This is a genomic window from Ornithinibacillus sp. 4-3 (assembly GCF_040958695.1).
GTDB lineage: Bacteria > Bacillota > Bacilli > Bacillales > Amphibacillaceae > CALAMD01.
Window position 1 is genome coordinate 2,652,884 of record NZ_CP162599.1, and the last position, 57,671, is coordinate 2,710,554.

The following is a 57,671-nucleotide window of genomic DNA, read 5'->3' on the forward strand; positions in this document are numbered from 1 at the left end:
TTTTCTTCTTCATATGAACATCTTCCTGCTCCTGTTCCTGCAACAACAATTCCTTTCACACCACTCTCTATTAGAGATCTTATCACCTTCCCATTTGCACCTGCATAAGAATAGACAATATCAACTTCTGGTAATTTTTTGAACTTCATGATTGAAAACTCTGATAAGTACGTATGTTTACGAACAGGTGACTGATAAAATACAATCTTATCATCTGGATCGATAAAACCAAGATAGCCTTGTTCAATGGATTGAAATGTTTCTAGGCGATATGTATTTGTTTTGGTCACCGCCCGTGCTCCACTAATTTGATCATTTAAAACAACTAAGACACCTTTTCCATATGATGTATCTGAAGCGGCTACTTTGACAGCATTTAGTAAATTGATAGGAGCGTCAGAGCTAAGTGCTGATAATGGTCGTTGGGCTCCAGTAATTACAATAGGTTTATTTGTATTAACTGTTAAATTCAGGAAGTATGCAGTCTCTTCAATTGTATTCGTCCCATGTGTGATAACAACTCCATCATAATGGTCTTTATTTAAATAGGTGTTAATCTTTTCTCTTAGTATGAGCCAATGCTCGGTATTAATAAGCGTACTACTTAAATTTGCTATTTGTTCTACATCTACATCCACGTATTGATGGACTTCTGGAATTTGTTCAAGAATATAATCTCCAGAATAATAACCTGATTGATAGTTTCTGAAGTCTAATCGATTTTCATGGTAGGCGGAAATTGTTCCACCTGTTGATAAAATCATAATTTTTTTCATTTGAACCTCCGAATATGTTTCATTCTGCTTTTCTAGTTGATTTATAAAGTAAAAAAATGACATGATATAATATCGATATAACAATTTGTAAAAGGAGCTTTTAAATGGAAGAAAAAGATTGCCTTATTTTACTTAGTGTATATAAGGAGCAAAACTTGGGACGAGCAGCAAAGCAGCTATATCTTACTCCCCCAGCCATTACATATCGTATCCATCAGCTAGAATCGCGTTTTTCTATCACAATTATCAAAAGAAATGGAAATCAAATATACTTTACACCTGAAGGAGAACAATTAGTCGACTACGCTAAAAAGACAATACGAGATCTAGAACATTTAAAAAACTCTCTACAAGGTTTTCAAGGAACACTTAGAATGGGTGTTGCTTCTATTTTCGCCTTATCTAAGCTTCCAAATATATTAGATACGTTTCTTCATACATATCCTGATATCAAAACACATTTAAATACTAATTTCAGTGAGCAAATTTTCAATCTACTTGTCAGCGGCAACATTCATCTTGCTATTGTGAGAGGTAATTATGAATGGCCTGATTATAAATATTTAATTCGCCAGGAAAATCTGTGTATTATATCAATGAAGCCGATTCATATTGAGGAACTTCCTCAGCTACCTTGCATACAAGTAAATTACCCTGCCTCCAAAAATTTTAGTAAGCAGTTAGATGATTGGTGGTTTGAACGTTTCAATAAACCGAAAAGTTACAATATGGAAGTCAATGACTTTCATACAGCGATTGCACTTGTAAAAAAGGGTCTCGGTTATGCTGTTGTACCAGAAATTTTTCTGTCAAAAGCTCAGCATTTATATCAACAACCCATTATATCAAAAGATGGTAATCCTATTCTTCTGAATACATGGCTCTTTTGTACAAATAAGTCTGAAAAGCTTCCAATCGTTGAGAAATTTATTCGTTTGATTAAAGAAACACCAAAAGAGTATCTATAAATAGATCCAATAGGTCGGGTGTACTTTAAAAGATGAAACAATTCTTCCCTCATAAAACACCCGACACACACTCGTCTACTTATTCTGTTTTGGATACATTCCAGAAAATTGCCCCGTCTACATCTTCAATTGGTGAAATAGATTTGCGAGAAGCATACAACAGATTTCCATCCCCAATTTTAATTACTGGCCTATAATCTAAAAACCAAGATTGGAGTTCATCATACACTTGACGTGCTTCATCCATTGAAGGCGCACGGCGAAGTTTCTCTGCTAGCTCATCTAATTCTGGATCCTCTGTCCATCCTGCAAAATCTGAACGCATGAATACAAGGGATGTCGGCTCAACCTTTGATGTATTTGCAATGATCGTCAAATCCCACTTACTTGGATCATTTCGGATATCGGTAAATGTCGGCCAATCATACACTTCTATGTGAGAGGCAATACCTAATTTATTAAGTTGCTCTTGTAATACAATAGCTGCGTTATACATATGGTCATAGTCTTTAGATGTAATAATTTTAAGTTCTTCACCATCATAACCGGCTTCAGCAAATAATTCTTTTGCTAATTCTTCATCTTGAAAATCATATTGATCTTTTCCAATATCACTGTACCATTGTGATTCTTGGTTAGCCAACATCATATGATGAGTCATATTATAGTAATCAGGATTAATGAAGGCTGCTTTTAACATATCTTCTTTATTTATTCCAACAGCTAGCGCTTCTCTTGCTATTTTATTAGCGAAAAGTCCCTCTTTTTTATTAAAGTACAAATTAAATACATCACGAGGTGTACTTTCCAATACAACATCACTATTCGCATTAATTTGTTCTGTACTATCAATTGGTACATCAATAACAGCATCATATTCTCCCGACAGAATTCCAGCTACTCGTGTAGAGGAATCAGGTACAATCAAAGCATAAAGATTTTCTACAAATACTTCTCTTTTCCCTGCTAATCCATCAGCAGGCTCTTCTCGAGTTGCATACTCTTCATATTTCTTTAGAAGTATATAGTTATTTTGTTTCCACTCCTCAAACTCGTATGGGCCAGTCCCAATGTACTCATCTACCATTCCACCATCACTTGCTTCGATAATGGAGGCTGGCATAATGCTAGGAAATTCACCGCCAGAATATGCAAGAACAATTAACGCAGTTGATGTCGGATGAATCATTTGTAATTCAACGGTATAATCATCTATCTCTACAAATTCAGCTCCTTCAAAGGTTGACTTTCCGGTACCTGAAGACTCAATCCAGCGGTTCATTGAAGCAACTACATCAAAAGCTTTCATTTCTTCCCCATTATGAAATTTGACTCCTTGACGCAATTTAAATTCAATCGTTTTTCCATCGTCTAGTAACTCAAATGATTCAGCAAGCATTGGCTGAACATCATAATTTGAATCTGGTGCTACTAATGATTCAAATATATTTCGAGCAACTAAAGTCGAAATAGTCGTTGTATTTAAATGCGTATCAAGTGTAGGGGGTTCTGAAGGAAGTGCAATCTTTAAGTCCCCTTTTACTTCTCCTCTAATGTCGTTGTCAGATGACTTCTCAGATTGACAGCCCCATAGCATAAATAACATAACTATTAAAAAGCCAAATTTAATCCATCTCATGTAAATATTCCCTCCCATAAAAATTACTATTATTCTGAATAATGTTAGATACAAACATATCATGCGATTCTTAGCTATTCCATTCAAGATTTTTTAAGGAGTCTTAAGAAAATTTAAAGTACGTTTCTGGAAAATACGAAAAAGCCTATAATCAGAGCTTTCCTGATTATAGGCTTAGTGAAATACTATTTACTTATTTAGCCCAAAATATATCACTTGTAAAAAAGGAATCAGCTCCCAATGAACTGATTCCTTTTTTCAATTATACAGTTGCTAGCTCAAGTTCTGCTTTTGGTCCGAAGAATTCAAAATGAACTTTATCTACTGGATGTCCTAAATCATATAACTCATTAATCACTAACTGCATGAAAGGTACTGGTCCACACACATAAATATCACTTCCTGCTAAAACCTTTCTGTGTAAGAACTCACGTGTAATAAAGCCATCTCCTTCTTCTGAATATAATACGTCCACAGAAGTACTCGTTAGTTTTTTACTTATATCCTCTATATTTTTATGAAATGCTTGATGTGCACGAGTTCTAGCAGAATGAATAAATGCTACTTTACGATTTGGTGTTTCCTTTGTAATAGATTCGTACATGCTCATCATTGGCGTAATTCCAACGCCTCCACTAATTAATGTAACTGGTGTAGTGTTTGCTGCATCTAAATAAAAATCTCCTGCTGGTGCGCTCACTTCTAATTGATCTCCAACTTGTAAATCATGATGTAGATAAGTGGATACTACTCCATTTGGTTGAACTTCATCTTCACGCTTAACAGAAATACGAAATACCTCTTCGTTAGATGCTTGTGATAAGCTATACTGGCGATTTAACATATATTCTTGTCCAGGAATTCTTAAACGAATTGTAATATACTGTCCTGGTAAATATGCTGGTAATTTTTGACCATCCACTGGTTTTAAGTAAAATGAAGTAATTACATCACTCTCTTTTACTTTATCGATCACTTTAAATGCTTTAAACATTCTCCATCCACCAGTTTGTTTTTCAGCTTCATCATACATATCTTTTTCAACACCGATAAAAGCGTCTGCAATAGCCCCGTATGCTTTCTCCCATGCCTCCAAGATTTCTGGTGTTGCGGCATCTCCTAACACTTCTTTGATTGCACCAAGCAAATGATAACCCACAATCGGATATTGATCTGCTGTAATTCCAAGTGAACGGTGTTTGTGTGCAATCTGAATTACTGCTGGTATAATTGCTTCTAAATTATCAATATTCGCTGCCGCTGCGTAGACTGTATTTGCTAAAGCTGTTTGTTGACGTCCTTGTTTTTGGTTTGCATGGTTAAACACATTTAAAAGTTCTGGGTTTTCCGCAAACATATTTTTATAAAATACGGTAGTAATTGTCTTTCCATGTTCCTCTAATACAGGTACTGTTGATTTAATAATATTAATTGTTTCTTGTGTTAGCATACTAGCACAACCTCTCTTTTTTTAAATATGCATTTAATATATAACTTTATTCCTAAACAAATCATATACCATTTCTCATTTTAAACATATATTAAAAATGCATCTTTTAGCACTGTTACATTTTTAGTCATATTTCATTCATTTTTTTGACACAAAAAACGGTATAATTGAATTAGGATCTTTTAATATTTGAGATTCTTTATATCTTAAAAACCAGAAAGTGCGGTGATAGAATGCGTTTAACCATGTATACAGACTATTCCTTACGTGTATTGTTGTATCTTGGGGTAAAAGGTCAAGAGCAATTATCAACTGTGCAGGAGATATCAGATAAATATCAAATTTCAAAAAATCATTTAACAAAAGTAACGCATGAGCTTGGTAAATTGGGGATCATTGAAACAGTAAGAGGACGTGGTGGCGGAATTCGATTAAAGTTAAAACCAGAAGAAATCAATATTGGTGAGGTTGTTCGAAAAACAGAAGATGACTTTTACATCGTAGAATGCTTTCATTGTGAATTGAATAAATGTATTATCACGCCTGTATGTAAATTAAAAGGAGTACTTGGCAAAGCATTACAAGCTTTTATACATGTACTCGATCAATATACACTTGCAGATTTTGTAATAGATAATGATGGATTACGTTCGATATTACTGGATGAAAAAAAATAAGAAATATAATCAGCTGTCTTAGGACAACTTTTTATATTTCTTATTTACAAGCTTAATGTCTAATTTCTATTCCACCAAACATTGCAAAATAATTAATTTGTAGTACTGGGCCAGTTGCAGCTTCCTTACTTATTGGTCTCAATTTATTTTCAATTCCGCCCAAGATAGGAGTACCTTTTACTTGTACCCGAATATTCTCTGGCAATTTTAATTCTATACCACCAAAAATAGCAGAAAGTTCTAAAGTGGCACCTGCCTCATGAAGCTCGATATCTCGTAAATCGACAGTAGCTCCACCAAAGACCGTACTCAAGTTTCCTCCTTTAAACTCCTTAGATTCACTACGTATATCCGCTCCGGAGAAAAAATGAAAAGAATTAATATCTTGTTCCTTATGAATCTGTTTCGTTCGATTACCACGTGCAAAAATAATGACAAGTCCAATGAAAATTAAAATAATTGGGCCAATAAAAACACCTAGATTAACATCAGCAACACGTTCTAATAAGAAGACTACACCAATGATAATAAGTATGACAGAAAAGACCCAAGATGTACGATCAATAATCAGTAGACCTATTCCTATTAAAATAACTGGCCACCAATCCCCTAATATTTGTGGGAAATTCCAAACATCCATTTGATGCAATAAGAAGCCTACACCAAAAAATAAAAAGACTGCTCCTAGCATAATTCGTTGACGCATACATTTTCCCCTTTCTTTTACTTCGATTAATTTCATTATACCTGTTCCAAATAATTCCTACTATGTAAATTTTTTGATAAATGTGATTTTATAGGACATTCATGGAAAATTCCTTTTACATTTCTTGTTAACTTCTCCATGTTCTATACTAAAGTCTGTAAAATTGCTTTGTGTTTTTATATATATTTGTATAAGCAGTTTCTAATGTTATTTCCTTTATTTTACTTATTTTTTCTACAATGGCATGCATCATCCTTGGTTTTGTCCACTCTTTTTCAAAAGGTCCAGTAAATGGCCATGGTCCATCTGTTTCTACCATTATTAATTCTAGTGGATATGTCTTAACCAACTCTTTAATAGCAGATTCATATAAAACATCTGGAGTAATAGAAATCATGTATTTATTACTAATCATTCGGGCAACAACTTTTTTATCACCTTTAAACCAGTGAAAATGTGCATAAGGATGTGAATATTTTTCTAGGATATCACACGCAATAGAAGCATCTTCATACACAGCATGTAGTACAATTGGCTTCTTTAATTGAGCCGCTTGTTGAACAAAGTTATCTAATAGTTCTATATGGCCTTCTACTTCGGTAATTTGCTTCTTCATTTGTGAATAATAAGGCAGTCCCACTTCTCCTACAGCAATCATCTCATCTTGATGCTTCTGAATAAATTCTAAGAGTTTTATTATTTCTAATTCATCTGGCAAAGCTTGCTCTGGATGATAGCCAAACGCTGGTTTAATTCTATTATCCTTTCTTGCAAGCTGTAAAGTTTCCTCAGAAGAAGATAGGGTTGTGGATACTGCAATCAATGCTTCCACCTGATCTTTTTCTAATTGCGATAAAATATATTGCTGCTGTGCTTCAGAATATTGGTCAAAATGAATATGAGAATCAATTAGTTTGTACTGCAAAAAAAATCCTCCTTTAATTTTTTAGGTGAATTATTTATGAAAGCGAATAATTCTATAGAGACAGGCTCGCTTTTCTTATCATTACATACATATATAAATAGTTAAACCTAAAACATTATTAGGAAGGTGAATAAATTGAATCAAGAAGAAACTCGTAATCAAGAAAGGGTTGTGCATCATCACCATCATCACCATTACTATGGTATGAATCATAATCATATGCAGCCAATGCCGCACCACCCGCATGGTGGACACCACCACCACTCAAATCATCAGCATCATCCAAATCATAATCATTCCAACCATCAGCATGGCGGGCATCAGCACGGTAACCACCATCATCCAGGCATGCATCATCATATGCAGCAAAATCAACAAATGCATATGCAAATGCCTCAACAACACCGAGGAAGTTAATTTATTTCAAAACGAAAAGCGCAGAGCGCCCTTACAGGCTAAAAACGTGACTTCCTGTCACAACGCCTGCACTAGCACGTCCTATGCGTCGAAAAACGTAGAGATTGGAGCGGCACAACCGAGATAAAGGAAACATGCCCCTTTAGGGGTATCCAACGTTGGGCTTTAGCCTGGTTTTAGTTGGGCTTCCTTATAAAACAAAACCGATGTTGACTTATTGTAGGGTGGCTCGCGTTAGCTCTTAGTTTTTGGCGCTCGGAGCTAGACAACGATGACTCTGAATAAGCATTAATTTACGCAAATTTTATACTCTATTATTTCATTAAAAAATCTAGAGCATTTTATGATAGCTCTAGATTTTTTATATCATTGCTTTAATCATCCTCTATTTCAACCACTTCACTATTTCTATCTTCCTCAGAATTAATAGAAGTCACTTCTACTTGCCAAATTTCTTTTTCTGCTTGATATTCGATAGATTTTATAACAACTGTACGGTCCTCTTTTAATTGAATTACCTTCTCTAATACTTCCTGTGTATTTAGTTTTGCACTATCTATTTCTTTAGGGGAGATCACTTCTACTTTAGCTAATTCAGCCTGACCTGGGTAGGATTCTGCTACTTCTCCAGTATGCCAGGCTTTCACATGATCACCGAGCTTAACCTCTCCTATATCGCCACGGAAGCTAATTGCCTCATAGAATTCATCTACTCCACCAGCCGATGAAAAATCTTGTTTCTCATCTGCTACCACTAGTATGCTGTTATCTGATTTGCCTACAACATAACCAGTTAGGTCTGGTGTACCTAATTTTTGACATCCTATGATGAGTAATATGGATAAGCTCCCTAGGAATAGCTTAAGTATCGACTTCATTTTCCCATCCCCCTTGATTTATTGGGCATTTTCTATCTGTTTACTTAATATAAAATAACCATAATGGGTTGAAATTGAAATTACTTTCATACCTTTTTCAAAAATCCGCAATGTTCCTTGTTCTTCCCCTCTTCTCTCTTCCCATCCATAAGCAGTTATTGCTTGAATATAGCTATTATGTATACTATCTACTTCACTAGCATGTTTCCAATTATACCTTACGCATTCCTCCATCTCTTCATTATCAATTTCATTTTTATCTGCTACTTTTGCTTTTGTTGGAACAGGAAATTCTTCGTCAATAACCGAGCCTTCGAAGGTAATTTCTGAATTACATGCTGTTAATAAAAATATAATTGCAATTAATATTCCAACTCTTTGCAAACTCATTCTCCCCTTTTTCGCCAAAATAGATCTATGCTGATCTTGCTATTAACGGAAATTAATCTACTTAAAAAAATGCGCCGTGCGCTACAGGTCTCTATATTTAGACGCATATAAAGAAAGGAAAGTTTCAATTTTCTTAAAAGTTTCTCTAATATAAGCATAAAAAAAGCATTAGTTCAGCTGTAACTACTAAACTAATGCTAATACTATTGCTGCATTATTATATTAAGATACATGCTCTTCACTCACTTTAGCAGGCTGAACTCTTTTAGAAATAAGTCCATGCTTTGGCGAGATAAGAAAGCTAATGAAGAAGATACATCCTGTTGCAAAAGCCATTGATCCAGAAATTGACGTATCCAAGGCTGTTGCAATCCAGTATCCAATAATTGCTGATAACACACCGAAAAGACCACTGAGCACTAACATAACAATTAATCTATCTGTCCATAAATATGCTGCAGCTGCTGGTGTTATTAACATCGCAACAACAAGAATTGCTCCAACCGCATCAAAGGATGCAACTGTTGTTACAGATACTAATGTCATAAATAAATAATGAAGGAAAAGCACTGGTATTCCTAAACTTGCTGCTAACGCCGGATCAAAGGAAGTAATTTTCCATTCTTTATAAAATGCAATAATAAAGAAAATAACAACCAACAAAACTACAGCAAGTAATGCTGTTGCTTTCGGTACAGCTCCAATTAAAGGTAAGTCTATCGTCGTAAAAGGTATAAATGTGATTTCACCCATTAAGGCATGTTGAACATCTAAATGTACATTACCAACTGATGTAGAAATCAAGATAACCCCTATTGCGAATAAAGTTGTAAAAACAATCCCTAATGATGCATCATGCTGAACTTTCAAACTGGATAATGTTTGCACAAGAAAAGCGGTAAGAATTCCTGCCAGAACACCACCAATAAGCATTGCCACACCTGTTATTTGCTGAGTAGCCATATAGGCTATTACAATTCCTAATAATACAGTATGACTAATTGCATCTGCCATCATTGCTTGCTTCCTTAAAATAAGAAAGACACCAATGATTCCACAGGATAAGCCAACAAGTGATGCTGTGATAATAATCCATAAACTATATGTCATTGTGCTCCCCCTTTATCCGCGGTTAATGATTTTTTCACGTAAGAGGATCGTTGCTGTATTTTAAATTGGATAAAACGAATGACAATCCCTTTCTCTTTTCCAAATAATAAAGAAACAACGAAAATAGTAGATGAAACAAGAACAATGAAAGGACCTGTTGGTAGTCCACTACCCGCTGCACTTATCAATGTACCTAATCCGCCTGCAATTCCTCCAGTAAAAGAAGCAAGTAGAATCATATTTCTAAAGGAATGTGTCCAGTACCTAGCACTTACTGCTGGAATAATTAACATAGCCGCCATTAAAATAACTCCAACAGCCTGAAGACCAATCACAATCGTAGTTACAAGAATTATCGTATAAAGAATATTCATTCCTCGAACAGACATACCTATCCCTTTTGCAAAAGAAGCATCAAATAAAAAAAGCTTCCACTCTTTAAATGCAATAAGAATAATAAATAAAACGATAGCTGCTAGCACCATCATTGTAATCACATCTGATCGTACCATTGCTGCTGCTTGCCCGTAAATAAAACTATTTAAACCGCTTTGATTTCCTCCAGCAGAACGATTAGCGATAGATAATAGCATGACTCCGACGCCATAAAAAACAGACAGCGTCATTCCCATCGCAGCATCTTCTGTAATTCTTGATGCATTTGTTATCCATTGAATGAGAAATGCTCCAAGTAATGCACTTACTGCTGCCCCAATAACTAATAATAATAAGTTTTTTTCCTGTATGATTAAGAAAGCTACAACAACACCTGGAAGGGCTGCATGGGAAAGTGCATCACTCATCAAATTCTGCCTTTTCCAATATGCCAAGCAACCAATTGCCCCAGCAACAATACCAAGAAGCATTGTACTTGATAACACCCACAAGGTATTACTTTGAAGTAGTGTGGACCACATATTGATCTCCCTTTCCAATCCATTGCATTTCGCCACCATATGTTGCTGCTATGTTTTCTTTTGTAAATACCTCATTTGTTTCTCCATGTGCATATACTGTTTTATTCAAAAATAACACATGGTCAAAATACTCTGGGACTGTTTGTAAATCATGGTGAACGACCAACACTGTTTTCCCTTTGCTCTTAAGCTCTTTCAAAATAGCCATGATTGCTTTTTCTGTGGATGCATCTACACCTGCTAATGGTTCATCCATAAAATATAAATCCGCTTCTTGCGCTAGTGCACGCGCTAAAAATACACGCTGTTGTTGTCCACCTGATAATTGACTGATTTGACGATGAGCATAATCTTCCATGCCCATCGTCTTTAGTGCATTCATTGCTTTTTCTTTATCTTTTTTAGAAGGAAGACGGAACCAGCCAATCTTCCCATATAATCCCATCGTAACAACATCTAATGCATTTGTTGGAAAATCCCAATCTACGGATCCTCGTTGTGGAACATAGCCTATTTTCTTTTTAGCTGTTTTAAATGGGCTATTCCAAAAACGTACACTTCCTGTCAATTTCGGATGTAGTTCTAACATTGTTTTTATTAAAGTTGACTTTCCGGCGCCGTTCGGTCCAACAATTGCTGTTATTGTTCCTTCTTCGACATTGAAATTCACATTATTTAATACTTTATTTTTTTGATAGGAAGCCGATAAAGTCTCTACTTGAATAACAGATGATGTCAAATTACTCATCTCCTCCGCTTAACGCCTCATTTTAATGCTTCATAAATAGTATTTATATTGTACTTATACATTCCAATATATGTTCCTTCATCTGTACCTGCTTCACCCATAGCATCTGAATATAGTTCTCCACCAATTTCTACTTCAACACCGTTATTAGATGCTCCTTCAACAACCGCATTGATGGAATCTTGATTCACACTACTTTCAACAAAGATAGCAGGTACTTGATGTTCTTCAATTAAAGCAATTGTTTCATTAATATCAGAAACACCAATCTCACTTTCCGTACTTAATCCTTGTAAACCAACTACTTCAATATCATGTAGTTTACCAAAGTAACCAAATGCATCATGAGCTGTTACAAGCACACGTTTTTCTTTCGGTATACTTTGCAATTTTTCCGCTTCTTCCTTTAATTCCTCTAATTGTGCAAAATAAGCCTGCTTATTTTCTTCAAAATCATCTGCATGATCTGGTGCAAATTCTTTCAATTCTTCTACTGCAGCATCTAATGCATCTTGCCATAAATTATAATCAAACCAAACATGTGGGTCAATAGCGCCTGCCTCTTCTTCGTCATCTAAGAGAGCACTTTCTGGTAATGTTTCTGCAATTGCTAATACTGGTTTCTCTCCTGCAATTGCTTCAAATGAATCAACCATATTCGCTTCTAAATTTAATCCACTATAAAAAATAACATCTGCATCACTAAGCTTTGCTATATCACTTTGTGTTGGATTATATAAATGTGGATCAACAGATGGCCCCATCAAACTTTCTACATTAACATGTTCTCCACCAATTACCGATAATGGCTCTCCGATTTGCGCAATGGTTGTAACTACTTGGATTTTATCATCATCTCCAGATCCATTTCCGTTATCTGAGCTGCATGCTACTAAGAATAGCATTCCCATGATTACTCCTAAGATGATAAATTTTTTCCAACTTTTCTGCATTATGCTTTCCCCCTTAAATCTTTCCTTCGGTAAACTTTATTTTATATCACCACTTTATGTGTCTCGTTTCATTTTGTCAAGTATATTTTAGGGGGAGAATTATTTTTCCTTAAGGAAACATTTGTTTTTTCCCTTCACAGAGCCATTTTAAAAAATAAAAAAATTCATAAAAATAGGTTGCCCAAAATTTCTCAGGCAACCTAAACATTTTTAATTTCAATAGCTAACTATATTTTTTTGGTGCAGCTTGCAAATATGGAAAAAGCTGATCTTCCCAAATTTCATAAATCCGTTTTAATTCTGTAACAGGATCCTGGTGCTCATCAGCACGTATATCACATAATGGATAAGCTTCTTTATCTACTACGTATAATGCTGCAGATTGCTTTCCACGTTTATCTCCTCCCGCTAATTGTCCTGCAATTAGAGCATCCAATAATCGTTTAGGCAAAAATCCCCCTTCTGATGCTGAAAAGCTCTCTGCCATTGCTTGAATCGTATCTTCACCAACAAGCATATTTCCTGCTATGGCAAACTGATCACCAACATAATGTCCAGCCCATGGCACCGTATTATCTCCTGTAAATGCTACGGCATTTCCTTGTGCATCCACAATAGCTACTTGACGAAGATGATAATCCTCATCGTCATTTTGTAATGCTTCTAATACTTCTTGTGCTGTTTTTCCTTCTTGTAAATAACGAATTCCGTCGATACCAAAATAAGGATTGACCTGTGCTTGAGTCGCTACAGCGCCTATATTTGGAAGAATATGTGGTACAAGAGAGCCAACACAAGGGCGTGCGGTACTCACTGCGATACCAAGTTGGCCGGTTTCTTTACAGCGTGCTGTAATGGAGAAGGTATTAAACATTAACTCTTTCATCTATATTTCCCCCTATTTAATAGCTTTTAATACTTCTTTAAATTTAGGATGCTCTGCTGTTCGAAGCATTTCAAATAAAGCCATTTCAACAGAGGTTAATGAAATGTTCTCTTTTTGCAAACGGCTTAATGCAAGTTCATGATTGTCTTTAGTTCTTGAGCTCACCGCGTCTGCAACTACTTGTACATTATAGGATAAAGAAGTTAATGCTTTTGCTGTTTGGTAAATACAAATATGGGATTCAATTCCTGCAAGCAATACTTGTTTTCTTTCTGTTTGTTGGAGTTCCTTTATAACTGCTTCCGTTTCGAGCGCATTAAATGTCATTTTTGAAATAGGTGCTTCTGTTGTTAGTAATTCTGAAATTTCTGGAGATGTTGGTCCTAAACCTTGAGGATTTTGTTCCATCCAAATAATTGGGATATTTAATGTTTGTAGTCCTTTTATTAATTGAACTGTTTTCTTATGAAGTTGTTCACTATCGTGGATAATTTGTGCAAGTTTTCCTTGTACATCTACTAGCATGAGTACAACATCAGTTTCCTTTAACATAATAATCCTCCTGTCATTTATGTGCTTACTCTTATCATATAATAACCCTATACCTTGCTCAAATTATTACTTTAAACAAAGTATAGGGTCTATTTTTTTATCCTAAAAATACTGCTCCATAAATAAGTGCTCCCGCTACAACAAACACAGGGCTTATTTTCAGTCTTTCTAAAGCTAGATATCCAGCAACGACTAAAATAATCGTATGGGTAATTCCCGAGCTTTCATAGGAGTTAAAAAAGAAATTATATGTCATCACACCAAGCAATACCGCAATCGCCGGACGTACATATTGAGTTAACTTTTTTACTTTAGGAGAATTTTTATATTTTAATAAAATACGTAATAGGACTAATAATAAAATGATCGAAGGCGCTACGGAAGCAAATAAACCAATAGCTGCACCCAGAATACCTCCTTGATCATATCCGATAAATCCAGCAAGCTTTGTTGCAATAGGGCCTGGCAAACCATTTCCAAGTGCCACCATTTCACTATATTCATTGACAGTATACCATCCATAACGATGGACTACTTCATGCTCTAAAAGTGGAATTGTTGCTGGTCCCCCGCCATATCCCAAAATATTTGCTATGAAATTGGCTAGAAATATTTTTAAATAAATCATTCTTTTTCCACCTGCCTACTTCGTTCACGATAAAGTAAAGCAGCAACAATTAAGACTGCAACAACAATAGCTGGGTGAATATGGAATACCTGCATTGCCACAACACTCAGCACTGCAATTCCAAGCGTAGATACCCACCCCATTGCATTTTTAGAAACTCTAATAAAATCCCAAGCCATTACTCCAATCATAACTGCAGCAATTGGAATAGCTCCCTTCGCCATTCCTTGTACCCATGGTGTATCTTTATAAGCATTCAAGGCTGTTAATAATATAATCATCAAAATAATAGTAGGCACTGTTGTAGCAATTAACGCCGTAAGCATACCTTTAAATCCAGCTACTCGATAACCAATATAACCTGATAGCTTCGTATTTATTGGACCAGGTAATGTATTAGCTAATGCCAGTAAATCAGAGAATTCGTCATCATCCATCCACTTGAATGTACCTACAACTTCTCGTTGCATTAACGGAATCGCTGACATTCCACCGCCAAACCCTAGCATTCCTGATCGAAAAAAAGCGATAAAAAGATCAATTTGCGTTTTCAAAAAAACACTTCCTTCATTTCTGTAAATTACTTTAGATGTACACAGTTACAAATGAAAGAAGGAAACCAGTTAAACTTAACCTGATTCCCTCTCTCTTTCTTATATCCGTATGACCTTGAAAAGATTACATCCGAATTCCCATTAAAAAAATTGTAAATTCGTGACATCCTTCTAAGGCTTTATAAAAACTTATTCATGTATAGATTACCAAGCAACTACTGCTCCATCTGTACGTGACTCTGTTCCACCAACTAATACACCTGTTTCTGGATCACGCCAAATGATTTGCCCACGACCAAAGCCATTAGGATCAAGCGCAATCTGTATATCATGTCCTTTTTGATGTAATCCATCAGCAAGATGATGGTGAAATCTTTCTTCTACTTCTACATGCTTTCCATAATCCCAACGCCAGCGTGGTGCATCAATTGCTTGCTGTGGGTTAAGTTTGAAATCAATTGTATTTACGACTAATTGTAAATGACCCTGTGGTTGCATATATCCACCCATTAATCCGAATGGACCTACCGGCTGATCTCCTTTTGTTAAGAAACCAGGAATAATTGTATGGTAAGTTCGCTTACCACCTTTTAATACATTCACATGCTCCTCATCAAATTTGAAATCTTTCCCACGGTTTTGCATTGCAATTCCAGTACCTGGAACAACAATACCTGATCCAAACCCTTTATAGTTACTTTGAATGAAGGAAACCATATTTCCTTCATTATCAGCAGTACATAAATAAACCGTTCCACTACCAAATGGTTTACCAGCTACTGGTAGTAAAGCTTCTTCAGAAATTAAGCTTCTACGATGCTCTGCGTAGGCATCACTTAAAATTTCTTCTACTGTATGCTTCATATGCTTCGAATCTGTTACATGTTGTAATGCATCTGTAAATGCTAGTTTTGTAGATTCAATTTGCTTATGCATAGAGTCTACTGTATCTCTCTCCGTTAAATCAAAGCCTTCTAAAATCTTTAATGCCTGTAATGCAATGATTCCTTGGCCGTTTGGAGGAATTTCCCATACATCATAACCACGATAGTTCACGCTAATCGGGTCTACCCACTCTGCATAGCACTCTGCTAAATCTTCTTTTACAAAATAACCACCATTTGCTTCTGAAGCAGCTACAATTTTATCTGCTAGCTCTCCACGATAAAAAGATTCTGCATTTGTTTCTGCAATGGAGCGTAATGTGTTTGCATGATCTTGAGATGACCAAATTTCTCCTGCTTTTGGAGCATGCCCATCTGGAGCGAATACACGGAACCATTCATCAAATGCTTCTCCTTTTAATTCTTTCTTAAAGGTATCATAAGCGCTCTTCCATAATCTGCTTAAATTAGCTGGAATTGCATAGCCTTCTTCTGCATAACGAATTGCTGGTTCTAATACTTCCGTTAACGGTAATTTACCGAATCTTTCTGATAAAGCCTTCCAAGCACTTGGAGCACCCGGAACTGTAACTGGTGTCCAACCATAGTCTGGCATTTCTTCATAACCTGCCGCTTTTACTTTTTCAGTAGAAATATTCCTAGGTGCACATCCACTAGCATTAAGTCCATGTAGCTTTCCTTCTGTCCATACTAATGCAAATGCATCTCCACCAATACCATTAGATGTCGGTTCAACAACAGTTAAACATGCTGCTGTTGCAATTGCAGCATCAATCGCATTTCCACCTTTTTTAAGTATTTCTAGTCCTGCTTGTGCTGCTGTTGCTTGAGATGTAGCAACCATACCATTGCGCCCATAAGTAGCCTGCCTTTTAATTGGATATGGGTGGGATAATTTATCAAAAGATACCATAAATAACGCTCTCCTAACATTTTGTTTTATAAATTAATGAGTAAAAAAACATCGTATAAATCCTTTATTTATCATAATAAAGTTGTATATCTTTGTCAATCCTTTACTTTATTTTAAATCAAAATTGACTATCATTGCTTTCTTTTTATACTATAATGGTTTTATATGCTTTCATTTTGTTAAGTATGATAAGATGAAGGAGAATAATTCTTCATTTATTCAACATATATGCATATTTTACGATTTATATAAAAGTTGTTAAGCTAAAAATAAAAAAGCTCCTTAAACATAAAAAAATGAGGTGTCCTGTCATGCGTAAATATGATGATATCGATCGAAAATTATTAGAGGAATTGATTAAAGATGGCCGTAAATCTTACGTAGAGCTTGCTGAAGTTGTTGGTTTATCAAGAGTTGCAGTAAAAGATAGAATCCAGCATTTGGTGGATTCTGGAGTTATTGAAAAATTTACTGTGGTAATTAATTCAGAAAAAATAGGTCAGAAAGTATCTGCTTTCTTTGAAGTTGATGTAGAGCCTAAACAATTATTAGAAGTAGCAGAAAATTTAGCTGCAAATCTAAATGTCGCAAGTATTTATCAAATGACTGGGCCAAGCACATTACATATGCATGTGCTTGTTGAAGATTTCCAGAAATTAGAGGAATTTATTAACCGCGAGCTTTATTCTGTTCAAGGAATTACGCGAGTGGAAAGCCATGTTATTTTAAAAAGATTTAAAAGCCGGACTGGTTATAAATTATAAGATTATCCTTCTAATAAAAACTGACCTGCTTTTATCGCAGATCAGTTTTTATTAGTTTTTCTGATTTTGTTCTTTTAGTAAATCACGAATTTCTGTTAATAAAGCTTCTTGTGCTTCTACTTCTTCCTCTTCTACCTCTTCTTGTTTGCGTTTGAATTTCATTAATAAACGAATAAATAGGAAAATACAGAGTGCTATAATAAGAAAATCAAAAACAGATTGAATAAATGCGCCATACATAATCTCTGCATCCCCTACTTTATATGAGAGGCCTTCAAAATTTACCCCGCTTAAAACCACACCAATAATTGGCATAAAAATATTTTCTACTAAAGAAGTTATGATTTTACCGAATGCTGCACCAATGATTACTGCAACTGCTAGGTCTAAAACATTTCCTTCAAATGCAAATTCTTTAAACTCTTTCCACATTTTTTCTCCTCCTTCCTCTTATATCAAATTTTACTTTATTTTGTCTTTATTTGTAAACATAAATAATCTTAAAATTTAGTATAGTTTGTTTTAATTTGTTAAAGTATTACTATTTCTATCATATCCTCATTTTTCTTGTCGGTTATGATATAATGTTAAAGCTTTTTGAAAATCATTTCAATTACTAGCTGTTTATTATAAATTAAGGAGCGATCAGGTATAGTGTTTAAAGATAATCGCTTTACTGGGTTGACGGTAAGTGATTTACGTCGAGATTTAATTGCCGGAATTACTGTAGGAGTTGTTGCCATCCCACTAGGAATGGCTTTTGCTATTGCTTCAGGAGTTAAGCCTGAGTATGGGCTTTATACAACTGTTATTGCCGGACTAATTGTTGCTTTGATGGGTGGTTCTCGTTTTCAAATTGCTGGTCCTACGGGAGCTTTTATCCCAATACTTCTTGCTATTGTCTTACAGTATGGTTATGAAGACTTACTTATTGCAGGATTCTTAGCAGGGATTATGCTAGTCATTATGGGATTTTTTAAGATTGGTAATCTAATAAAGTTTATCCCACGATCCGTCACCATTGGTTTCACCTCTGGAATTGCTGTTATTATTTTTTCCGGGCAAATCGAGGGGTTTTTAGGTTTACAGAACATGGAGAAGAAAGAATATTTTCATGAAAATATGCTACAAATCATTCAAAATATTGGGACTTTTAATTTCTATAGTGTGTTGCTTGCCATTATTGGAATTTTACTGATTATATTTGTGCCTAAGTTCTTTCCAAGGATTCCTATTTTACTCGTTGCACTAATTATTCCTACATTTATCAGTATTCTTTTATTTCCAGATAAAGTAGCTACTATTGGAACTGAATTCGGCGGTATATCTCAAAAAATTCCAAGTCTTACATTACCAGACTTAAGCTGGGAAAAAATCCTGTATTTATGGCAGCCTGCATTTGTTATCGCTATGCTAGGCGGTATTGAGTCCTTACTTTCTGCAGTTGTTGCAGATGGAATGACAGGAAAACAACATAATTCCAACCGCGAGCTAGTAGGTCAAGGAGTTGCGAATATGGTTACGCCATTGTTTGGAGGAATTCCTGCAACAGGTGCAATTGCACGTACGGCAACAAATATTCGAGCAGGTGCAGTCAGCCCTATATCTGGAGTTGTTCAAGCATTATTTGTTCTATTAACTGTGCTTCTTTTTGCGCCATATGCAGCACATATTCCACTGGCAAGTATGGCACCTATTCTTATGATTGTTGCCTTTAATATGAGTGAACGCAAAGCTTTCTGGCATATTTTAAAACTACGCACTGCTGATTCACTCGTACTCCTTGCAACATTTTTATTAACAGTATTTGTTAATTTAACGATTGCCGTTCCAGTTGGACTAGTTCTTGCTATGATTTTATTTATCAAACAGATGAGTGGTGTCCTAGCAGTAGAAAATATCAAAGCAGAAAATCATAATGTGATTAAAACACCTGAGAAGGTTTGTCCACAAATTGCTAGCTTTACAGTACATGGTCCATTATTTTTTGGAGCATCTGATCGTTTTGAAACATTAATTACCCGAAGTCTCAACAAACGACCGGCTGTACTCATTTTGAAAATGCGGCATGTTTCCACCATTGATGTAACAGGTGAAGCTAACTTAGCCACATTGGTACGCGATTTTCAAAAAACAAACGGCGTGGTATTAATAGCAGAATTAAAGGAACATCCACTTAAAATGCTAGAGAAAAGTGGATTATATGATATTATCGGGCCAGAACATTTCTTTAAAACAACAACAGAAGCTATTAATTATGCACTCGGAAAAATACAAGTAAACGAATGTATTTATTGTGCTCAAAACGGTCACAAGACCTGTCAAACATATGTAGAAATGGAACCACGTTCATAAGTTGAGGCTGCTAGAAATATTATTTTCTAGCAGTCTTTTAATAGAGTAAGAAAGTATATAAAATTTACGCAAATTAATGCATATTCAGAGATAGCGCTGTCTAGCTCCGAGCGCCAAAAACTAAGAGATTTCGCGTCACACCCTACAATAAGTCAACATCGGTTCGTTACCTCACCGTGTTTCCTTTATCTCGGTTGTGCCGCTCCAATCTCTACGTTTTTAAGCGGGCGCTCTGCGCTTTTCGTTCTATACAAGCCTACTTCTGGCATACACTCATATTGCGAAAGTATCCTCATGTGATAAAATGTAGATATTTACATTATTTATAAAATTTCTTTAATTAGGAGAGGATTTTGGGATATGACAACACAAGCTTTCAGTGATAGGCTACAAGACATCTTTACCCATCTTCACAAACACCCAGAGCTTAGTTGGGAAGAATATGAAACAACAGCTTATATAAAAAAATTAGTTGAGCCTTACTCATGCAAAGTAACAACATTTGAAGATATTCCTGGACTTGTTGTAGAAATTGGTACAGGCAAACCAGTTATTGGAATTCGTGCAGATATGGATGCACTATGGCAAGAAGTAGATGGTGAATTCAAAGCAAATCATTCTTGCGGACATGATGCACATATGACAATTGTAATTGGTGCACTTCTACATATGCTGGAAAATGGTGCACCTGAAAAAGGAACTTTCCGCTTTATTTTCCAACCTGCTGAAGAAAAAGGTGGCGGTGCTCTTGCACTGGTAGAACGCGGCGTAGCAGATGATCTTGATTATTTCTACGGGATGCATCTAAGACCTATTGAAGAATTACGTCATGGACAATTCGCGCCTGCCTTACAGCACGGTTCAGCTCGCACCGTTAGAGGTACAATTAAAGGAGAAGATGCACATGGGGCACGCCCTCATCTAAATGCAAATGCTATTTTAGTTGGTACAGAGTTTTTCCAAATGCTTAATAATATGTATCTTAACCCGTTAGTACCTCACTCTGCAAAAATGACATCCTTTCAAGCAGGTGGAAAAAGTACTAATATTATTCCTGGGAATGCAACATTTGCCTTGGATATGCGTGCGCAAACAAACGAAGCAATGGATCAACTCGTTGAAAAAGTGGAAGGAATTGCAAAAACACTTGCAGTACATCATGGGATTGAAATTGACTTAGACTTTTCAGCTCATTTACCTGCAGCAGTAATTAATGATGATGCAACTAGCCTTTTACGTGACGCTATTGTTGAAACGGTTGGAGAAGAGCAATTGGCACCAATGGTAGTAACAACTGGTGGAGATGATTTCCACTTCTTTACAATTAAACGTCCACATATTAAAGCAACAATGCTTGCTGTAGGATGTGACCTTTCGCCTGGCTTACATCATGCTCAAATGACATTTAACCATGAAATCCTCCCACAAGCGGTAGAGGTAATGATAAATGCATTAATTCGTACTGCAAAGCTAGACGCTTAAAGATTAGGAGGAATATGCTTGTTATGAAAGATATAGAAATTCGTTTATTAACTTCCATTGATGACATGAATATCATGCAACAGGTAGAAGAGACTGTTTGGAGCATGCCGCCAATCCCTGTTCATCAAACATATACCGCTAATCATAATGGCGGTATTTATTTAGGAGCTTTTATAGACAAGGAGCTTATTGGTTTTTTAAATAGCTTTCCTGGCTATGACCCTAAAACAAAAAAAGCATATCTATGTTCACATATGATGGGCATCCTACCAGAACATCGTCACCGTGGTTTAGGTAGAATACTAAAATTAAAACAAGCGAAAATTGCTAAAGAGATGGGTTATGAGATGATCACATGGACATTCGACCCACTTGAAAGCCGAAATGCTTATTTAAATATCCATAAACTCGGTGCAACTGGAGCAATCTATTTACAAGATCATTATGGTTCATTAAATGACAGCTTGAATCAAGGTCTTCCTACTGATCGTATTATTATTAAATGGGATATTACAAAAGAGCATCAAGTGCACAAGCCTGAGCTGGATGAAAATAAAGTTTTACTACGTCAAGCCGCTAATCAAGAGCCAGTATTAACAGAAGCATACCAAGATGACTTAGCTCCAGGAGTTTGGTTTGTAGAGATTCCAGAAGATTTTCAGACAATGAAAAAAGATAATTTTGAGTTAGCCAAAAATTGGCGTTATCAAGTTCGAGAAGTTTTTGAAAAGCTGTTTGCACTTGGTTACCAAGCTACTAATATTTTACGCATTCCAGAAAAGAATCAAAGCTATTATGTATTTTCTTTAAATAATGAGGAGGAATAACAACATGACAATTCCAATTAAACAGATTAAATTAAGAAAAGTAGAAATGAAATTACTCGATCCATTTACAACAAGCTTCGGTACCTTCCAGGAACGTGACTTTTTCATCGTAGAAGCTATCGACGGAGAAGGAAATATTGGTTATGGTGAATCTGTAGCATTTCATAGCCCATGGTATGCTGAAGAAACAGTAAAAACAAATGAGCATGTAATTGAAGATTTCTTAATTCCACTTTTACGTGATAATACAATAAATCATCCTGATGACGTATATGAAATTTTCAAGCCAATCCGCCGTCATAACATGGCAAAAGCAGCAGTAGAAGGTGCCATTTGGGATCTATATGCAAAACGCAAAAACATCTCACTTGCAGAAGCACTTGGTGGAGAAAGAAAACAGATTGATGTTGGAATTAGCTTAGGAATTGAACCAACAGTAGAAGCTCTCCTTGCTAATGTGAAAAAATATGTAGAAAAAGGCTATAAACGTATTAAAATTAAAATTAAGCCTGGCTTTGATGTAGATGTGTTACGTGAAGTTCGTAAGCATTTCCCTGACACACAAATTATGGCAGACGCAAACTCTGCATATACATTAGACGATATCGAACATTTACAGCAATTAGATGATCTTAACCTAACAATGGTTGAACAACCTCTTGCACATGATGATATTGTTGACCATGCGGATCTTCAAGCGGCAATGAAAACTCCTATCTGTTTAGATGAAAGTATTCATTCCTTAGAGGATACTAAAAAAGCAATAAAGCTTGGCAGCTGTAAGATTATTAATATTAAAATCGGACGTGTTGGTGGTCTTTCCGAATCCAAACGTATTCATGATTACTGTAAGGAACATGGTATCGATGTTTGGTGTGGAGGTATGTTAGAAGCTGGTGTTGGACGTGCACATAATATCGCAATTACAACATTAAGTAATTTCACACTTCCTGGAGATACAGCTGAATCTTCTCGTTACTGGGAAAAAGATATTATCGACCCTGCTGTTGAAGTTGAAAACGGGGTAATTACAGTTCCAGATAAACCAGGTATTGGCTATGATATCGATCATGAAGCATTAGAGAAATTTACAGTGAATGTGAAAACATTTGATTTATAATTCTACAGAAAAAAACGTCCTGGCGAAATTTCCGTCAGGACGCTTTTATTAATTATGCAAATGCATTCGTTAAACTCGGTACAACTTGCTTCTTACGTGAAACAACACCTTCAAGTAATGCACGATTATTTTCCAATGCTACTCCAAATGCCGCTTCTACTTTAGCTTGACCAGTACCTAAAGCTAACACTTCAGAGTTACTATTAATAATATCTGTTACAACGAAAACAAATAAATCTAATCCATTTTCAGCAATTTTCTTTTCAATTTCTGCTTCAAATTCAGCTTGCTGTGAATAAACTTCTGCAGTATTTACAGTGTTTACCTGTGCAATTTCTACTTTTGCATCATGCATTGCAAACTCCTTAGCATCCATTGTCAATACTTCTGCAATTGTTTTATCGCTTAAATCTACACCTGCTTGAAGCATATCTAAGCCATATGTATTCACATCAACATCAGCTAGCTTTTCTAATTCTTTTGCAGCTGCAATATCTTCTTCTGTGCAAGTAGGAGATTTAAATAATAAAGAATCTGAAACTATAGCAGAAAGTAATAAACCTGCTACCTGTTTTGAAATTTCTACATCGTTTTCTTTATACATTTTATAAAGAATTGTTGCTGTACAACCTACAGGCTCCGCACGGAAGTATAAAGGTTCATCAGTTTCGAAATTAGAGACTCGATGATGATCAATAACTTCAGCAATACGAACATCTTTAATATTATCCACACTTTGTTGAAACTCGTTGTGGTCTACTAAAATAACTTGTTCAGCATCTTCTACTTGCTCAATTAAACGAGGTAGCTCAGCACCAAAATAATCAAGTGCAAATTGTGTTTCTTTTCCAACTGCACCTAGACGAACTGCTTCCACATTGCCACCTAGTTTGTTCTTTAAATCTGCACAAGCAATAGCTGAGCAAATTGTATCTGTATCTGGATTCTTATGTCCAAAAACAAGTGTCTTGTTCATAATCATTCTCCTTATCTATCTTTTCAAATATCGTTATATTATTTTATCCCCCACTAGATTACCATAATTTCTAAGGAGATGGTTAATATTTTACTTACTTTCCTATATTTTTGAACTGCTCCACTTATTAACCCTGCAGTAACGGCCCTTACCCCTCCTCAGTTATTATCCTCTCGCTTCCAATAGGGGAGAAGCAACTAGATTAGATTGTTTTCAAAATCAGGATTCCAATTAATTATTTATACTTTTTAGCAACTAAATATTGAACAAATGGGAATATTATCAACGCAAAAATGAATACAGCTAACAAAAATACATTACTAGTTCCATTTACTAGTTTGTCAGCAAGTATAGCCGCCAGTATAACGAAATATAATATGGTGTAACTTATGTTCGAAGCTGTCTCTGTAATTTTCCGGCCAAGTTCTTCATCTTGTAATATACCATTCTTTTCAGCTTTATTTCCCCATGTGATTGCATATAACAAAAACATTGAAAACACACCCATTGCTATAATTTCATAAAACTCAATTTCTTTTCCCATAGTAAGCTTATAAATAATGTTTGCTAATAAAATTAGGGTAACAATACTAAATAAACTTATTTCAACTTTTTTACTCATTTTCCATCTCTCCCTCATTTAAAAATAGATTATCAACCCTAACTGCTAAAGTTTTAGCAATATTAAAGGCTAATTGTAAACTTGGATCATATTTATTATTCTCAATTGCATTGATTGTTTGTCTACTGACATTGCATAAATCCGCTAACTTCCCTTGAGAGATATTTTTCTTTTCGCGATACTCTTTTATTCTGTTCCGCATATATGCACCACCTCGGTAATTGTAAAACATCTTTTACACCTTTATTGTAAAATAAGATAAATTAGATGTCAAATACATTTTACACCTCTTCATATTTTTAGCATATTTTATCATTAGGATCTGCCCCATACTCGATGGGGAAATGGGTTTTCTATCGGAATAAATAAAATGATAATGAAGTTTACTATAAATTATGAGATAATTTGAACGTGTGAGTAATTTTAGAGAGGAAAAGCAGCTTTGGACAATCAAATACGTGAACAGTATATACCAAATAGCTTTAATAAAGATATTCTTCCTACAGAATCGTCTGCGCGAACATGGAAAACAAGAGATTATCTAACGATTTGGATGGGTTCTGTACATAATATCCCAAATTACCTTGTTGTAGGTGGATTATTTGCTTTAGGTTTCTCCGTAATGCAAGTGTTTTCTGCTATTATGCTGGCAGCTATTTTACTTGCTCTTATGATGGTATTAAATGGTCATGCAGGTTCCACTTATGGAATTCCCTTTTCTATTTATTTGCGTTCCTCATTTGGAGAAAAAGGCAGTATCATTATTGGAACATTACGTGGTGTAATTGCAGCTACATTTTGGTTTGGCTTTCAAACCTTTGCAGGAAGTCAGGCCATGCTTATTCTTATCGGGAAAATTTCCCCTAGCTTTCTAACACTTGGTGGAGATTTTAATTTTTTCGGTTTGACATTAGCGCAACTTATTGCATTTGTTATCTTCTGGTTATTTAATATTGTTTTTATTATTTTTGGGGTTGATTTATTAAACCGATTCACCAATATTCTTTCTATTTTTGTATATGTTATTTTTGGTGGTATGGCAATTTGGGCAGTTCAATTAGCTGGAGGAATTGCTCCTATTCTAAACCATATCCCACAAATAGCAGCAGGAAATGAAATTATTTTATTCATCGCTGGGATTACTGCAATTATCGCATCCTGGGCAGCACCGATTGTAAATGTTTCTGACTTCACCCGTTTTGCTACTTCTACAAAAGCTCAGGTAGTAGGACAATCTATTGGCTTAGTCATTACTTATCTTTTATTTGCTTTTGCTAGTATTGCAATTATCGTTGGATCAGAAATAGCATACGGAACACCGATATGGAATGTCCTTGATGTAGTTGCCTATTTTGATAATTATTTTGCGATATTACTTGCTGTTTTCACACTTTGTTTAACCACATTATCTGTTAATATTACCGGAAATATTGTACCTGCAGGCTATCAAATGGCAGCATTATTTCCTAAGAAACTAAACTTCAAATCAGGTGCATTTATCATCTCTATCTTGGGACTTATCATTATGCCTTGGAAATGGATGGAGGAAGCAACAAGCATCTTTACCTTATTAAATATGATTGGTGCTATGCTTGGTCCTGTAGCAGGGGTTATGCTTGCACATTATTTTATTATTTCAAAGAAAAAGTTGGATATACTTTCTCTATATACTGGTGAAGGGATTTATCGCTATTACTTTGGATTTAATATCCAAGCATTCTTTACTATCATTCTGACAAGCTTGCCATGCTTACTTGGTCAATTTATTCCTATGTTAGAGGCTTTCTTTCAAATGTCATGGGTAGTTGGAACAGGAAGTGCATTTATCTTATACATCCTTTTAGCTAGACTTTTTCCTCAAAAAGCAAGTAATCGAATTCATAACTAACTTATGCTAACATGAAGACAGTGGGAAAACTTAAACATAAAGGACGTTAAAATATGAAAAAAGTAGTTGTTATTGGTGCAGGTATTTTAGGTGCAAGTACCGCCTATCATCTTGCAAAAGAAGGAGCTGAAGTTACCATTGTCGACCGCAATGACATTGGTCGGGCAACAGATGCTGCAGCTGGAATAATCGGCCCATGGTTAGCCCAGCGACGTAATATGGCATGGTACAATTTAGCAAGATCGGGTGCTCGTTTTTACCCGGAAATTATTAAAGAACTTGCTCATCAAGGTGAAGAAAATACAGGCTATTCACGAGTTGGATTAATTGCCTTACATAGAAGTGAAGAGAGATTACTTGCTGCTGAAGAAAGAGCGTATACCAGAAAAGTAGATGCTCCCGAGATCGGAGAAATAAAAAAGCTCTCTCCAGAAGAAACGGTAGCAATGGTACCATTGCTCAGAGAAGATTGTCATTCTATTTACGTTAGCGGAGCAGCACGTGTGGATGGAAATGCTGTTCGTAACGCATTACTTAGAGCTTCAGAAAAATTAGGTGCCAAATTAGTTCAAGGAAATGCTTCTTTAATCGTTGAACAGCAGAAAAATATCGGGGTTCAAGTAGATGGTGAAAAAATTCATGCAGACGCTGTTGTAGCTGCTACAGGTGCATGGCTCGATGATTTATTAAAGCCACTTGATATGAAGCTAGGTGCCTATCCACAGAAAGCACAAATCATTCATCTAGAAGCAAGTCACATTAATATGGATAATTGGCCAGTCATCATGCCACCAAATAATCAATATATTTTACCATTCGATGACCGCATCATCATTGGTGCAACACATGAATCAGCTGCAGGCTTTAATCCTAATATAACTGCTGGTGGAGTTCACGAGGTTTTATCTAAAGCAATTGAAGTCGCGCCTGAATTAGCTGATCTAGAATTAAAGGAAATAAAAGTTGGCTATCGACCATTTATTCCTGGCTCTTTACCAATTATCGGTGAACTTCCAAATTATAAAGGACTATTCCTTGCTAATGGACTTGGTGCCTCTGGCTTAACTATTGGACCTTATGTCGGCCGTGAATTAGCTCTGATTGCACTTGGGAAATACAGTGAACTGAATCTAGCTGATTATCAAATGAATATTTTATAAATCTATTTTTTACGGACATAAAACAAGAGGTTGTACACCATTATAAGTATACAACCTCTTGTTTTAATTATTCTAATGAAGTGAAAACACGTGTTGCTTCCACTGCATTTTTCCAGCCTTTATATAATTTATCTCGCTGTTCATCCGTCATATTACGATGAAAAGTATAATCCTTTTGCCATTGCTCAGCTATTTCTTTTTTATCCTGCCAAAATCCTACAGCAAGTCCAGCCAAATATGCCACTCCTAAAGCAGTTGTTTCTTGAATAGATGCACGTTCTACATGTACATCTAATACGTCACTTTGAAACTGCATTAAAAAGTTATTCGATATCGCACCACCATCAACACGTAAAGCCTTCAATGGAAGCTCTGCATCTGCCATCATCGCTTCAAGTACATCACGAGTTTGATAAGCTAACGCTTCTAATGTAGCACGAACAATATGAGCACGTGATGTTGCTCTTGTAATACCAAACATAGCCCCACGTACATTACTATCCCAATAAGGTGTTCCCAAACCAACAAATGCCGGAACAACATACACTCCCTCATTAGAAGTAATAGATGTCGCATATTCCTCTGACTCTGCAGCATGATCTAGAATTTTCAATCCATCACGTAACCATTGAATAGCTGAACCTGCTACAAAAATACTACCTTCTAACGCATACTCTACCTCTCCATCAAGTCCCCATGCAATCGTAGTTAATAAACCATGATCAGAGGTTACAGCTTTTTTGCCCGTATTCATCAGCATGAAGCAACCAGTTCCATATGTATTTTTTGCCATACCTTCTTCAAAACAAGCCTGCCCAAATAAAGCTGCCTGTTGATCACCTGCAATACCAGCAATTGGGATTTCTACCCCCTGAAAATAATCTACATTTGAATATGCATAAATTTCTGAAGAGGAACAGACTGTTGGAAGCATGTTTTCTGGAACTGTTAAAATCTCCAATAATTCTTCATCCCATTGTAAATCGTGAATGTTAAACATTAGTGTACGAGAAGCATTAGAGTAATCTGTCACATGAGTTGTTCCACCAGAAAGCTTGTAAATAAGCCAAGTATCAATAGTCCCAAATAGCAAGTCTCCATTTACAGCCTTTTCTCGTGCACCATCTACATGATCTAAAATCCATTTCACCTTAGTACCTGAAAAATATGGATCTAGTAATAGCCCTGTTTTCGTTGTAAAAAGCTCATTATAGCCCTTTTCTCTCAATTCCTGACAAATATACTCAGACTGCCTTGATTGCCACACAATCGCCTTATAAATTGGTTTATCTGTGTGTTTATCCCAGACAACAGTCGTCTCTCGTTGATTGGATATTCCAATCCCTGCAATTTGTTGCGGATGGATGGATCGCTTTTCAAAAAGTTCTTCAATACAATCATACATCGTTTGCCAAATTTCCTCAGCATCATGCTCCACCCAACCTGATTCTGGAAAAAACTGTGTAAACTCTCTCTGAGTAGTAGAGACAATTTCTCCTCTTTGATTAAATAAAATAGCACGTGAGCTTGTTGTACCTTGATCTAATGATAAAATATATTTTTCTTTCATCTATTCCCACTTCTTTCCGATTCACCTAAAATTTGTTTAATATTTACAGGGTGCACTACGTTTGATATCCTTGTTTTAGGAACTAAAGGAGGGCACTCTATGAAAGGTAAATTAGCCGTATTAACAATTATACTCGTTGTCATCATCGTTATGATAATCACCTGGTTTGTACTTCAAGATGTTATCCGTGAATATGATATAGATACTACGTTAAATATATTATACGATACTAAGGAGTATACACTAAATAAAATAATCTAGCATACATAGGATTTTTAAGACCAAAAAGCGAAAGTCGCGCCCTTACAGGCTAAAGGCATGACGTCACCAGTACAACGTCCTGCACTAGTACGTCCTGTGCGTCGTAAAAACGTAGAGATTGCGCCCCCGTTCTTTGGGGGCTTCGATGTTAGTCGAACTTCCTTTACCCTCGAGATAAAGGAAACATGCCCCTTTAGGGGTATCCAACGTTAGGCTTTAGCCTGGTTTTAGTTGGGCTTCCTTATAAAACAAAGCCGATAACAAAGCCGATGTTGACTTTCACCTATAGGGCACGACGGACACGACGAGCTAGTATCGACGTTGGTCACAGGACCGTGACCGAACTTAGTCGATGAAAGTGCGACTATGACTCTGTCTGCGCCTGACGGTTTGCCAATCGTCAAGTCTTCTTTATTGTAGGGCGGCTCGCGTTAGCTCATAGTTTTTGGCGCTTAGAGCTAGACTTAGCGATCTCTGAATAAGAATAAATTTGTGCAGAATTTTTTACTTGCTTATTTCATAAAAAGAGACCAAAGTGGTGCAATATCTAATCATGAGATACTGCATCACTTTGGTCTCTTTACTTATTTTACTTTTGCTACTCTACGTTGTAGATTTTTATTATGATTCTCATCCAGCCTTCGAATAACTTCTCTAAATTTCAAATAAAAATATTGGAAAATCGGACTTTGAATAAAGGTTAAAAGAAAAGTAAAAATGAACACTGGTCCTCCTAGAGCAAATCCGATTAAGACAACCGTAATTTCAATCACGATACGCACTTTACTAATCGATCTGTTTAGTTTTTCAGCGATAGATAGTACAAAGCCATCCCTCGGTCCTGAACCAAGCCCTGCTGCATTATATAAGCCTCCAGCAAAACCAACAATTGATGTCCCAACTATAATAACAATTGAATCTATGAAAATATTTGTCTCTTTCGGTAAAAAATCCAACCATAGAAATAAATCAACGAAAAGTCCAATAACAATGATATTTAAAAACGTTCCTATTTTTACATAGCTTCTATCTAATATCCATGCTACACATACTAAAATAATTCCAATAATAATAGACCACGTACCGAAGGACAAGCCAAATCTATTCGTTAATGCCACACTCAATACATCCCATGGCTGAAGTCCGAGATGCTGCATATTTACTGTTATGGCAATTCCAAGACTAAATAAAATAAGACCAAATATAAAAAAAGCAAAACGAACGGCAAATACCATATATATCCTACTCTCATTGATTATTAAACATGATTCATGATGTTAAAAGAGAATTACATCAAGTTTCTTTAAGTTTATCAGACTAAATTTAACCTGTTTATACAATCATTATAATACATTATGTTAATGGTTATTGATGTACTTTCATAGATCCATATCCGTAGTTTACTCTCTAAACTAAAGCATCTGTAAAACTGAGGATCTTATAAATGAAAATAAATATTATTAAAAATGCCCTTTACAACTTTGCAATCGTAACGGACATTTTCCTAAACTCTAAGTACCTGAGGTGGGACTTGAACCCACACGCCCGCAAAGGCATCGGATTTTGAGTCCGACGTGTCTGCCATTCCACCACTCAGGCATATTCAATTAGAACGCACTACCTATTATACACCTTCATACTTTTAATAATCAAGATGAAATTAGGAACAAGATTTACCTATTTTTGAATCGAAAAACGCTCCTCATATTTGGGAGCGTTCTTCCAGGAAGGCGGCAACCGGATTTGAACCGGTGATAAAGGTTTTGCAGACCTCTGCCTTACCACTTGGCTATGCCGCCATATATACAGAAAAAGCGGAAGACGGGATTCGAACCCGCGACCCCCACCTTGGCAAGGTGATATTCTACCACTGAACTACTTCCGCAAGTGGCTGGGCTACAAGGATTCGAACCTTGGATGACGGGACCAAAACCCGTTGCCTTACCGCTTGGCTATAGCCCAATATAAGAAAACAAAAAAAGGGCGACCGGTGGGATTCGAACCCACGAGTGCCGGAGCCACAATCCGGTGCGTTAACCGACTTCGCCACGACCGCCATAGTATAAAGCAGGGGTAGCAGGATTCGAACCCACATTGACGGTTTTGGAGACCGTAGTTCTACCATTGAACTATACCCCTAAAAAAATGGTGGAGGGGGGCAGATTCGAACTGCCGAACCCGTTGGGAGCGGATTTACAGTCCGCCGCGTTTAGCCACTTCGCTACCCCTCCAACTTTGTATATAAAGGAAATGGTGGCTCGGGACGGAATCGAACCGCCGACACAAGGATTTTCAGTCCTTTGCTCTACCGACTGAGCTACCGAGCCAATTATGTATGATGTTTTGAAATAAAATGGCGGTCTGGACGGGACTCGAACCCGCGACCTCCTGCGTGACAGGCAGGCATTCTAACCAACTGAACTACCAGACCATTTTATTTTAATTTGGTTGCGGGGGCAGGATTTGAACCTGCGACCTTTGGGTTATGAGCCCAACGAGCTGCCGGACTGCTCCACCCCGCGATATGCTTTTATTTCATTTAACATGCTATTATGTTAAATGGTGGAGGATGCAGGGCTCGAACCTGCGACCCCTTGCTTGTAAGGCAAGTGCTCTCCCAGCTGAGCTAATCCTCCGAATGTTGGTGACCCGTACGGGATTCGAACCCGTGTTACCGCCGTGAAAGGGCGGTGTCTTAACCGCTTGACCAACGGGCCAGGTATAATAATAATGGCGGAGAGCAAGGGATTTGAACCCTTGAGACGGGTTTATCCGCCTACACGATTTCCAATCGTGCTCCTTCGGCCAGCTCGGACAGCTCTCCAGATAGATGGCTCCACAGGTAGGATTCGAACCTACGACCGATCGGTTAACAGCCGATTGCTCTACCACTGAGCTACTGTGGAATATACTTAAAATAAAGAATAACTATTACTTTTTATATTAAGAGCTCGACCATTGCCAAAGGACTTTATTTCTTCCGCAAAAAAATTAGCGACAACTATTATTATAATTGTTATTTTCAAAAAATCAAGTGTATTTTGAAAAAAATGGAAAGTTGTACCCTAAAAACTAAATAAGAGTGCATCATAACGTGTGACAACCGAAATGTGTTAGTTAAGTCCTCGATCTATTAGTATCCGTCAGCTCCATGTGTCACCACACTTCCACCTCGGACCTATCAACCTTATCGTCTCTAAGGGATCTTACTCATTTAAAATGATGGGAAGTCTCATCTTGAGGGAGGCTTCATGCTTAGATGCTTTCAGCACTTATCCTTGCCACACGTAGCTACCCAGCTATGCTCCTGGCGGAACAACTGGTACACCAGAGGTGTGTCCATCCCGGTCCTCTCGTACTAAGGACAGCTCCTCTCAAACTTCCTGCGCCCACGACGGATAGGGACCGAACTGTCTCACGACGTTCTGAACCCAGCTCGCGTACCGCTTTAATGGGCGAACAGCCCAACCCTTGGGACCGACTACAGCCCCAGGATGCGATGAGCCGACATCGAGGTGCCAAACCTCCCCGTCGATGTGAACTCTTGGGGGAGATAAGCCTGTTATCCCCGGGGTAGCTTTTATCCGTTGAGCGATGGCCCTTCCATGCGGAACCACCGGATCACTAAGCCCGACTTTCGTCCCTGCTCGACTTGTAGGTCTCGCAGTCAAGCTCCCTTCTGCCTTTACACTCTTCGAATGATTTCCAACCATTCTGAGGGAACCTTTGGGCGCCTCCGTTACTCTTTAGGAGGCGACCGCCCCAGTCAAACTGCCCACCTGACACTGTCTCCGAACCGGATCACGGTCCTGGGTTAGAAGGTGTGTGCAGCCAGGGTGGTATCCCACGGTTGCCTCCACCGAAGCTAGCGCTCCGGTTTCAATGGCTCCCACCTATCCTGTACAAGCTGCACAAACATTCAATATCAAGTTGCAGTAAAGCTCCACGGGGTCTTTCCGTCCTGTCGCGGGTAATGCGCATCTTCACGCATAGTATAATTTCACCGGGTCTCTCGTTGAGACAGTGCCCAAGTCGTTGCACCATTCGTGCGGGTCGGAACTTACCCGACAAGGAATTTCGCTACCTTAGGACCGTTATAGTTACGGCCGCCGTTTACTGGGGCTTCAGTTCTACGCTTCGTACGAAGTACTAACGTTTCCCCTTAACCTTCCAGCACCGGGCAGGTGTCAGCCCCTATACTTCGCCTTACGGCTTCGCAGAGACCTGTGTTTTTGATAAACAGTCGCTTGGGCCTATTCACTGCGGCTTCTCATGCAAGAAGCACCCCTTCTCCCGAAGTTACGGGGTCATTTTGCCGAGTTCCTTAACGAGAGTTCTCCCGCTCACCTTAGAATACTCTTCTTGCCTACCTGTGTCGGTTTAGGGTACGGGCACCTATATCCTGGCTAGAGGCTTTTCTTGGCAGTGTGGAATCAAGAACTTCGGTACTTATATTTCCCTCCCCATCACAGCTCAAGATACTTGTCAGACGGATTTGCCTATCTGACTCTCTTACTGCTTGGACGCACTCTTCCATCCGTGCGATTCTTTATCCTCCTGCGTCCCCCCTTTGCTCATAACGGATATGAGGTGGTACAGGAATATCAACCTGTTGGCCATCGCCTACGCCTTTCGGCCTCGGCTTAGGTCCCGACTAACCCTGAGTGGACGAGCCTTCCTCAGGAAACCTTAGGCTTTCGGTGAAAGAGATTCTCACTCTTTTTTCGCTACTCATACCGGCATTCTCACTTCTAAGCGCTCCAGCTGTCCTCTCGGTCAACCTTCTCTGCCCTTAGAACGCTCTCCTACCATTGTTCCTACGGAACAATCCACAGCTTCGGTGATACGTTTAGCCCCGGTACATTTTCGGCGCAGAGTCACTCGACCAGTGAGCTATTACGCACTCTTTAAATGGTGGCTGCTTCTAAGCCAACATCCTGGTTGTCTGTGCAACTCCACATCCTTTTCCACTTAACGTATACTTGGGGACCTTAGCTGGTGGTCTGGGTTGTTTCCCTCTCGACAATGGACTTATTACCCATCGTCTGACTCCCAAAGATAAGTATCTGACATTCGGAGTTTAACTAGGTTTGGTAACCCGGTGGGGGCCCCTAGCCCAATTAGTGCTCTACCTCCAGTACTCTTCCTTTGAGGCTAGCCCTAAAGCTATTTCGGAGAGAACCAGCTATCTCCGTGTTCGATTGGCTTTTCACCCCTACCCACACCTCATCCCCGCACTTTTCAACGTACGTGGGTTCGGGCCTCCAGTCAGTGTTACCTGACCTTCACCCTGGACATGGGTAGATCACACGGTTTCGGGTCTACGACCGCATACTCATTCGCCCTATTAAGACTCGCTTTCGCTACGGCTCCGTGTCTTCCACTTAACCTTGCATACAATCGTAACTCGCCGGTCCATTCTACAAAAGGTACGCCGTCACACAATAACGTGCTCCGACTACTTGTAAGCACACGGTTTCAGGTTCTATTTCACTCCCCTTCCGGGGTGCTTTTCACCTTTCCCTCACGGTACTGGTTCACTATCGGTCACTAGGGAGTATTTAGCCTTGGGAGATGGTCCTCCCGGATTCCGACGGAATTTCACGTGTTCCGCCGTACTCAGGATACATTCCGGAGGAAATGTCTTTTCAACTACAGGGCTGTTACCTTCTTTGGCTGATCTTTCCAGATCGATTCGTTTAAAACACTTCTTGATAACTCCTATTGGAATGTCCTACAACCCCAGAAAGCAAGCTTTCTGGTTTGGGCTGTTTCCGTTTCGCTCGCCGCTACTTGGGAAATCGCTTTTGCTTTCTCTTCCTCTGGGTACTTAGATGTTTCAGTTCCCCAGGTCTGCCTCATCTAACCTATCTATTCAGTTAGATGTACTACTCCATTACGAGTAGTGGGTTTCCCCATTCGGAAATCCCCGGATCAATGTTTACTTACAACTCCCCGAGGCATATCGGTGTTAGTCCCGTCCTTCTTCGGCTCCTAGTACCAAGGCATCCACCGTGCGCTCTTGTTCACTTAACTAGCTACTTATGAATAAGCTTTGTTTCTTTTTCATCTGCATGTACGAACGTACATGACTTTTTCGGTTTGATGTCGTTGTTACTTTACTCTTATTTAGTTTTCAAGGTACAAATGTAAAAATTCTGCCCTGTCAGCTATCATAACACGCTGAAGCAGAAATTTTATCGGTTTTGAGAGATTTGCTCCCTCAAAACTGAACCGAACAACTCAGTAATGTTTTCATCTAAACCTTGTTAGATGTTCCGTTATAGTCTAGCTCCGGCGACCAAAAACTTTCAAACTTCACCCTTTTCCAATCGATAAGTCAACATCAGCGCCTTACAGTCACTGTGTTTCCTTTATCTCTTTGCAAAGTGCTCCAGTTTGTACGTTTCTAAACGGTCGCCTACGCTTTCTTATTATCCTTAGAAAGGAGGTGATCCAGCCGCACCTTCCGATACGGCTACCTTGTTACGACTTCACCCCAATCATTGGCCCCACCTTCGGCGGCTGGCTCCTAAAAGGTTACCTCACCGACTTCGGGTGTTGTCAACTCTCGTGGTGTGACGGGCGGTGTGTACAAGACCCGGGAACGTATTCACCGCGGCATGCTGATCCGCGATTACTAGCGATTCCGGCTTCATGTAGGCGAGTTGCAGCCTACAATCCGAACTGAGAATGGTTTTATGGGATTTGCTTCACCTCGCGGCTTCGCTGCCCTCTGTTCCATCCATTGTAGCACGTGTGTAGCCCAGGTCATAAGGGGCATGATGATTTGACGTCGTCCCCACCTTCCTCCGGTTTGTCACCGGCAGTCACCTTAGAGTGCCCAACTTAATGCTGGCAACTAAGGTTAGGGGTTCCGCTCGTTGCGGGACTTAACCCAACATCTCACGACACGAGCTGACGACAACCATGCACCACCTGTCACCGCTGTCCCCGAAGGGAAAGCTATGTCTCCATAACGATCAGCGGGATGTCAAGACCTGGTAAGGTTCTTCGCGTTGCTTCGAATTAAACCACATGCTCCACCGCTTGTGCGGGTCCCCGTCAATTCTTTTGAGTTTCAGCCTTGCGGCCGTACTCCCCAGGCGGAGTGCTTAATGCGTTAACTGCAGCACCAAGGGGCGGAAACCCCCTGACACCTAGCACTCATCGTTTACGGCGTGGACTACCAGGGTATCTAATCCTGTTCGCTCCCCACGCTTTCGCGCCTCAGCGTCAGTTACAGACCAGAGAGTCGCCTTCGCCACTGGTGTTCCTCCATATCTCTACGCATTTCACCGCTCCACATGGAATTCCACTCTCCTCTTCTGCACTCAAGTCCTCCAGTTTCCAATGACCCTCCACGGTTAAGCCGTGGGCTTTCACATCAGACTTAAAGGACCGCCTGCGCGCGCTTTACGCCCAATAATTCCGGACAACGCTCGCCCCCTACGTATTACCGCGGCTGCTGGCACGTAGTTAGCCGGGGCTTTCTGGTTAGGTACCGTCAAGGTACGAGCAGTTACTCTCGTACTTGTTCTTCCCTAACAACAGAGTTTTACGATCCGAAAACCTTCATCACTCACGCGGCGTTGCTCCGTCAGACTTTCGTCCATTGCGGAAGATTCCCTACTGCTGCCTCCCGTAGGAGTCTGGGCCGTGTCTCAGTCCCAGTGTGGCCGATCACCCTCTCAGGTCGGCTACGCATCGTTGCCTTGGTAGGCCTTTACCCCACCAACTAGCTAATGCGCCGCGGGCCCATCTGTAAGTGATAGCCGAAACCATCTTTCACTTTTCCTTCATGCGATGGAAAAGATTATTCGGTATTAGCACCGGTTTCCCGAAGTTATCCCAATCTTACAGGTAGGTTGCCCACGTGTTACTCACCCGTCCGCCGCTCATTCCACAAACGTCACCCCGAAGGGGTCAGTCTACTTCCTGCGCTCGACTTGCATGTATTAGGCACGCCGCCAGCGTTCGTCCTGAGCCAAGATCAAACTCTCCAAAAAAGTTTGTGTTTCTTAGCTTTGTTACGTTGTAAAAGAAAAACTTTACGCTTTTCTTGACATTACTGGTTGTTCTGTTCAGTTTTCAAAGAGCAAATGTTTTGTCGCTTTCGTTTTTAGCGACTTTATAAATTTAACACGTTAATGAAATGAAGTCAACATGTTTTTTAAACTTTTATTGCGTCTGTTTTTCTCCTCGTAGAGTTTCACTAGAGCAACGATATTCAGAATAGCATGCTTCAAATTAAATGTCAAAGTTTTTAAAAGTATTATTTAGATCATATTCACAATCGCTTATCACACACACAACACCGCTACCATTAACTATAATAAAAAATACCTGCCTGTTTCAAAACTTTCTTAACATATACAAACATGATTAAGAAGAAACTATCTCTATAAATTAATTTCTACACAATTGTCATTATCATACGATAAAAATACCTTGCTAATTATGCTATAATAACAAATGGAAACTTTCAGAGGAGGACAAGCATGGCACAACAATTAGTTTATTCAAGTAAAATAAATAAAATTCGTTCATTTGCTTTAATTTTGATTTTCGTCGGAATTGCTGTAATGTACGGTGGAATATTAGCAAAGAAAATAGAATGGCTTATGTTTACATTATTCATTTTAGGTATGTTGTTTATAGTAGCAAGTACTTTAATCTATTTCTGGATCGGCCTATTATCCACCAGAGCCGTCCCAGTAGTATGTCCAAATTGTAATAAGCCTACCAAAATGCTTGGTCGTGTAGACGCATGTATGCATTGTAAACAACCATTGACAATGGATAAAGCATTAGAAGGTAAAGATTTTGATGAAAAATACAATTCACGTCATTATCGCAAAGAAGAAAAAAAATAACTTAAAACAACTAACTGCGCCCCAATAATTAGCTTATGTCTAACCATTGGGGCGCAGAACTATTTTATTTATTCATTAGCTTTACTGCACTATTAGCTTAAAATCGTCTTTCTATCGGCGCTATCTCACTAGTAGAAGAAGTCTATCCTGATAATTTCAATCCATACTTCTTATAAATTATAAAACCATTCCGACCTTCTTATCTATTTCATTCAACAAAAGCTAATCCCTCATGATATAGACATAACATAAATAAAAAAATCAAATAGTACATAGGATTTGTACTATTTGATCTTCCACTTTATTGTATTTGTTTTTTACTACAGTCTTCACATTTACCATACAATTCTAAGCGATGATGGCTAATTTTAAATCCTGTTTCTTCGCCAGCTAACTTCTCTAAATCATAGAGAGCTGGATAATCAAAATCAACCACTTTCCCACAATCTTCACAAATAATATGATAGTGTTCCTTCATATTACAATCAAATCTACTAGAGTCATCTCCATAAGTTAATTCGCGTACTAAACCAACTTTACGAAGGACTCGTAAATTATTATATACTGTTGCAACACTCATGTTAGGAAATTCTTTTTCTAACGCTCGATATATTTCATCTGCTGTCGGATGAGACATAGAAGTAAGTAAATATTCCAAAACCGCATGACGTTGAGGGGTAATTCGAACTCCTGATTCTTTTAACGTGTCAAGTACAGATTGAAGTTTAGTTTCAGGCATCGTCATGGACCTCGCTTTCAATAATTATTACTAACTAACACAGTTATTACTTTATAATTTTTATAATTAGTGTACTCTTTTCTTTATTCCCTGTCAATTGTTAATATATGCAAAAAGCAGTGTGGCATTCACACTGCTTTAAATTTCTGGATTTAATATCGCTTCTTTTCTACCTAATTGATTATTAACATAACGTGCGGCTACAAATAAATAATCCGATAATCTGTTTAAATAGCTCAAAACTAACGGATTCACTTGATCTATACCAACCGCTATTCTTTCAGCCCTTCGCACGATTGTCCGCGCTACCTGCAACGCACTAGATGTAGTATGACCTGAAGGCAGAATAAATTGTGTTAATGATGGTAACGTTTCATCCCATTTATCAATTTGTTCTTCTAGCTCCTTCACATGCGCTTCTGATAATTTCCATGCGACTTCACGATCTGGTGGTGTTGCTAATTCCGAACCCACATGAAATAAAATAGTCTGTATACGATGCATCTGTTGTAAAAATGCAGCTTTCTCATTCCAGTCTAATGAATCTAAATAGCTCACCGCTAAACCAATCATTGAATTTGCTTCATCACAAGTTCCATATGCTTCTACACGACTATCATCTTTATCAACTCGCTTTCCATAAACGAGTGAGGTTGTTCCTTTATCTCCTGATCTGGTATATATCCGCATTCTTAATACCCTTTCTTTGTATCAACAATATTAATGAAGTCAGTATCTCCTTCAATAAATTTCTTTAAATTCTCTGTTAAAATCGCATATGTTCTTGCTGCATTTCGTGGTGATTTAGCAGATAAATGCGGTGTTATTGTAATATTTTCTTCTGTCCAAAATGGATGATCACTAGGAAGTGGCTCCTGTTCAAAAACATCTAAAACAGCATGAGTAATTTCTTTTTCTTGGATTGCTTTTAATAAAGCTTCACTATTTACAGAATTTCCTCTTCCTATATTTACAAATACAGCTTCCTCTTTCATTAATTTAAATTGTTCATATTGAAAAATACCTGTTGTTTCTTTTGTACCAGGAAGAACCGAAACAACAAAGTCTGCTTTAGGTAAGTATTCATCTATTTGACCAATTTCAGCCATTTCATCAAAATATTCTAATGCTCTGCCACTTCTAGACACTCCATACGTTGTCATATTAAATGCTTTTGCTAGACGAGCAACCTCCTGCCCAATAGCTCCTGCACCAACAACAACCATTGTTCGTCCAGAAATTTCACGTATTGCTGGTGGGTCTGCCCAAACCTTTCCGTTTTCATATTCAATAAGTTTCTTCTCTTGTTTATACACTTGTAATAACACGGAAATAACATATTCAGCCATTGGAACCTTATAAACTCCTCTAGCATTTGTCACAATGATTCCTTTTTCAGTAATATACTCTAATGGTAATTGATCTACACCTGCAGATAACATCATAATCCATTTTAATTTTGGCATTTTTTCAAGAAGATCTGCTTTAATAGTACTCCCATAACCGACAAGCACACTCACTTCAGCTAAGCTTTCTCCTACACTGTACATATCTTCATTAAAAATAAATTCTGTTGTCGGGAATTCATTTATAAATTGCTCTTTTATTTCATCTGCTGAGTTATTTGCAAATAATACGGTCATATTCATTCCTCCACTCTATCTATATGTATAAATTTCTCTTCTTTTCATCATAAACGTTTTTATTTAAATGAACAATCGAGAGGAATCGAAATTTTTGCACTTTTTCTAAATTATTCTTCTGTAAAAACTACTCCTCTACAAAAAATGAAGTAACCCTACTATTAGGATTACTTCATCTTTTACATGCTTTATTTATTTGTTAAATTTTCTCTGATATATTGTAATGCTTCTTCTACATGGCCCTTAACACGAACATTACGATATTCCTTTTGCAAGATCCCATCTTTATCGATTACAAAGGTCGAACGTACAATTCCGTAATATTCTTTTCCAAATGTTTTCTTCAATTGCCATACTCCAAATTGTTCAGCCAATTGATGATCCTCATCTGCTAATAAATGAAAAGGAAGATCGTGTTTTTCAATGAATTTCTGATGACGCTGTACTGGATCTGGACTGACTCCAATAATCACGGCATCTAATTCTTTAAAGCTTTCATGATGATCACGGAAATCACATGCTTGTGTTGTACAGCCTGGAGTCATGTCTTTAGGATAAAAGTATAAAACGACATGTCTCCCTTTGAAATCGGATAGTTTTATCTCTTCTCCATTTTGGTTTACCGATGTAAAATCTGCTACTTGTTTTCCTATTCCTACTGTCATTTTTCATTCCTCCGATCCTATTCTTCCTTATAACTATAACATATTCTTCATCATTCAGTTATCTTTGTCCTTCCCTCTTTCACTCGCAATCACAAGACGTAAGACAAAAGCAGTTGGCAATAAATAACCAATTAATCCTTGCAACACTGCTATCCATCTACCTAAACCAATTGGTACAATATCACCATACCCTACTGTAAGCAATGTTACTCCACTAAAATAAAAAGAATGATTTAATAACCCTAAAATCGTTGTATTTTTTATTTCATCATGTTCCATAAATATAGTTGCTTGGATGGAGAGTAAAAAATAAATAAGTCCGAAACCAATAATCATTGTAATATAGACAATTAATAATGTAATGAAAATTTCTGTTGAAAATCGACTTTCTTTTAGTACGACCCGTTTTGTCATATCCCCCATAAAAAAATCAATGATACTCTTCCCAATAACAATGCAAATTAAAATTACCATGATCCATATCAAAATATTCACAGCGATCGCTCCATACCTATTTTCTTCTTATTAATATTTATGCTTGTCTTCTCTCAATAGTCATTTGTTTTTGAAGATAAATACGTTAATATATAAAATAGACTTGATGCAGTGGGAGCTTTTCCGCTTACCAGACTTGAGTCATATTTTTTAAAAGCTTGCAGACATTTACCTCTTATCTATAAAAGTAAGAGTTTAATAATGTCGCGAAGATAAGTTTGGAGGAATGAATAAATGATGAGATATACAAAGTCTGAACAATTACATGAAGAAGCACTGAAACATATCGTTGGTGGAGTAAATTCTCCTTCTCGTGCGTATAAAGGAGTAGGTGGAGGAACACCTGTCTATATGAAGCGTGGGCAAGGTGCTTATTTCTATGATGTTGATGATAATAAATATATTGATTACCTAGCAGCTTATGGACCAATCATCACAGGACATGCACACCCACATATTGCAAAAGCAATTTCAGAAGCAGCTACAAATGGAGTATTATTTGGTACACCTACAATACTCGAAGCACAGTTAGCCAAAATGCTAAAAGCTGCTATTCCCTCTATGGAAAAAGTGAGATTTACAAACTCTGGTACTGAAGCTGTAATGACAACTATCCGTGTAGCACGTGCATATACTAATCGAAATAAAATCATCAAATTCTCTGGATGCTATCACGGTCATTTTGATTCCGTATTAGTAGAAGCTGGCTCTGGACCTGCAACATTAGGCACACCTGATTCAGCGGGAATTCCGCAATCCGTAGCAGAAGATGTTATTACTGTTCCATTTAATGATGTGGAGGCATTTAAACAAGCATTAGCAGTTTGGGGAGACCATATTGCTGCAGTATTAGTAGAGCCTATTGTTGGAAACTTTGGGATTGTGGAACCGAAAGAAGGATTTCTACAATCTGTAAATCAATTAACACATGAAATAGGTGCCCTTGTTATTTATGATGAGGTCATTAGTGCTTTTCGCTTCACTTATGGATCTGCACAACAGGTGTATGGAATTGAACCAGACATGACAGCAATGGGTAAAATTATTGGCGGTGGATTACCTATCGGCGCATATGGTGGTAAAAAAGATATAATGGAAACTGTCGCTCCTTTAGGACCAGCATATCAAGCTGGTACGATGGCTGGAAATCCTGCATCAATGGCGGCAGGTATTGCATGCTTAGAAATTCTCCAAGCAGAGGGTGTATATGAAAAGCTAGATACACTGGGAGCAAGATTGGAAACAGGTCTACTTGAAACAGCAAAAGAAGCCAATGTTGCAATTACGATTAATCGTCTTCGCGGGGCATTAACAGTATTCTTTGGTGAACATACCGTAACAAATTATGAGGATGCCAAAGCTTCAGATGAAAAGTTATTTGGTAAGTTCTTTAAGCTTATGTTAGACCAAGGGATTAATTTAGCCCCTTCTAAATTTGAAGCATGGTTCTTAACAACAGCACATACTGACGCAGATATTGATGAAACAATTGCCGCAGCTAGAAAAGCTTTTAAACAATTATAATAAACTAATCAAAAAAGGCTAACTATGGAGTGAACTGCCCCCTGTCAAGTAGACAGTGGAAATAATAAAAAGGATCTAAGCGGCTTTAGCTCTATATTCCATAGGGCTAAGGCCGTTTAGTCGTTCTTGATATCTTTCATGATTATAAAAATGTATATATGCTTCTATCGCACTCGATAGCTCTTCAAATGTCTCAAACTTATGTAAATAATACTTTTCACATTTAAGTGTTCCCCAAAAGGATTCCATAGGACCATTATCAATGCATCTACCAACACGAGACATACTCTGTGTCATTTCTGCTTCCTCTACCCTTTGTTTAAAACCTTTAGAGGTATACTGAAATCCCCGATCACTATGGATCAGCGGATGTTCTCCATCCAAAAGGGCTACAGCTTGATCAAAAGTCTGAAACACAAGCGGATTATTATTGGAATGCCCTAACACATAACTCACAATCGATCCATCATATAGATCACGAATCGCGCTTAAGTAGGCTTTTTTTGATTGGCCATACTTCAATTCCGTGACATCTGTCACCCATTTCTCATTTGGCTTTTCAGCTGTAAATTCACGGTTGAGCACATTTTCTGCGACATGTTGAGGAGTAGAGTGTTTATACTGTTTCTTCTTTCTTCGAATAACAGATTGGATCCCAGCGACTTTCATCAATCGATATATTCTTTTGTGGTTAAAGTGCTGACCAAATTTCCGATTCATGTTCAACATCATTCGTCGGTAACCATAGATGCCCTCCACCTGATGATGGAGGGCTTTCATTTCTTTGATAATTTTTTCATTCTCAAGCTCTCGAAAGGAAGGTGTACGATTGACCCATTTATAGTAAGCAGCTCTTGAAACACCAGCAATATCACATAATAAGACGATGCTTAGTTGATCCGTTTCATGCAGTTCTTTTATAGCGATATATGTATTTTCCCATCTGACTTGATTTATTTTCTCCTCCTTTCGATCTCCTCTAACTTTTTTAAGAAAGCATTCTCTGCACGTAAACGTTCATTTTCTTTTTCGATTTGGCGCATCTTTAATTTCATTTTTTCTTCTGGAGTTAATTCTTCCACACGTTTGGAACGTCCTCGTCGATCCTTTAACGCATCCCATCCACCTTCTTCATATTTATGTACCCATTGATATACTTGTTGGTAGGATACTTGGTGATTTTCAGCCGTTTCTTGATAATCTTTCTCGTCGGCTAAAGCATCTTGTACAATCTGGATTCGTTCTTTCCAAGTGGTTTTTCTCCCTTTCGTCATAGAGTATCTTCCCTTCCTTTTCGTCCCTTTTAATTCTCTATGACCATTATACTTTTTAATCCATTTTTGAAGTACCCCTCTACTAGAAATTCCATACTTTTTAATGATTTCATTTTGTGAGTACTTCCCTGATAAATAATCGTTGACTGCAGCTGTTTTCAATTCCTTAGCATATCGTTTCCAAGTCCTTGAATCTGCTAAACCCTCTATTCCAGATTCTTCAAACTTCTCTATCCAGTTATATAAGGTAACCTTAGGGATTTGATACGTTGAATAGATTTCTGTAAGAGAATATTTTCCTTTTTTATAAGCCATGACTACTTCATGTTTAAATTCTGTAGAATAAAATTTATTGGACACAAAAACCCCCCCTAAATAAACAGATTTTTATTTTTTTATCTGTCTACCTTAAGGGGAGCATACCAGAGAAAACTCCTAGTTAGCCTTTTTTCTAGTAATTAGCAATTTCTATTAAATTTTCATCTGGATCACGAATATAAATCGATAAAATTGGTCCAACCGCTCCAGTTTTTCGGATTGGTCCTTCAATAATCGGCACATTACATTCGTTCAAATGTGCAATAACCTCTGTTAAATCTTTTGTGGTAATAAAGCATAGATCAGCAGATCCTTGAGTAGGTTGCATTGCTTTAGGTTCAAATTCTTTGCCAGCTTCATGTAAATTAATCTTTTGATTACCAAATACTAATGCTTTCCTATCTTCACCAAATGTAATAACTTTCATTTGAAGTACTTTTTCATAAAATTCACATGTCACTTCTATATTGCTTACTGTCAATACAAAATGGTCCAAATGACTAATCATCATCTCAACTCCTTATTACCCTTAGAAAATATCAATCTCACGAAATCTAAAATGTTTACTGGAAGTTTATCTTGATAAACAGGGTTTTTAACTTTTTCTCTGACTTAAACAGTAATTGCAACATGCTTTCTTACTATTTATTAAAGTGAAATACTTCAGCTATTCTAATAGAATACTAACCTAAATGCTGAACTTCATATAAATCATAATAACTTCCTTTTTTCGCCATTAGCTCTTCATGTGATCCTGATTCTTGAATTTCTCCATGTTCAATAACAACAATTCGATCAGCATGTGTAATCGTTGCTAAGCGGTGTGCCACAATAAATGTTGTACGCCTAGAGGCAAGCTTTTCCATAGCAAGTTGAATACTATGCTCACTTTCTAAATCAAGTGCTGATGTTGCTTCATCGAAAATTAATATTGGTGGATTCTTCAAAAACACTCTTGCAATAGCTATTCTTTGTTTTTGACCTCCAGAAAGCTTCACTCCACGCTCTCCTACTAATGTATCATATCCATTTGGTAGATCGCTAATGAATTCTGCTGCATTAGCTGCTCTTGCTGCTGCTTTTACCTCTTCATCTGTTGCGTCTGGTTTCCCCATACGAATATTCATTGCTACAGACTCACTAAATAAAATATTGTCTTGTAAAACCATTCCAATATTATTTCTTAAAGAGCGAGCCTCTACATCACGAATATCTATACCATCCACTTTAATGGAACCAGAGGTAACATCATAGAACCTTGGAATTAAACTAACTAAAGAAGATTTTCCACCACCACTCATTCCAACTAGAGCAATCGTTTCTCCTTTTTTAACTTTTAAATTAATATTCCTTAATACTTCATTTTCTTCATCATTATATTTAAAAGAGACATTTTCAAATTCAATTTCACCATCAACACGATTTAATGATATCGCATCTTCCTTATCCTTAATATCGTATGGTTCATTGTAAAATTCAAATACACGATCAATGGAAGCTATAGATTGTGTTAATGTTGTTGAAGCATTAATCAATCTTCGTAATGGGCTATATACTCTCTCCATATAAGCAACAAATGCCATCATCGTTCCCATTGTGAGGTCTCCATTAATCACCTGATAAGATGCAAAAGCAATTACTAATAATGGTGCTAAATCTGTAATCGTATTTGTTACTGCAAAAGTTTTTGCATTCCATGCGGTATGTGTAATAGCTTTATTTAAAAATGTTTTATTACGTTCATCAAATTGGTCTTGTTCATGCTCTTCTAAAGCAAAACTACGAGTCACTGGAATCCCTTGTACACGTTCATGTAAATGTCCTTGTACTTCAGCCAGTGCTTGAGAACGTTCACGCGTTAAATGTCGTAATCTGCCGTAGAAGTATTTAATCGAAAATCCGTAAAAAGGAAACAAAATAATTGCAACAATAGTCAACCACACATCCATCGTTAGCATAATCGTTATAGCGATAGCAATCGTTACAACATCTAGCCAAACATTCATTAATCCTGTGATAACAAAGGTTTTCGTCTGCTCCACATCATGTATTACCCGGGAAATAATTTCTCCTGTTTTTGTATTCGAATAGAAACGCAAACTCATTTTTTGAATATGATCGAATAATTTATCTCGGATATCATATAATATTTTACTACCAACCCATTGCGCCAAATATTGTCGAAGATATTCGACTGGTGGACGTAAAAAGAGAAATATGACAAGGGAAGTTCCCATGAGCCAGAATAGTTTGCTTGTTTTTTCCCCTGCAGTTAACCCTTCTGCATCAATGATATTATCAATCACAAATTTTAAGATGAGTGGTATTAGTAATGGAATAGCAAATTTTACTACACCTATTACGATTGTCCAAAGTATTTTCCATTTGTATGGTTTTACAAATGTCATATATTGTTTAATTGTATTCATACTTATAATCTTCCTTTATCTGCAGAACGAAAAGCACAGAGCACCCGCTTAAAAACGTAGAGATTGGAGTGGCGCAACCGAGATAAAGGAAACACGGTGAGGTCACGAACCGATGTTAGCTTATTGTAGGGTGTAACGCGAAATCTCTTATTTTTTGGCGCTCAGAGCTAGACAACGCTATCTCTGCCTAAGAATTAATTTGTGCAAAACCTTTATACTTTCTTACTGTATTAAAAAATTGAAAAGCCTTGCTACATACGTAACAAGGTTCTATTTGATTCTTGTTCTTACTTAACGATAAGTTAAATATCGCTCATACCAGCTATCGATAAAGTCCGGAGAAAATGGCCCTTTTCGCTGGCGGATCCAATTATGTAATTGGATTAATTGATTCTCCAGAATGCCATGGAGTTCTTTTGGATATTGCATTTTCACTCTGTTTACTTCATATTCTTCTTCATCTAATAAATCATACGTCATATCTGGAAAAACTTTAACATCTAAATCATAATCAATATACTTTAATGCTTCACGATCATATACGAACGGAGAACTAATATTACAATAATAATGTATTCCATCCTCTTTCATCATGCCAATAATATTAAACCAATGATCTGTATGAAAATAAAAAATTGCTGGCTCCCTTGTCATCCAAATACGACCATCAGCTTCTATTACTCTCGTCCGATCATTTGCACCAATTATTACCGATTGTGTTGCTTGTAAAACAAAATTCGTTTCCCAGATACGATGTATTTTTCCATTATGCTTGTAGCTTTGAATCTGCATTTTAGATGCTACTTTCGGAGATAACATCGTATCTTCCTCTCCTTAACTCTCATCTTTTGTTCTTTTAGTATAAGCCATGTTACTTATAAATAGAAAGCATTTTGACTATAAGACGAATATACTTATTCTATTTTCCCTAAGCTTTCAGACAAAAGATGATAATAATTCCAAAAATACGACTAACACTTATTGCCTGGAAATAATTCAACCACCTGATATCCATAAGAATCAGGTGGTTGGTAATTTGTTTTATGATAACTTGATGTATGTGGCTTTTTAAAGCCAAACTGTAGCTTTTGCTTTTTGCTCTGTCTTATTGCTGGTTTTTCTTTTGTGCTGATTGCTGGTTTCTCTGTTTCACTTCTTGAACATCAGTATCAGAAGCGAATTCTGTACCATACTGATTTTGTTGTTGCTGTTGTTGTTGATTTTGTTGCTGTTTCTTTTGCTCTGATTGCTGATTGTTCTTTTTCACTTCTTGAACATCAGTTTCAGATGCAAACTCTGTACCAAACTGATTTTGTTGCTGCTGTTGTTGCTTTTTCATTTTCTTACCATTTGCACCAGATTGTTGTTTTTGGTTATTAGGCAAATTTATCACCTCCACAACTATAACTTCTCCAATTCTACAAATGTTATGCAAAATTTTTGGATGATTATAGTCAGGAAACATGTGATTAATCTTCCATTTTTTTCATAATATTAATATGTGAGGTTGGGAAAGGATATGTATCAAGCTCTTCTTTTAAAACAAATTGAAAAGCATGGTCTTCCTCATCTTCTATAACTTGTGCATGATATATTTCAATTTCCCAAATAATATGTGAAAAGACATGTCTTAATTCTCCACATTTTTTTCCTAATTGAATGGTGAGACCATACTCTGCTTGTACCCAATTTTCGATATGATCAAATCCAATTTCAGCAATTGGTATCATTGGAAATTGCCATAAATTAGCAAGCAGACCTTCACTTGGACGTTGCTGAATCGCATAAGATCCATTCGCTTTCTCAAGCAGCAATACGACATATGGAATTACTCTTTGTTTCTTCGCCTTGCTTTTAATTGGTAATTCTGATTCAATCCCTTCTTGAAATGCACGGCAATATTGTTGGACAGGGCATAATAAACAAGATGGTGATTTAGGTGTACATACTAAGGCACCTAATTCCATAACTGCTTGATTGAATGAAGAAGGATCTTGAACCGCAATTGTTTCACGAACGACTGATTCAAACAGCTTTCTTACTTTTTGATCAGCAATATTCTCTTCTATTTTTAATAAGCGAGAATATACACGCATTACATTTCCATCTACTGCTGGTTCAGGCTGATTAAAGGCAATTGATAAAATGGCTCCTTTTGTATATGGGCCAATTCCTTTTAAAGCACCTAATTCTTTTGGATTGGAAGGCATGACTCCATCATATTGCTCAACAATTTGCTTTGCAGCATGATGCAAATTTCTTGCTCGGGAATAATAACCTAATCCCTCCCAAGCTTTCAGCACAGCTTGTTCATCAGCCTTTGCTAAATCGAAGACTGTAGGAAATAATTGCTTAAAACGATTAAAATAGGGAATAACAGTATCAACCTTCGTTTGTTGGAGCATAATTTCAGAGATCCAAATGGAGTATGGATCTTTATTCTCTCTCCAAGGTAGTTTACGCTGATGATGTTCATACCATGCTAATAAATCATTTTGAAAGCTTATAATGTCAAATTTATGTAAATAATTCATACTCAATTCTTTCACACCTTATGATATAATAATATTATGTATCCATTTGTGATACGATGAAGCGTATATAACACATACAAGGAGGCAACTACTGAATGGATACAGGTACCCATATTGCTATGGGTGTTGCACTGGGCGGTATAGCAACATTAGACCCAGTTGTTGCTAATGACCCTGTCTTATTTCAAGCTGTGCTTGTCGGCACTGTTGTCGGCTCACATGCTCCTGACTTTGACACGGTTTTAAAGCTTAAAAACAACGCAACATACATTCGACACCACCGCGGCTTGACTCATTCTGTACCAGCAATTATTATATGGGGTATTTTAATTGCTAGTATCATTTACATGTTTGTACCAAGCGTTAACTTTTTCCATTTATGGGCTTGGACGTTTTTAGCCGTCGTCATTCATGTAATTGTTGACATCTTTAACGCATACGGGACACAGGCAATTCGGCCATTTTCCAATAAGTGGATAGCACATGGGTTTATAAACACTTTTGATCCGTACATTTTCGGACTTCACATTGTCGGTATATGTATTTGGTTAATTGGTGCACACCCTGGCTACACATGGTTGATTATTTATAGCATCATTTTAATATACTATTTTAAACGATATTTAGATAAAAGAGAAATTGTTGAAAGTCTTAAGAGCTATTTCCCAGATGTAGAAAAGGTGGCTACTTCACCAACTATGAAACAGAATTATTGGCGTATAGCAGTTACGACAACAAATCATTTCTATGTTGGCACAGTAGAGGATGGACATATTCAAATCCATGATGAATTTGAAAAGGTGGATTTACCAGACTCACCTATGATGAACATTGCTTTAACGGATGAAAATATCTCCGCATTCCTATCCTTTTCACCAGTGTATCGTTGGGAAATTACAGAACGACATGAATATGTAGAAGTCCGTTTTATTGATTTACGTTACCGATCGAAAGGACATTACCCTTTTGTTGCTGTTGTTCAAATTAACCCGGAAAACCATCAAATTATTAGCTCTTATACAGGCTGGATTTTCTCTGAGAAAAAATTACAGCATAAATTACAGTACGATAATCATCCAATTTAAGAAAGGTATTGTTGGGAGAATTCATATCCCCAGCAATACCTTTTTTATTTATAATTATTTTGTTTCAATTTTATCTCCTAGCAAAGAAATTGGTAATGCCTCTTCATCAATATATTGTTCTCCAAGCAAATTAACACGATGGCCCCATGCCATAATTCCATTAATATAATTAATTTTAAACGTATGTCCTGGATCTCCTTGTATTTGATGTGTATCACCTGCAGAAAAATCTGCCGGATTCAACATATAAGAACGGACGAAATGCATTTTTCGCTCCTGAATTGCAACTTCACTAATATTTCCTTGCTGCTCTGCTTTCAAAGCTAATTCCTTTAACTTACCTAATTCTTCACGCAGTTGTTCCATTGTATAATCACTATATAGAAATTTCATTTTTGTCCTCCTGCTGTTCCTTGAATAAATTAACTTTACTCTGCCTTTAGCTCCTCGTCAATAAATTGCTGAATGATGTCTGTTTGAAAGCCTTGACGATATAAGCCTTCTTTTATTTTCATTTCTAACTCATAACCCGAAAATTTTCGTTCATGCTTGCGCATTAACTTATGCCCTTGCTCTATCATCGCATCCCATTCACTAGCTTCATTCTTATTTTCTTCCAACTGTTTAATTACCTCTGAAATAATATCTGAAGAAAATCCTGAACGAAGCAAATAAATTTGAATACTTTGGATTTGTTTGCGGAAAGATTGTTTACCTGTTTGTTTCAGACGTTTTTTTACAATTTTCCTTACTTTATCTAGTTGTTCTTCCTGTTCAAATAATTGAATTGCTTCCGTAATAATTGAATCTTTTATTCCCTTCTGTCGCAATTCATTCTTTATAAATACAGGTCCTTTGGTCGATGTATTCATTCTTGTTTGTACAAACATTTTCGCAAATGCAAAATCATCAATTAAATTTTGTTCAGTAAGCTTGCTCATAATAGAAGCAATTTGTTCTTCCTCTACTTCATGCCTCTTTAAATAATCTAGAATCTCTTTCTCTGAACGCATACGAAAGCTCAGAAAATAAATTACCTTTAAATAAAACTTCTGTGTTTCATCTTGCTTTGTAATTTCCTCAAGAAGTGCTTCATCTAATTCCTGCCCTTTATGTAATTGATACTGTAAGAGCACATCTTCATCTACGCTAAATGCATACGCATCAGCTTGACCTCTATCGACATAAATATTATAGCGATGCTTATTTTTCTTTTGAGTAGTGATACGGGCAATTTTCAACAAAATCTTCACCCCTTCTTTTTTTTATCTTATCATACTTAGCTTTTTTATCTCAGTTGAAGTTGTTATACTTATAATAAATCATTACGAGGAGGCATACCTTATGAATTTTCTAATTACTGGTGGAACAGGATTTGTAGGAAAACAATTTATACAGACATTTACAAGCCAGGATCATCATTTTTATGTCTTCACTCGAACTCCAGAAAAATACGAAGCAACCTCTGAAATAACTTACTTATCTTTCACTCATCCTAGTCAAGAATTACCACAAATTGACGCTGTGATTAATCTAGCAGGGGAGTCTATTTTCGGTTATTGGACAGCTAAAAAGAAGGAAAGAATTCTCTCTAGCCGCTTAGAAACAACAAAAAAGTTACTCACCTATGTTAAACAATTACCTAAAGCTCCTTCTGTTTGGATTAATGCTTCAGCAATTGGTTTTTATGGAACATCAGATGAAAAGCAATTTACAGAAAAGACAACAGAACCAGGAGATGATTTTCTAGCAGAGGTAGTTTATCAATGGGAGGAAACAGCTAGAGAAGCAGAAAAATCAGGCATTCGTACAGTGTTCTTACGTTTTGGAATTATTTTAGGGCATGAAGGCTCCTTACCAATTATGAGACTTCCTGTAAAATTACTTGCAGGTGGAAAAATTGCTACCGGAGAGCAATGGATGAGCTGGGTACATATTCATGATACCGTCCAGCTGATTATGTTTGCTATTAACACATCAGAGATCGCTGGAGCACTCAATGTTACTGCCCCAGAGCCTGTTCAAAATAAAGATTTTATGAAGCTATTAGCAAAATCCTTAAAACGACCATATTGGTTCCCAACTCCAGGCTTTGCAATGAAAACTGTTTTAGGCGAAATGAGTGAGCTTGTCACAAAAGGACAATTTGTTATTCCACAAAAAGCATTAGATCATCAATATACCTTTGCATTTCCACAGCTAAAGGAAGCTTTAGATGATTTGGCGAGTAAATAGGAAAATGGAGTATTGATGTACAATTTTCTACTACACCTACCCTTGTAGAAGAAACACTGGAAAAAAGATAATAAGTATAAATAATGAAGGTGATAAGATGGCATTCATAGGAACAGCAAATGTCAGTAAAAAAGCAGGGACACAAGAAGAACCAAAAATAGAAATTGTATTTGATGATATAGATAAGATATGGATACCACATCTTGTAAAGTAACTTTTTACTATAAATTCACTAGTGACAAAGATGTTATTTCAAACAGACAGAGAAAAGATGTCCCTGCTATTCTCGATGTCACTACAAATTTTAAGATTTATATAAATTCCGATCTTTATTTTGATCAAGAGGAATTTCCTATATTAGAATTTTATAAACATCTATATAAATGGATTAATAAGAACGGAAAAAATAATAAAATACAAGAATTTCATTATTTTTCAATAGAATATGATGATTATGATGATGGAGCACTTATTTCTTTGCTGCCTTTTGGAGGAAACAAAGCCAGACTAAAGTCAATATGGGCAGAACAAGAGCTTTATAATATTTTTGTATTAAATGATATCGTAAAAGAATTTATAGTTTTAGAACAACGTTTAAAAGTAGACATAGAGAACTATTATGGAATAAAGCTAGCAAAGTTTATAAAACATATACCTTAATAAAATTCATTAAGCTATGATATTTAAGAGAGTATTGACTAGTTATACAGCTTAATCAATACTCTCTTTTCCATCCTAATCCCTCTTTTCAAAAGTAAAGAAAGAAGCCATGATCAAAATCGCAGATAAAACAACTGTAATAATAGCAGTCATTATCAAGTCTGTGGAAACTTCCTGGGTAATAAGATATTCATGAATGTACGTAGATATATTATTCGGACTCCAAGTGATAAAACGACCAAATATTTGTGTAAGTACACTCATAGATAGCACAATGATAATTGATAAAAATGCAATGATTCCAGCATTTTTAAATAAGGTATTTAGAAAAACGACAATCGAAACTACAAACATTAACCAAAGACCATAGAAGAAAATAACATAAAGCAATGAAATAAATGAGATTTCCCCAAATAATAAATTTGTATAGTACCAGCTTCCGACCATTGCTAAGAAGAAGGATATCCATACCATTGTCATTATTGCGACGAATTTTGCTGTAATATAATGAGAATGTGCAACAGGCTTAACCAAAATTAATTCAGCAACTCCACTTTTCCTTTCCCCAGCAATAGTACCCATTGAAATTAATACAATAACTAATATCCCAATACTCCCAATTTGCCCAAGGCTCATCATTAATACTTCACGAGGTAATGGAGTAGGTATTTCCATCACCGCACCATCCGGTAATCCACCAACAGATTCAATGATTAACGGCATGTAATAGGAGGATATTGGATCCATAATCGCTAGAACGATCAGTACAAGCGGGAACCATATCCATTTATAATTTCTCCAGCTTTCTAATAGTTCCTTTTGAAACAATGTTAACCATTGCATGTGTCGTTCACCGCCTTCATAAATAAATCTTCTAATGAAGTTTGATTAATAGAAAAGCCTTGAATTGGCCAATTTTCCGATAATGCTTTTTCTAGAATTTTCTTCCGTGTCTCTTCTTCATCCACTAAAGGAACATGTAGAACATTTTTCTCTGTATAACAATTCGTTTGAAGAAGCTGATCGATAGCTTCTTTATAAATCTCTGCATCAGCAGGAAAATTAATAACCATTTTCTTCGTTTGGTATTTTGCACGTAATGTTTCAATAAGTCCTGATTCAATCAAATTCCCTTGATGAAGTAAAATTAATTCATCACATACTTCGTCAGCATCAGATAAAATATGTGTAGAGAAAAGAATTGTCATCTGCTCTTTCAGCTCATCCATTAACTCAAGTACTTCTCTACGTCCAATTGGATCTAGAGAGGATACAGGTTCATCCAATAAAAGAATTTTAGGCTCATGAATAATAGCCTGAGCAATTCCTAGGCGTTGCTTCATTCCGCCAGAATATTTTCCAATTCTCCTATTCTTCACATCTCCTAATCCTACTTTATCTAGGAGTTTATCGGCTCTATCTGCTGCCTCTTTTTTCGTTAATTTTGCAAGCCTACCACTATATACTAAAAATTCCTTTCCGCTCATCCATGAATAGAAAACTGGATACTGTGGTAAATAACCAATCCATTGTCTGAAATCATCTTTAATTGTTTGTTCTTTAAAATCAATTTTTCCTGTGGTTGGCTTTAAAGAACCTGCCAACATTCGAAGCACCGTCGTTTTTCCAGCCCCATTTGGGCCAATTAAAGCGATACATCGTCCAGCAGTAAATAGATAATCCATTGGCTTAACAGCTTCTATTCCGCGATAAGATTTAGATAGATTTTTCACTGAAAGTAAATTCATCTTAATATTGTCTCCTTCCAATTACAAAATAAAGTACTGGTCCGATAAGAGATAGAAATAGAATAATCGGAAGCCATAACAATTTTGGACCATTTGTTTCTTCTGCTTTTATCCAATCAACTAGTGCAAAAATCATTATAATAAAATTAATAATAATTAGTGGTGCAACCAGTCCCCAATTTATCTCTGCAAAAACATCCATTTTCTCCACTCCTATCTACTTAGTAATATTGGTATGCCAGCAGCTAATGCAATAATTCCGATTAGAATTAACCATGCAAGCGGATTAGCGAGATTTATCGTCCATCCAACTCCAAAACGTTTTTCTAAAAATAATGAAGGATCTTTTCGATTAAAATAAAATTGACCAAGTTTCCAATAATGATCATCATCACGATTTATCACTGTACCATCTGACGTTCTTACATTTTTTACACGACTCCCACCTTGACCAGTTGTAATAGTGAGTATAATCGCACCAATAATCATGATTCCTGTAATCATTAGCGAAATCACAGTCATATAACTCGCTAAAACCGTATAAATAAATGATAGCTGGATGACACTTAAAAGAACGGTAAGCATAATTCCACTAGCAATTAGAAAAATTGACCATCTTCTTCTAAAAATAATATTTTGTTCTATCGATTCGTCTGGATTTTGGGCATTCAATTGCTGTTTAGACCTTCCGATCATCCAATTAATAAACATGAATAAAATAATCATATAAATTTGTGTAACTGGCATGATTAAAACAGATCGATATGACTTTTCCGTCCAATTGGTCACCTCGCCAGAGAAGTTATATTGCATCGGAATCTGTTCTGGAATCCTCGCATATTGTGTAAAGGTAATAAATAACGTGACAGCAACTAAAGCAAAAGCAATTAAAAACCAGTAATTAGAATGAATTAATTTTTGTTGATAAAAATTTGTTTGTAGTACAACCTTTTGTTGTCTTTGCTCATTCCATTTCTCCTGCTCTTTAAGTTGTTTCATTTGCTTATGAAACAACAAATAGATTAAAAATGAAATAATTAGAAAACCAATTATGGTTGTTGATAATACAATCCCCATTACTTCTTCATCATTTGGAGGATAATTTCCTACGATAAAATAAAAAGTAAGTAGTATAACAATGCTAAAAACTGTCATAACTGAAGCATATTTTTTTCGCATTCTTTTTAGCTTTTCATCCATATAGACATCAGACGGAATAGAGACTCCAAAGCTCTCAGTGTGTCGTGTCCAATATGGCATACCAATCAAAAGAATAAAAACAGGTATGAATAAAAGAATTGAAATCCAAATGATTTGATCCATCGTTTAACTTTCCTCCTTAACATATGAAGTAAAAATCTCTTCACAAAGCTTCATAAAATCTTTTTTATTTACATCTCGACAAATGGCCTCTGCAATAAGAGGATGC

At 36.9% G+C, this 57,671-nt stretch carries 55 protein-coding genes, 14 tRNA genes, 2 rRNA genes and 2 pseudogenes (2 of these 73 running past the window's edge); 16 read left to right on the forward strand and 57 right to left on the reverse strand.

Annotated features, from left to right (window positions below):
- A protein-coding gene (locus AB4Y30_RS12985) for an asparaginase (RefSeq protein WP_368652661.1) crosses the window boundary here: on the reverse strand, positions 1 to 839 show its 5' portion. 211 nt of this gene lie to the left of the window's left edge; only the first 839 of its 1,050 coding nucleotides appear in the window; its start codon is at positions 837 to 839; its stop codon lies beyond the left edge, outside the window.
- Positions 840 to 880: 41 nt separating this feature from the next.
- Here AB4Y30_RS12985 and AB4Y30_RS12990 point away from each other — a divergent pair, with 41 nt between their 5' ends.
- Positions 881 to 1,744, forward strand: a complete 864-nt coding sequence (locus tag AB4Y30_RS12990) for a LysR family transcriptional regulator (RefSeq protein ID WP_368652662.1) — start codon at positions 881 to 883, stop codon at positions 1,742 to 1,744.
- A gap of 79 nt (positions 1,745 to 1,823) precedes the next feature.
- Here AB4Y30_RS12990 and AB4Y30_RS12995 read toward each other — a convergent pair whose 3' ends face one another.
- Together AB4Y30_RS12995 and hmpA are read right to left on the reverse strand one after the other, a co-directional pair.
- Positions 1,824 to 3,383, reverse strand: a complete 1,560-nt coding sequence (locus AB4Y30_RS12995) for an ABC transporter substrate-binding protein (RefSeq protein WP_368652663.1) — start codon at positions 3,381 to 3,383, stop codon at positions 1,824 to 1,826.
- Between the two features lie 262 nt (positions 3,384 to 3,645).
- Positions 3,646 to 4,833 carry an NO-inducible flavohemoprotein gene (gene hmpA, locus AB4Y30_RS13000; RefSeq protein ID WP_368652664.1) on the reverse strand — a complete coding sequence of 396 codons (1,188 nt, stop codon included), beginning with the start codon at positions 4,831 to 4,833 and terminating at the stop codon, positions 3,646 to 3,648.
- A gap of 233 nt (positions 4,834 to 5,066) precedes the next feature.
- Between hmpA and AB4Y30_RS13005 the strand changes: the two genes are divergently transcribed.
- Positions 5,067 to 5,510, forward strand: coding sequence for an Rrf2 family transcriptional regulator (locus AB4Y30_RS13005; protein ID WP_368652665.1), 444 nt, complete (start codon positions 5,067 to 5,069; stop codon positions 5,508 to 5,510).
- Positions 5,511 to 5,562: 52 nt separating this feature from the next.
- On the opposite strand, the gene AB4Y30_RS13010 is transcribed toward AB4Y30_RS13005, so the two are convergent.
- Positions 5,563 to 6,216: a DUF5668 domain-containing protein gene (locus tag AB4Y30_RS13010; protein ID WP_368652666.1), complete on the reverse strand. Its 654-nt coding sequence runs from the start codon at positions 6,214 to 6,216 to the stop codon at positions 5,563 to 5,565.
- A 148-nt stretch (positions 6,217 to 6,364) separates the two neighbouring features.
- Entirely contained in the window at positions 6,365 to 7,141 is a 777-nt protein-coding gene (locus AB4Y30_RS13015; protein ID WP_368652667.1) for a TatD family hydrolase, read from the reverse strand.
- A 135-nt stretch (positions 7,142 to 7,276) separates the two neighbouring features.
- Between AB4Y30_RS13015 and AB4Y30_RS13020 the strand changes: the two genes are divergently transcribed.
- The gene (locus AB4Y30_RS13020) at positions 7,277 to 7,558 is read left to right on the forward strand and encodes a hypothetical protein (RefSeq protein ID WP_368652668.1); all 282 of its coding nucleotides are present in this window, start codon (positions 7,277 to 7,279) and stop codon (positions 7,556 to 7,558) included.
- Positions 7,559 to 7,932: 374 nt separating this feature from the next.
- On the opposite strand, the gene AB4Y30_RS13025 is transcribed toward AB4Y30_RS13020, so the two are convergent.
- From AB4Y30_RS13025 to AB4Y30_RS13075, 11 genes are all read right to left on the reverse strand, one after another.
- Positions 7,933 to 8,436 (reverse strand): DUF3221 domain-containing protein, encoded by a 504-nt coding sequence (locus tag AB4Y30_RS13025; protein ID WP_368652669.1) that lies wholly within the window; start codon positions 8,434 to 8,436, stop codon positions 7,933 to 7,935.
- Positions 8,437 to 8,454: 18 nt separating this feature from the next.
- Positions 8,455 to 8,820, reverse strand: coding sequence for a hypothetical protein (locus AB4Y30_RS13030; RefSeq protein WP_368652670.1), 366 nt, complete (start codon positions 8,818 to 8,820; stop codon positions 8,455 to 8,457).
- Positions 8,821 to 9,048: 228 nt separating this feature from the next.
- A complete protein-coding gene (locus tag AB4Y30_RS13035) occupies positions 9,049 to 9,936 on the reverse strand; it encodes a metal ABC transporter permease (protein ID WP_368652671.1) in 888 nt (295 codons plus the stop codon).
- On the reverse strand, positions 9,933 to 10,853 hold the full coding sequence (locus AB4Y30_RS13040; protein ID WP_368652672.1) for a metal ABC transporter permease: 921 nt from the start codon (positions 10,851 to 10,853) through the stop codon (positions 9,933 to 9,935). The genes AB4Y30_RS13035 and AB4Y30_RS13040 overlap by 4 nt, the downstream gene beginning before the upstream one ends.
- Positions 10,828 to 11,592: a metal ABC transporter ATP-binding protein gene (locus tag AB4Y30_RS13045; RefSeq protein WP_368652673.1), complete on the reverse strand. Its 765-nt coding sequence runs from the start codon at positions 11,590 to 11,592 to the stop codon at positions 10,828 to 10,830. The genes AB4Y30_RS13040 and AB4Y30_RS13045 overlap by 26 nt, the downstream gene beginning before the upstream one ends.
- 26 nt (positions 11,593 to 11,618) lie before the next feature.
- Positions 11,619 to 12,554: a metal ABC transporter solute-binding protein, Zn/Mn family gene (locus AB4Y30_RS13050; protein WP_368652674.1), complete on the reverse strand. Its 936-nt coding sequence runs from the start codon at positions 12,552 to 12,554 to the stop codon at positions 11,619 to 11,621.
- Between the two features lie 223 nt (positions 12,555 to 12,777).
- Positions 12,778 to 13,440: a DUF1028 domain-containing protein gene (locus tag AB4Y30_RS13055; RefSeq protein WP_368652675.1), complete on the reverse strand. Its 663-nt coding sequence runs from the start codon at positions 13,438 to 13,440 to the stop codon at positions 12,778 to 12,780.
- 12 nt (positions 13,441 to 13,452) lie between these two features.
- The gene (locus tag AB4Y30_RS13060; RefSeq protein WP_368652676.1) at positions 13,453 to 13,992 is read right to left on the reverse strand and encodes a hydrolase; all 540 of its coding nucleotides are present in this window, start codon (positions 13,990 to 13,992) and stop codon (positions 13,453 to 13,455) included.
- Positions 13,993 to 14,089: 97 nt separating this feature from the next.
- The gene (locus tag AB4Y30_RS13065) at positions 14,090 to 14,620 is read right to left on the reverse strand and encodes a chromate transporter (RefSeq protein WP_368652677.1); all 531 of its coding nucleotides are present in this window, start codon (positions 14,618 to 14,620) and stop codon (positions 14,090 to 14,092) included.
- Positions 14,617 to 15,174, reverse strand: coding sequence for a chromate transporter (locus tag AB4Y30_RS13070; protein WP_368652678.1), 558 nt, complete (start codon positions 15,172 to 15,174; stop codon positions 14,617 to 14,619). Before AB4Y30_RS13070 ends, AB4Y30_RS13065 begins: the two co-directional genes overlap by 4 nt.
- Positions 15,175 to 15,378: 204 nt before the next feature.
- Complete coding sequence (locus tag AB4Y30_RS13075; RefSeq protein ID WP_368652679.1) at positions 15,379 to 16,992, reverse strand: gamma-glutamyltransferase family protein; 1,614 nt, start codon at positions 16,990 to 16,992, stop codon at positions 15,379 to 15,381.
- 311 nt (positions 16,993 to 17,303) lie between these two features.
- On the opposite strand from AB4Y30_RS13075, the gene AB4Y30_RS13080 reads away from it, so the two are divergent.
- Entirely contained in the window at positions 17,304 to 17,756 is a 453-nt protein-coding gene (locus tag AB4Y30_RS13080; protein ID WP_368652680.1) for an Lrp/AsnC family transcriptional regulator, read from the forward strand.
- Positions 17,757 to 17,807: 51 nt separating this feature from the next.
- On the opposite strand, the gene mscL is transcribed toward AB4Y30_RS13080, so the two are convergent.
- On the reverse strand, positions 17,808 to 18,188 hold the full coding sequence (mscL, locus tag AB4Y30_RS13085; protein WP_368652681.1) for a large conductance mechanosensitive channel protein MscL: 381 nt from the start codon (positions 18,186 to 18,188) through the stop codon (positions 17,808 to 17,810).
- A 222-nt stretch (positions 18,189 to 18,410) separates the two neighbouring features.
- Here mscL and AB4Y30_RS13090 point away from each other — a divergent pair, with 222 nt between their 5' ends.
- The 4 genes from AB4Y30_RS13090 (at position 18,411) to menC (ending at position 23,540) form a co-directional block, all read left to right on the forward strand.
- The gene (locus AB4Y30_RS13090) at positions 18,411 to 20,111 is read left to right on the forward strand and encodes a SulP family inorganic anion transporter (protein ID WP_368652682.1); all 1,701 of its coding nucleotides are present in this window, start codon (positions 18,411 to 18,413) and stop codon (positions 20,109 to 20,111) included.
- Between the two features lie 360 nt (positions 20,112 to 20,471).
- The gene (locus tag AB4Y30_RS13095; protein WP_368652683.1) at positions 20,472 to 21,593 is read left to right on the forward strand and encodes a M20 peptidase aminoacylase family protein; all 1,122 of its coding nucleotides are present in this window, start codon (positions 20,472 to 20,474) and stop codon (positions 21,591 to 21,593) included.
- A gap of 23 nt (positions 21,594 to 21,616) precedes the next feature.
- Positions 21,617 to 22,420, forward strand: coding sequence for a GNAT family N-acetyltransferase (locus tag AB4Y30_RS13100; RefSeq protein WP_368652684.1), 804 nt, complete (start codon positions 21,617 to 21,619; stop codon positions 22,418 to 22,420).
- 4 nt (positions 22,421 to 22,424) lie between these two features.
- A complete protein-coding gene (menC, locus tag AB4Y30_RS13105; RefSeq protein ID WP_368652685.1) occupies positions 22,425 to 23,540 on the forward strand; it encodes an o-succinylbenzoate synthase in 1,116 nt (371 codons plus the stop codon).
- Positions 23,541 to 23,592: 52 nt separating this feature from the next.
- Here the strand turns inward: menC and AB4Y30_RS13110 are convergent, their stop codons facing one another.
- The 3 genes from AB4Y30_RS13110 to AB4Y30_RS13120 all read right to left on the reverse strand — a co-directional run bounded on the left by AB4Y30_RS13110 (position 23,593) and on the right by AB4Y30_RS13120 (position 25,340).
- Positions 23,593 to 24,516: a manganese-dependent inorganic pyrophosphatase gene (locus AB4Y30_RS13110; protein ID WP_368652686.1), complete on the reverse strand. Its 924-nt coding sequence runs from the start codon at positions 24,514 to 24,516 to the stop codon at positions 23,593 to 23,595.
- A 235-nt stretch (positions 24,517 to 24,751) separates the two neighbouring features.
- Entirely contained in the window at positions 24,752 to 25,138 is a 387-nt protein-coding gene (locus AB4Y30_RS13115) for a hypothetical protein (protein WP_368652687.1), read from the reverse strand.
- The gene (locus tag AB4Y30_RS13120; protein ID WP_368652688.1) at positions 25,131 to 25,340 is read right to left on the reverse strand and encodes a helix-turn-helix transcriptional regulator; all 210 of its coding nucleotides are present in this window, start codon (positions 25,338 to 25,340) and stop codon (positions 25,131 to 25,133) included. The genes AB4Y30_RS13115 and AB4Y30_RS13120 overlap by 8 nt, the downstream gene beginning before the upstream one ends.
- Before the next feature lie 240 nt (positions 25,341 to 25,580).
- Between AB4Y30_RS13120 and ncs1 the strand changes: the two genes are divergently transcribed.
- Together ncs1 and AB4Y30_RS13130 are read left to right on the forward strand one after the other, a co-directional pair.
- The gene (gene ncs1, locus AB4Y30_RS13125) at positions 25,581 to 27,026 is read left to right on the forward strand and encodes an NCS1 family nucleobase:cation symporter (protein WP_368652689.1); all 1,446 of its coding nucleotides are present in this window, start codon (positions 25,581 to 25,583) and stop codon (positions 27,024 to 27,026) included.
- 53 nt (positions 27,027 to 27,079) lie between these two features.
- The gene (locus tag AB4Y30_RS13130; protein WP_368652690.1) at positions 27,080 to 28,186 is read left to right on the forward strand and encodes an NAD(P)/FAD-dependent oxidoreductase; all 1,107 of its coding nucleotides are present in this window, start codon (positions 27,080 to 27,082) and stop codon (positions 28,184 to 28,186) included.
- 67 nt (positions 28,187 to 28,253) lie between these two features.
- Here the strand turns inward: AB4Y30_RS13130 and glpK are convergent, their stop codons facing one another.
- On the reverse strand, positions 28,254 to 29,756 hold the full coding sequence (gene glpK / locus AB4Y30_RS13135) for a glycerol kinase GlpK (RefSeq protein ID WP_368652691.1): 1,503 nt from the start codon (positions 29,754 to 29,756) through the stop codon (positions 28,254 to 28,256).
- Between the two features lie 99 nt (positions 29,757 to 29,855).
- Between glpK and AB4Y30_RS13140 the strand changes: the two genes are divergently transcribed.
- Positions 29,856 to 30,017, forward strand: a complete 162-nt coding sequence (locus AB4Y30_RS13140; RefSeq protein ID WP_368652692.1) for a hypothetical protein — start codon at positions 29,856 to 29,858, stop codon at positions 30,015 to 30,017.
- A gap of 584 nt (positions 30,018 to 30,601) precedes the next feature.
- Here AB4Y30_RS13140 and AB4Y30_RS13145 read toward each other — a convergent pair.
- From AB4Y30_RS13145 to AB4Y30_RS13225, 17 genes are all read right to left on the reverse strand, one after another.
- Complete coding sequence (locus AB4Y30_RS13145) at positions 30,602 to 31,252, reverse strand: YitT family protein (RefSeq protein WP_368652693.1); 651 nt, start codon at positions 31,250 to 31,252, stop codon at positions 30,602 to 30,604.
- 281 nt (positions 31,253 to 31,533) lie between these two features.
- Positions 31,534 to 31,616: transfer RNA gene (locus AB4Y30_RS13150), tRNA-Leu, on the reverse strand.
- A 129-nt stretch (positions 31,617 to 31,745) separates the two neighbouring features.
- Positions 31,746 to 31,816: transfer RNA gene (locus AB4Y30_RS13155), tRNA-Cys, on the reverse strand.
- Between the two features lie 14 nt (positions 31,817 to 31,830).
- A tRNA-Gly gene (locus AB4Y30_RS13160) sits at positions 31,831 to 31,902 on the reverse strand.
- Positions 31,903 to 31,905: 3 nt separating this feature from the next.
- Positions 31,906 to 31,979 (reverse strand) — tRNA-Gln (locus tag AB4Y30_RS13165).
- A 20-nt stretch (positions 31,980 to 31,999) separates the two neighbouring features.
- A tRNA-His gene (locus tag AB4Y30_RS13170) sits at positions 32,000 to 32,073 on the reverse strand.
- Between the two features lie 12 nt (positions 32,074 to 32,085).
- Positions 32,086 to 32,156 (reverse strand) — tRNA-Trp (locus AB4Y30_RS13175).
- 7 nt (positions 32,157 to 32,163) lie between these two features.
- Positions 32,164 to 32,248 (reverse strand) — tRNA-Tyr (locus AB4Y30_RS13180).
- 20 nt (positions 32,249 to 32,268) lie between these two features.
- Positions 32,269 to 32,344 (reverse strand) — tRNA-Phe (locus AB4Y30_RS13185).
- A gap of 27 nt (positions 32,345 to 32,371) precedes the next feature.
- Positions 32,372 to 32,448 (reverse strand) — tRNA-Asp (locus AB4Y30_RS13190).
- 14 nt (positions 32,449 to 32,462) lie between these two features.
- Positions 32,463 to 32,539, reverse strand: a tRNA-Met gene (locus AB4Y30_RS13195).
- A gap of 38 nt (positions 32,540 to 32,577) precedes the next feature.
- A tRNA-Val gene (locus AB4Y30_RS13200) sits at positions 32,578 to 32,653 on the reverse strand.
- A gap of 6 nt (positions 32,654 to 32,659) precedes the next feature.
- A tRNA-Glu gene (locus tag AB4Y30_RS13205) sits at positions 32,660 to 32,734 on the reverse strand.
- A gap of 14 nt (positions 32,735 to 32,748) precedes the next feature.
- Positions 32,749 to 32,841, reverse strand: a tRNA-Ser gene (locus tag AB4Y30_RS13210).
- 7 nt (positions 32,842 to 32,848) lie between these two features.
- Positions 32,849 to 32,923 (reverse strand) — tRNA-Asn (locus AB4Y30_RS13215).
- Between the two features lie 207 nt (positions 32,924 to 33,130).
- A 23S ribosomal RNA gene (locus AB4Y30_RS13220) occupies positions 33,131 to 36,053 on the reverse strand.
- 408 nt (positions 36,054 to 36,461) lie between these two features.
- Positions 36,462 to 38,026 (reverse strand): 16S ribosomal RNA (locus AB4Y30_RS13225).
- The 16S and 23S rRNA genes sit together here with 14 tRNA genes alongside, the layout of an rRNA operon.
- Positions 38,027 to 38,518: 492 nt before the next feature.
- On the opposite strand from AB4Y30_RS13225, the gene AB4Y30_RS13230 reads away from it, so the two are divergent.
- The gene (locus AB4Y30_RS13230) at positions 38,519 to 38,893 is read left to right on the forward strand and encodes a YgzB family protein (protein ID WP_368652694.1); all 375 of its coding nucleotides are present in this window, start codon (positions 38,519 to 38,521) and stop codon (positions 38,891 to 38,893) included.
- Between the two features lie 301 nt (positions 38,894 to 39,194).
- Here the strand turns inward: AB4Y30_RS13230 and perR are convergent, their stop codons facing one another.
- The 5 genes from perR to AB4Y30_RS13255 form a co-directional block, all read right to left on the reverse strand.
- A complete protein-coding gene (gene perR, locus AB4Y30_RS13235) occupies positions 39,195 to 39,632 on the reverse strand; it encodes a peroxide-responsive transcriptional repressor PerR (RefSeq protein ID WP_368652695.1) in 438 nt (145 codons plus the stop codon).
- Between the two features lie 138 nt (positions 39,633 to 39,770).
- Entirely contained in the window at positions 39,771 to 40,322 is a 552-nt protein-coding gene (locus AB4Y30_RS13240) for a cob(I)yrinic acid a,c-diamide adenosyltransferase (protein WP_368652696.1), read from the reverse strand.
- Positions 40,323 to 40,324: 2 nt separating this feature from the next.
- On the reverse strand, positions 40,325 to 41,275 hold the full coding sequence (locus tag AB4Y30_RS13245) for an NAD(P)-dependent oxidoreductase (RefSeq protein ID WP_368652697.1): 951 nt from the start codon (positions 41,273 to 41,275) through the stop codon (positions 40,325 to 40,327).
- Positions 41,276 to 41,463: 188 nt separating this feature from the next.
- Positions 41,464 to 41,940: a thioredoxin-dependent thiol peroxidase gene (bcp, locus tag AB4Y30_RS13250; RefSeq protein WP_368652698.1), complete on the reverse strand. Its 477-nt coding sequence runs from the start codon at positions 41,938 to 41,940 to the stop codon at positions 41,464 to 41,466.
- A gap of 54 nt (positions 41,941 to 41,994) precedes the next feature.
- The gene (locus AB4Y30_RS13255; protein WP_368652699.1) at positions 41,995 to 42,435 is read right to left on the reverse strand and encodes an ion channel; all 441 of its coding nucleotides are present in this window, start codon (positions 42,433 to 42,435) and stop codon (positions 41,995 to 41,997) included.
- A 237-nt stretch (positions 42,436 to 42,672) separates the two neighbouring features.
- Between AB4Y30_RS13255 and AB4Y30_RS13260 the strand changes: the two genes are divergently transcribed.
- Positions 42,673 to 43,959: a glutamate-1-semialdehyde 2,1-aminomutase gene (locus AB4Y30_RS13260; protein WP_368655225.1), complete on the forward strand. Its 1,287-nt coding sequence runs from the start codon at positions 42,673 to 42,675 to the stop codon at positions 43,957 to 43,959.
- A gap of 75 nt (positions 43,960 to 44,034) precedes the next feature.
- On the opposite strand, the pseudogene AB4Y30_RS13265 reads toward AB4Y30_RS13260, so the two are convergent.
- The 7 genes and pseudogenes from AB4Y30_RS13265 to mutY form a co-directional block, all read right to left on the reverse strand.
- A pseudogene (locus AB4Y30_RS13265) lies at positions 44,035 to 45,461 on the reverse strand (IS3 family transposase); the annotation flags it as partial.
- Positions 45,462 to 45,467: 6 nt separating this feature from the next.
- Positions 45,468 to 45,548, reverse strand: a pseudogene (locus AB4Y30_RS13270) (hypothetical protein); the annotation flags it as partial.
- Positions 45,549 to 45,684: 136 nt separating this feature from the next.
- Positions 45,685 to 46,059 carry a VOC family protein gene (locus AB4Y30_RS13275; RefSeq protein WP_368652700.1) on the reverse strand — a complete coding sequence of 125 codons (375 nt, stop codon included), beginning with the start codon at positions 46,057 to 46,059 and terminating at the stop codon, positions 45,685 to 45,687.
- A 175-nt stretch (positions 46,060 to 46,234) separates the two neighbouring features.
- Complete coding sequence (locus AB4Y30_RS13280; RefSeq protein WP_368652701.1) at positions 46,235 to 47,980, reverse strand: ABC transporter ATP-binding protein; 1,746 nt, start codon at positions 47,978 to 47,980, stop codon at positions 46,235 to 46,237.
- 291 nt (positions 47,981 to 48,271) lie between these two features.
- Complete coding sequence (locus tag AB4Y30_RS13285) at positions 48,272 to 48,799, reverse strand: DUF402 domain-containing protein (protein ID WP_368652702.1); 528 nt, start codon at positions 48,797 to 48,799, stop codon at positions 48,272 to 48,274.
- A 286-nt stretch (positions 48,800 to 49,085) separates the two neighbouring features.
- Entirely contained in the window at positions 49,086 to 49,364 is a 279-nt protein-coding gene (locus tag AB4Y30_RS13290; RefSeq protein ID WP_368652703.1) for a gamma-type small acid-soluble spore protein, read from the reverse strand.
- An 85-nt stretch (positions 49,365 to 49,449) separates the two neighbouring features.
- Positions 49,450 to 50,514 carry an A/G-specific adenine glycosylase gene (gene mutY, locus AB4Y30_RS13295; RefSeq protein WP_368655226.1) on the reverse strand — a complete coding sequence of 355 codons (1,065 nt, stop codon included), beginning with the start codon at positions 50,512 to 50,514 and terminating at the stop codon, positions 49,450 to 49,452.
- A 95-nt stretch (positions 50,515 to 50,609) separates the two neighbouring features.
- Here mutY and AB4Y30_RS13300 point away from each other — a divergent pair, with 95 nt between their 5' ends.
- Positions 50,610 to 51,599 (forward strand): metal-dependent hydrolase, encoded by a 990-nt coding sequence (locus tag AB4Y30_RS13300; RefSeq protein WP_368652704.1) that lies wholly within the window; start codon positions 50,610 to 50,612, stop codon positions 51,597 to 51,599.
- A gap of 54 nt (positions 51,600 to 51,653) precedes the next feature.
- Here AB4Y30_RS13300 and AB4Y30_RS13305 read toward each other — a convergent pair whose 3' ends face one another.
- Positions 51,654 to 51,992, reverse strand: a complete 339-nt coding sequence (locus AB4Y30_RS13305; protein WP_368652705.1) for a YfhH family protein — start codon at positions 51,990 to 51,992, stop codon at positions 51,654 to 51,656.
- Positions 51,993 to 52,027: 35 nt separating this feature from the next.
- Complete coding sequence (recX, locus tag AB4Y30_RS13310) at positions 52,028 to 52,843, reverse strand: recombination regulator RecX (RefSeq protein WP_368652706.1); 816 nt, start codon at positions 52,841 to 52,843, stop codon at positions 52,028 to 52,030.
- A 100-nt stretch (positions 52,844 to 52,943) separates the two neighbouring features.
- Here recX and AB4Y30_RS13315 point away from each other — a divergent pair, with 100 nt between their 5' ends.
- A complete protein-coding gene (locus tag AB4Y30_RS13315) occupies positions 52,944 to 53,834 on the forward strand; it encodes a TIGR01777 family oxidoreductase (RefSeq protein WP_368652707.1) in 891 nt (296 codons plus the stop codon).
- 189 nt (positions 53,835 to 54,023) lie between these two features.
- Positions 54,024 to 54,494: a hypothetical protein gene (locus tag AB4Y30_RS13320; RefSeq protein WP_368652708.1), complete on the forward strand. Its 471-nt coding sequence runs from the start codon at positions 54,024 to 54,026 to the stop codon at positions 54,492 to 54,494.
- A 75-nt stretch (positions 54,495 to 54,569) separates the two neighbouring features.
- On the opposite strand, the gene AB4Y30_RS13325 is transcribed toward AB4Y30_RS13320, so the two are convergent.
- The 5 genes in view from AB4Y30_RS13325 to AB4Y30_RS13345 are tightly spaced (at most 11 nt apart) and all read right to left on the reverse strand, a layout consistent with a single transcriptional unit that may run on beyond the window.
- The gene (locus AB4Y30_RS13325; RefSeq protein ID WP_368652709.1) at positions 54,570 to 55,337 is read right to left on the reverse strand and encodes an ABC transporter permease; all 768 of its coding nucleotides are present in this window, start codon (positions 55,335 to 55,337) and stop codon (positions 54,570 to 54,572) included.
- On the reverse strand, positions 55,325 to 56,242 hold the full coding sequence (locus AB4Y30_RS13330) for an ATP-binding cassette domain-containing protein (RefSeq protein ID WP_368652710.1): 918 nt from the start codon (positions 56,240 to 56,242) through the stop codon (positions 55,325 to 55,327). Before AB4Y30_RS13330 ends, AB4Y30_RS13325 begins: the two co-directional genes overlap by 13 nt.
- A 1-nt stretch (position 56,243) precedes the next feature.
- Complete coding sequence (locus AB4Y30_RS13335; RefSeq protein WP_368652711.1) at positions 56,244 to 56,444, reverse strand: PLD nuclease N-terminal domain-containing protein; 201 nt, start codon at positions 56,442 to 56,444, stop codon at positions 56,244 to 56,246.
- Positions 56,445 to 56,455: 11 nt separating this feature from the next.
- Positions 56,456 to 57,565, reverse strand: coding sequence for a DUF1648 domain-containing protein (locus tag AB4Y30_RS13340; RefSeq protein ID WP_368652712.1), 1,110 nt, complete (start codon positions 57,563 to 57,565; stop codon positions 56,456 to 56,458).
- 3 nt (positions 57,566 to 57,568) lie between these two features.
- Positions 57,569 to 57,671 carry the final stretch of a GntR family transcriptional regulator gene (locus AB4Y30_RS13345; RefSeq protein ID WP_368652713.1) on the reverse strand. 287 nt of this gene lie beyond the right edge of the window, so only the last 103 of its 390 coding nucleotides appear in the window; its start codon lies off the right edge, out of view — the gene reads right to left on this strand; the stop codon is at positions 57,569 to 57,571.

Excerpts from the sequence above, each read along its gene's own strand:
- bcp (WP_368652698.1), bottom strand. The coding sequence starts at position 41,940 with ATGACAGTAGGAATAGGAAAACAAGTAGCAGATTTTACATCGGTAAAC.
- AB4Y30_RS13320 (WP_368652708.1), top strand. The coding sequence starts at position 54,024 with ATGGATACCACATCTTGTAAAGTAACTTTTTACTATAAATTCACTAGT.
- AB4Y30_RS13260 (WP_368655225.1), top strand. The coding sequence starts at position 42,673 with ATGAGATATACAAAGTCTGAACAATTACATGAAGAAGCACTGAAACAT.
- AB4Y30_RS12990 (WP_368652662.1), top strand. The coding sequence starts at position 881 with ATGGAAGAAAAAGATTGCCTTATTTTACTTAGTGTATATAAGGAGCAA.
- mutY (WP_368655226.1), bottom strand. The coding sequence starts at position 50,514 with ATGAATTATTTACATAAATTTGACATTATAAGCTTTCAAAATGATTTA.
- AB4Y30_RS13330 (WP_368652710.1), bottom strand. The coding sequence starts at position 56,242 with ATGAATTTACTTTCAGTGAAAAATCTATCTAAATCTTATCGCGGAATA.
- AB4Y30_RS13230 (WP_368652694.1), top strand. The coding sequence starts at position 38,519 with ATGGCACAACAATTAGTTTATTCAAGTAAAATAAATAAAATTCGTTCA.
- AB4Y30_RS13305 (WP_368652705.1), bottom strand. The coding sequence starts at position 51,992 with ATGAAATTTCTATATAGTGATTATACAATGGAACAACTGCGTGAAGAA.
- AB4Y30_RS13005 (WP_368652665.1), top strand. The coding sequence starts at position 5,067 with ATGCGTTTAACCATGTATACAGACTATTCCTTACGTGTATTGTTGTAT.
- AB4Y30_RS13280 (WP_368652701.1), bottom strand. The coding sequence starts at position 47,980 with ATGAATACAATTAAACAATATATGACATTTGTAAAACCATACAAATGG.
- menC (WP_368652685.1), top strand. The coding sequence starts at position 22,425 with ATGACAATTCCAATTAAACAGATTAAATTAAGAAAAGTAGAAATGAAA.
- AB4Y30_RS13145 (WP_368652693.1), bottom strand. The coding sequence starts at position 31,252 with ATGGTATTTGCCGTTCGTTTTGCTTTTTTTATATTTGGTCTTATTTTA.
- AB4Y30_RS13325 (WP_368652709.1), bottom strand. The coding sequence starts at position 55,337 with ATGCAATGGTTAACATTGTTTCAAAAGGAACTATTAGAAAGCTGGAGA.
- AB4Y30_RS13100 (WP_368652684.1), top strand. The coding sequence starts at position 21,617 with ATGAAAGATATAGAAATTCGTTTATTAACTTCCATTGATGACATGAAT.
- AB4Y30_RS13025 (WP_368652669.1), bottom strand. The coding sequence starts at position 8,436 with ATGAAGTCGATACTTAAGCTATTCCTAGGGAGCTTATCCATATTACTC.
- AB4Y30_RS13340 (WP_368652712.1), bottom strand. The coding sequence starts at position 57,565 with ATGGATCAAATCATTTGGATTTCAATTCTTTTATTCATACCTGTTTTT.
- AB4Y30_RS13130 (WP_368652690.1), top strand. The coding sequence starts at position 27,080 with ATGAAAAAAGTAGTTGTTATTGGTGCAGGTATTTTAGGTGCAAGTACC.
- AB4Y30_RS13080 (WP_368652680.1), top strand. The coding sequence starts at position 17,304 with ATGCGTAAATATGATGATATCGATCGAAAATTATTAGAGGAATTGATT.
- AB4Y30_RS13315 (WP_368652707.1), top strand. The coding sequence starts at position 52,944 with ATGAATTTTCTAATTACTGGTGGAACAGGATTTGTAGGAAAACAATTT.
- AB4Y30_RS13240 (WP_368652696.1), bottom strand. The coding sequence starts at position 40,322 with ATGCGGATATATACCAGATCAGGAGATAAAGGAACAACCTCACTCGTT.
- AB4Y30_RS13055 (WP_368652675.1), bottom strand. The coding sequence starts at position 13,440 with ATGAAAGAGTTAATGTTTAATACCTTCTCCATTACAGCACGCTGTAAA.
- AB4Y30_RS13335 (WP_368652711.1), bottom strand. The coding sequence starts at position 56,444 with ATGGATGTTTTTGCAGAGATAAATTGGGGACTGGTTGCACCACTAATT.
- AB4Y30_RS13095 (WP_368652683.1), top strand. The coding sequence starts at position 20,472 with ATGACAACACAAGCTTTCAGTGATAGGCTACAAGACATCTTTACCCAT.
- AB4Y30_RS13300 (WP_368652704.1), top strand. The coding sequence starts at position 50,610 with ATGGATACAGGTACCCATATTGCTATGGGTGTTGCACTGGGCGGTATA.
- AB4Y30_RS13285 (WP_368652702.1), bottom strand. The coding sequence starts at position 48,799 with ATGTTATCTCCGAAAGTAGCATCTAAAATGCAGATTCAAAGCTACAAG.
- AB4Y30_RS13060 (WP_368652676.1), bottom strand. The coding sequence starts at position 13,992 with ATGTTAAAGGAAACTGATGTTGTACTCATGCTAGTAGATGTACAAGGA.
- AB4Y30_RS13065 (WP_368652677.1), bottom strand. The coding sequence starts at position 14,620 with ATGATTTATTTAAAAATATTTCTAGCCAATTTCATAGCAAATATTTTG.
- AB4Y30_RS13075 (WP_368652679.1), bottom strand. The coding sequence starts at position 16,992 with ATGGTATCTTTTGATAAATTATCCCACCCATATCCAATTAAAAGGCAG.
- AB4Y30_RS13040 (WP_368652672.1), bottom strand. The coding sequence starts at position 10,853 with ATGTGGTCCACACTACTTCAAAGTAATACCTTGTGGGTGTTATCAAGT.
- AB4Y30_RS13010 (WP_368652666.1), bottom strand. The coding sequence starts at position 6,216 with ATGCGTCAACGAATTATGCTAGGAGCAGTCTTTTTATTTTTTGGTGTA.
- AB4Y30_RS13110 (WP_368652686.1), bottom strand. The coding sequence starts at position 24,516 with ATGAACAAGACACTTGTTTTTGGACATAAGAATCCAGATACAGATACA.
- AB4Y30_RS13120 (WP_368652688.1), bottom strand. The coding sequence starts at position 25,340 with ATGCGGAACAGAATAAAAGAGTATCGCGAAAAGAAAAATATCTCTCAA.
- AB4Y30_RS13035 (WP_368652671.1), bottom strand. The coding sequence starts at position 9,936 with ATGACATATAGTTTATGGATTATTATCACAGCATCACTTGTTGGCTTA.
- perR (WP_368652695.1), bottom strand. The coding sequence starts at position 39,632 with ATGCCTGAAACTAAACTTCAATCTGTACTTGACACGTTAAAAGAATCA.
- AB4Y30_RS13245 (WP_368652697.1), bottom strand. The coding sequence starts at position 41,275 with ATGACCGTATTATTTGCAAATAACTCAGCAGATGAAATAAAAGAGCAA.
- AB4Y30_RS13050 (WP_368652674.1), bottom strand. The coding sequence starts at position 12,554 with ATGCAGAAAAGTTGGAAAAAATTTATCATCTTAGGAGTAATCATGGGA.
- hmpA (WP_368652664.1), bottom strand. The coding sequence starts at position 4,833 with ATGCTAACACAAGAAACAATTAATATTATTAAATCAACAGTACCTGTA.
- AB4Y30_RS13115 (WP_368652687.1), bottom strand. The coding sequence starts at position 25,138 with ATGAGTAAAAAAGTTGAAATAAGTTTATTTAGTATTGTTACCCTAATT.
- AB4Y30_RS13275 (WP_368652700.1), bottom strand. The coding sequence starts at position 46,059 with ATGATTAGTCATTTGGACCATTTTGTATTGACAGTAAGCAATATAGAA.
- AB4Y30_RS12995 (WP_368652663.1), bottom strand. The coding sequence starts at position 3,383 with ATGAGATGGATTAAATTTGGCTTTTTAATAGTTATGTTATTTATGCTA.
- mscL (WP_368652681.1), bottom strand. The coding sequence starts at position 18,188 with ATGTGGAAAGAGTTTAAAGAATTTGCATTTGAAGGAAATGTTTTAGAC.
- AB4Y30_RS13140 (WP_368652692.1), top strand. The coding sequence starts at position 29,856 with ATGAAAGGTAAATTAGCCGTATTAACAATTATACTCGTTGTCATCATC.
- glpK (WP_368652691.1), bottom strand. The coding sequence starts at position 29,756 with ATGAAAGAAAAATATATTTTATCATTAGATCAAGGTACAACAAGCTCA.